This window comes from Saccharothrix coeruleofusca (assembly GCF_017876325.1).
In the GTDB taxonomy this organism is placed as follows: Bacteria; Actinomycetota; Actinomycetes; order Mycobacteriales; family Pseudonocardiaceae; genus Actinosynnema; species Actinosynnema coeruleofuscum.
Genome location: NZ_JAGINV010000001.1, coordinates 6,765,021 through 6,821,276, shown reverse-complemented (window position 1 = coordinate 6,821,276; position 56,256 = coordinate 6,765,021). Strand labels below are relative to the sequence as shown.

Below are 56,256 nucleotides of genomic sequence, written 5' to 3'. Positions count from 1 at the left end.
TTGGCCAGAGCGGGACCGTCCAGACCGGCCGGGGCGGCGGTCGCGGTCGGAACGGCTAGCAGAGCTAGGGATGCGGACGCCGCGAGGATCGCCGCGCGTCGTACCCCGGTCCTTGCTGACATGGTCGAGTCTCCTTCACTCGGATGCCGCACCCTCACAATTCCACGCCGGGAGCGCAATCCGTCACCCGGCGGGTTTTTCCTCGATCAGCAGCGGCAGGCACGCCTGGACGCCCGCCACCGCCAGTTCCCAACCCGGTCGGTGGAACCCCTCGCGGGTCACCAGCAGCCGGATCTCGTCGCTGGGCCGTCCCCGGCGGGCGGTGCGCTTGGTGCCGTCGGGCCGGTAGCCGAGCTTGCGGCTGACGCCCAGCGACGCGGCGTTGTCCACCCAGGCGCTGGACCGGGCCTGCTGCGCGCCGAGGTGGTCGAAGGCGAACGCCAGCACGGCGGCGCGCATCTCCGTGCCGATGCCCCTGCCCTGGTGCCGCAGCCCGATCCACGAACCGGTGGTGACCTCGCGGTTGGTGGCGAAGTCCGCGCCGCCCAGCGTCTGCACGCCGATCACCCGGCCGTCCAGCCGGACCAGGAAGTTCAGCGACCAGTTGCGCGCGGACAGGGTCGCGCGCATCCCCCAGTAGTGCTGGGCGGTGTTGAGCCCCAGCCGCTCCCTGGGCGCGTCGGTCCAGGCGACGCCGAAGGGCATCACCTCCGGCGGGTGGACGCCGCGCAGCGCCTCGTCGACCAGTTCGAGCAGTCCCGCGTCGTCGTCCGGGCGCAGCTCCAGCCGGGGCGTGCGCAGGACCAGGTGGTGGAAGGGCCAGGCGTCCATCGGGTCATGGTGCCCAGCGCACGCGGTCGCGGCGATCGGATTATCTTCGGGCTCATGCGCGCGATCACCGTTCGTGAACCCGGTGGGCCCGATGTGCTGGAGTGGACCGAGGTCCCCGACCCCGAGCCCGGTCCGGGCGAGGTGGTGCTGGAGGTCGCCGCGTCCGCGGTGAACCGCGCCGACCTGCTGCAGCGGCAGGGCTTCTACCCGCCGCCGCAGGGCGCGCCCGCGTTCATCGGGCTGGAGTGCTCGGGCACGGTCGCCGCGCTGGGCGAGGGCGTGACCGGTTGGCGGGTCGGCGACCAGGTGTGCGCGCTGCTGGCGGGCGGCGGGTACGCGACCAGGGTCGTGGTGCCCGCGGCGCAGCTGCTGCCGCTGCCGGAGGGGGTGGACCTGGTCACCGCCGCGTCGCTGCCCGAGGTGGCGTGCACGGTGTGGTCGAACGTGGTCATGCTGGCGGGCCTGCGGGCCGGTCAGACGCTGCTGGTGCACGGTGGCGCGGGCGGCGTCGGCACGCACGCGATCCAGGTCGGCAAGGCGCTGGGCGCGCGGGTGGCGGTGACCGCGGGGTCGGCCGAGCGGCTGGCGCGGTGCGCGGAGCTGGGCGCGGACGTGCTGGTCAACTACCGCGAGCAGGACTTCGTGGCCGAGGTCGGCGCGGCCGACGTGGTGCTGGACAACATGGGCGCGGCGTACCTGGACCGCAACGTGGACGTGCTCGCGCCGGACGGCCACCTGGTGGTCATCGGGATGCAGGGCGGGGTCAAGGGCGAGCTGAACATCGGCAAGCTGCTGGCCAAGCGGGCCTCGATCACCGGGACCGGGCTGCGGTTCCGGCCGGTGGACGGGCCCAGCGGCAAGGGGGCCATCGTGGCGGCGGTGCGCGAGCACGTGTGGCCGATGATCGCCGACGGGCGGGTCAAGCCGGTCGTGCACGGGACCGTGCCGATGGAGCGGGCCGCCGAGGCCCACCGGGCCCTGGAGGACGGCGAGGTCTTCGGCAAGCTCATCCTCACCGCACCCTGACCCGTGCCTGCAAGTACTACCCGACGAGCCCGCGAGGGCCGCTGACTACCACCCGAAGTGCGCGAACGCTCAGTTCGCGGTGTCCGAACGCTCGGTTCGCGCGATCGGGTGGGCACGACGGACCGGCGGAGGTCAGGTGGGCACCACGCGAGGCCGACTACCCGGCGGCCGAGCCCACCCCGGCGGAGCCGGGGTAATCCAACACAGCGGTGGCTAAGAAGGTGCGGGGGGTGGTGCGGAAGCGGAGGGCGAACTCCTCGGCCCAGCGCACCAGCACCGCCTGCTCGCCCGGCCGGTCCGCGTCGTCGACCAGGATCGCGGCGCCGGGCGCGAGCACGCCGCTGAGCACCGGCAGCGCCGGGTAGCGGGCGTCGCCCAGCAGCGGGCCGTCCACCAGCAGCAGGTCCACCAGGCCGTGCCGCTCGACGAACCCGGAGACCTCGTCGTGCACCAGCCGGGGGTCGTACCACTGCGAGCTGCCCAGCGCCGCCGGGTGCGGCGACAGCGGGGCGTGCACCACCCGCGCCACGTGCCCCAGGCCCTCCCGGCGCAGCTGGCTGGCCACGAACGCCGCGGTGCGCTCGTCGTGCTCCACCGACAGCAGGTGGCCGAAGCCGCGCCGGGCCAGCAGGCGCGCCAGCACCACCGACGACGCGCCGCAGCCGCACTCCACGGCCACCGTCCGGGAGCCGATGAGCACCTCGTCCACCACCGCCGCCAGCGCCGCCGGGCGCAGCTCGTGGGCGGTGCTGGGCAGGTACTCCGACATCAGCGGGACCAGGCGCTGCAGCGCCGCGAGGTCGGCCAGCTCCCGCACCAGCGCGTCTTCCACTCGGTCCCCCAGGCTCACCCGGCAGGGTGTACTCCAGCGGTCACGCCAGTTCGGCGACCGCCCGCACCAGCTCGTCGATCTCCGCCGCGTTGGTGTAGTGCGCCAGGCCCACCCGGATCGCGCCGCCCACCTCGCCGACGCCGAGCACGGAGAACACGCCGTGCTGCCCGGAGTCGGCGAAGGCGCACACGCCCCGGTCGGACAGGTGCTCCACGCCGTCGGTCGCCTTCACCCCCGCCACGGTGAACGCCAGCGACGGGACCCGCCGCATGGCGTCGCCGATGACCATCACGTGCCGCAGCGAGCGCAGCTCGTTGATCAGGTTGGCCAGCAGGCCCGCCTGGTATGCCTTCACCGAGCCAAGCGAGGTCAGCAGCCGCTCCCGGCGCGGGCCCAGCGCGGCGTCGTCCAGGCCCGCCAGGTACTCCACCGAGGCCACCAGGCCCGCCAGCAGCGGGTAGGCGTGCGGGCCCAGCTCCAGCCGCTCCGGGCCGCGCGCGCCGGGCTCCACGGCCACCGACGGCAGCAGGTCCAGCACCGACGGGTCGCGGAAGACCAGCGCGCCCACCGGCGGGCCGCCCCAGGCGTTGGCCGAGACCGCCACCACGTCGGCGTTCATCGAGGTGATGTCCAGCGGCACGAACGGGGCCGCGGAGGAGGCGTCGACCACCACCATCGCGCCGTGCTCGCGCGCCGCGTCGGCGATCTTGCGCAGGTCGGGCCGGGTGCCCACGGAGCCGGACGCGGCGGTCACCGCGACCAGCTTGCACCGGTCGGTGACCAGCTCGTCGTACTGCCACGCGGGCAGCTCGCAGGTCTCGATGTCCACCTCGGCCCAGCGCACCACGCTGCCGGTGCGCTGCGCGGCGCGCTGCCAGGGGGCGATGTTGGCCGGGTGGTCCAGCCGGGACACCACCACCTCGTCGCCGAGGAACCACCCGTCGGACAGCGCGTCGGCCAGCCGTTGCAGCAGCACCGCCGAGCTGGGGCCGAGCACCACCCCCGCCGGGTCGGCCCCCACCAGGTCGGCCACGGCGCGGCGCGCCGCGTCGACGATCGCCTCGGCCCGTTGCGAGGCGGGGAAGATGCCGCCCGGTCCGGAGACCGGTGCGCGCAGCGCGGTGGAGACGGCCGTGGCCACCTGTTCGGGGACCTGCATTCCCGCGGGAGCGTCCAGATGGACCCAGCCGTCGCCGAGCGCGGGGAACAGCCCACGTACTCGTGCGACGTCGAACGCCATGCCGCACACCGTACGGAGGACGCCGGGCCGGGCGACAGCAGGGGCGGTGAGTTCGCGACCCAGATGTTGCAACCCGGTGCGGCGGCGCCCGTCCGGCCGGGCCACTATTGGGGTATGAGCGAGGCAGGGAAGAACCCGCAGCACGTGGTCGTGGTCGGCCCGGACGGGGTGCCGGTGAACGCCGCGCGCATCGCCGCGGCAGCGGCCTCGGGAGGCGAGGACGGGGGTCAGGACGTGACCGACCTGGTCGAGCAGCCCGCGAAGGTGATGCGCATCGGCACGATGATCAAGCAGCTGCTGGAGGAGGTGCGCGCGGCTCCCCTGGACGAGGCCAGCCGCAACCGGCTCAAGGAGATCCACAAGCGGTCCATCGACGAGCTGGAGGACGGGCTGGCGCCGGAGCTGCGCGAGGAGCTGGAGCGGCTGTCGCTGCCGTTCACCGAGGAGGGCACGCCCTCGGACGCGGAGCTGCGCATCGCGCAGGCCCAGCTGGTCGGCTGGCTGGAGGGCCTGTTCCACGGCATCCAGACGGCGCTGTTCGCCCAGCAGATGGCCGCGCGGGTGCAGCTGGAGCAGATGCGCGGCCGGGCGCTGCCCGCGGGCAGCGGGGCGGGTGAGAGCGCGGACACGCCGCACATCAGGGGCACGGGTCAGTACCTGTGAGCGACCCGGTGGTCGCGCGGGGTGATGCCCCGAACAGGTGGCGGGAACTGGACAAGGTGAGCCCTTTTCCCCGACCGTGAGCGTCACCACTGAGCTGCCCTACTACGCGGCGTCGCCTTCCGGCGCGCCGGAAGGAGTGCCCGAGGTGCTCGAAGGAGTGCGCCGTGCCCTGCGTGCCGACCAGGTCCGCAGGGGTCTCCGGGACAAGCTGATGCGGGCGATCGACGAGGTCGTCGCCCCCTACCACCGCGAGCAGGAACGGCGGATCGACGCCCTGCGCGGCGAGCTGGAGGCGCTGCGCGGCCAGGTGGAGGCCGACGCGCAGGCCGCCCGCGACCACGTGACCAGGCAGTTCGACCGGCTCGCCGAGATCAGCGCGGGCTTCGAGCACCGGGCCCGGCGCGATCTGCTGTTCGCGGGCGAGCGTGCGGCGGCGGCCGACAGCGCCCGGTTCGCGCACGAGCGGATGCCGACCGCCCCGCACTTCCCGGACCCGCACGCGACGCTGCACCACGCCCTGTCGCTGGTCGAGGTGGACGGCCTGGTGCTGGAGTTCGGCGTCTACACCGGCACCACGCTCAAGATCATCGCCTCCACCCTGCCGCACGAGCAGGTCTACGGGTTCGACTCCTTCGAGGGCCTGCCCGAGGACTGGCGCAGCGGTTTCGCCGCGGGCGCGTTCGGCGTGGAGGAGCTGCCGGACGTGCCGGGCGCGCGGCTGGTGCCGGGCTGGTTCGACGAGACGCTGCCGGGCTTCGTGGCCGAGCACCCCGGCCCGGTGGCGTTCCTGCACGTCGACTGCGACCTGTACTCGTCGACCAGGACCGTCCTGGAGCACGTCGGGCCCCGGCTGGTCGAGGGCAGCGTGGTGCTGTTCGACGAGTTCTTCAACTACCACGGCTGGCGCGACCACGAGTACAAGGCCTGGATGGAGTTCGTGGAAGCCAGCGGCATCGAGTTCAGCTACGAGGGGTACACGTTCGACCACGAGCAAGTGATCGTCCGGGTGACCCGAGTCCCCAGGACCCGCGAGGGTCGGTAATCGCACCGTGACCGACCGGCGGCGAACACGTCATGGAGCCGCCGGTAGTCTCATTCCTCGTGCAACCCACGAGTACGGTCGAACGGCCCGAAGCGCCCCCGGAAGCAAACTCACGCACGTTCGCGCGCGCGATCGCCGACGTGCGCGAGGGCTGGCAGAACCGGGAGCTGTGGGGCCACCTGGGCTGGCAGGACATCAAGCAGCGCTACCGCAGGTCGGTCATCGGCCCGCTGTGGATCACCATCTCGATGGGCACCACGGCGCTGGCGCTGGGCCTGCTGTACTCGCAGCTGTTCAACCAGGAGATCAACACCTTCCTGCCCTACATCACGGCCGGTTTCGTGGTGTGGAACTTCCTGGTGGGCTGCGTCACCGAGGGCACCGACGTCTTCATCGCCAACGAAGGGCTGATCAAGCACCTGCCCGCGCCGATCAGCGTGCACGTGCTGCGGCTGGTGTGGCGCCAGGTGCTCTTCTTCGCGCACAACCTGGTGGTCTACGCGGTCGTCGTGGCGATCTTCTTCGGCGACCTCAACCAGCCGTACCAGATGCAGGACGACCCGGTCACGCACCCCGGTCTGAGCTGGGCGATCCTGCTCGCCATCCCGGCGTTCGCGCTGCTGGCGGTCAACGCGGTGTGGGTCGCGTTGCTGTTCGGCATCATCAGCACCCGCTTCCGCGACATCCCCCCGGTCATCCACAGCTTCATCAACCTGATCTTCTTCATGACGCCGATCGTGTGGCACACCGGCATCCTGCACAAGGTCGGCGCCGACGGTGACTGGCGGATGCTCATCGCGGAGCTGAACCCCCTGTACCACTTCCTGGAAATCGTGCGCGCGCCGATGCTGGGTCACCAGCAGAGCTGGCACCACTGGGCGGTGGTCGGCGGCTTCACCGTCCTGGGTTGGGCGCTGGCGCTGCTGGCCATGCGCAACTACCGTGCCCGCGTCTCCTACTGGGTCTGAGTGAGGCCGTAAGAACATGGTCAGCATCGACGTCTGGAACGCCTCGGTCGACTTCCCGATCTTCGACGCCAAGTCGAGGTCGCTGAAGAAGCTCGCGCTGGGCAAGGTCGGCGGCAAGATCGGCTCCGAGGGCCGCGTCCCGATCATCGAGGCACTGCACGACATCAACGTCTCGTTGAAGGACGGCGACCGGGTGGGCCTGGTCGGCCACAACGGCGCGGGCAAGTCCACCCTGCTGCGGCTGCTGGCGGGCATCTACGAGCCCACCCGTGGCAGCTCGCGGATCGTGGGCAAGGTCGCGCCGGTGTTCGACTTGGGCGTGGGCATGGACCCGGAGATCTCCGGCTACGAGAACATCATGATCCGCGGCCTGTTCCTGGGCATGAACCGCCGGGAGATGGAGAAGCGGGTCGACGACATCGCCGAGTTCACCGAGCTGGGCGACTACCTGTCGATGCCGCTGCGCACCTACTCCACGGGTATGCGGGTGCGCCTGGCGCTGGGCGTGGTGACCTCCATCGACCCGGAGATCCTGCTGCTGGACGAGGGCATCGGCGCGGTGGACGCGGCGTTCCTGGAGAAGGCCCGCAACCGGCTGCACGACCTGGTCAAGCGCTCCGGCATCCTGGTCTTCGCCAGCCACTCCGACGAGTTCCTGCTGGAGCTGTGCGACTCGGCGATCTGGATGGACGAGGGCCGGATGAAGGCGCACGGCGGGCTGCGGGAGGTGCTCACCTCGTACAAGGGCCGTGACCCGTTCGAGAACCTGAGCCCGGAGATGCTGGAGCGGATCGGCCAGTCGAAGGTCCTGAGCGGGAACGGTGGCGAGTAGGACGTGAAGGCACTGCCGAAGGGGTCCGTGGTCGGGGTCGTGGTGACCCGGCACCGGCGCGAGCTGCTGGCCGATTCGCTGAAGGTGCTGGCGTCGCAGACCAGGGCGCTCGACCACCTGGTGGTCGTGGACAACGGTCCCGACCAGCCGGTCGAGGACCTCGTCGAGCAGTGCCCCATCCCCACCACCTACCTGCCCTCGCACCGCAACCTGGGCGGCGCGGGCGGGTTCGCGCTGGGGATGCTGCACGCGCTGTCGCTGGGCGCGGACTGGCTGTGGCTGGCCGACGACGACGGCAGGCCCGCCGACGAGACGGTGCTGGAGGTGCTGCTGGCCGAGGCGGGCAGGCGCAACCTGGCCGCCATCTCGCCCGTGGTGGCCAACATCGACCGCCCGGAGAAGCTGGCCTTCCCGCTGCGCCGGGGGCTGACCTGGAAGCGCCGCACCGAGGACCTCGGCGCGGACTTCCTGCCCGGCATCGCCTCGCTGTTCAACGGCGCGCTGTTCCGCGCCTCCACCGTGGACGTGATCGGCGTGCCGGACTACCGGCTGTTCTTCCGCGGCGACGAGGTGGAGATCCACCGCAGGCTGGTGCGCACCGGGCTGCCGTTCGGCACCTCGCTGAAGGTCACCTACCTGCACCCGGACGGCTCGGACGAGTTCAAGCCGATGCTGGGCGGCCGGTTCCACGCCCAGGACCCGGAGAACGCGGTCAAGCGGTACTACACCTACCGCAACCGCGGCTACCTGCTGTCCCAGCCGGGGATGCGCAAGCTGGGGCTGCTGGAGGTCTTCCGGTTCGGCCTGTACTTCCTGGGCCAGCGCAAGGACCCCAAGGCGTTCCTGGAATGGGTCAAGCTGGTGCGCCAGGGGCAGCGGGAGCGCTTCTTCCGGAAGTGACCGCCGCCCGGATTGCGCTGGGCGCTGAATCGCTGACGGCGAACCCGCCTTGTGGCGGGCGCGGGGGTGCGGTGCGCTGGTGGGCATGAACACCACCTCCGCACCGCACAAGACGCCCTCGCTGGTCCTGCACCTGGCGGGCAACTCCAACGCCATCAGCATCCGGGTCAGCGAAGAGGTCCGCGCCGACCTGGCACCCCGGCTCATCCAGGTCGTGCGCAACGGCCACACGCAGGCCATCCCCACCGCCGATGGCAAGGAATTCGTGGTGAACTTCGGCCACGTGGTGGCCGCGCACTTCGAGTGAAACCTGGCGCGGCCGGGCCGCATCCCCTTGAAGACGCGCGGGGCGGCGGTCGGGTTGTCACGTGTTCTCAACAAAGCCTCAAAAGCGGGTTTTGGGTTTTCCTCAGAGCGGTCCGCCAAGCTCTGCGTTGTCGGTGATCGAGGGGGTCGCCGACGACACGAGGGGACCAGAGATGAACTTCCGGAGCACCGCCCGCCGCACCGTCGCCGCCGCTGTCGCCGTCGTCGCGCCGCTGGCCTTGAGCAGCACCGCCGCGTTCGCGCAGGGGGCCGAGGGGACCGTCTCCATCGCCGGGGTGGTGTGGCACGACGTGGACGGCGACGGCGTCCGCGAGGCGGGGGAACCGCCCATCGCCAACCAGTGGATCGTCCTCGACGAGGGCAGGCAGGAGGCCTTCACCGACGCCAGTGGCCGCTACCGCTTCACCGGCCTGGTGCCGGGGGCCCACATCGTGCAGTCCGTGGACCGGGTGATGAGCGGTCAGGTGTGGAGCGGCAAGGGCGCCGACTTCGACCCGGCCACCGGGTACTCCAAGATGCAGTACCTGCTGGAGGACGGCCAGCACGTCGAGCTGGACAGCGGCTTCGTCACCGCCGACTTCGACTACCACCCGACCGGGATCAGCATCACCGGGCCGGACAAGGAGGTCTACGAGGTCGGCGACGTGCTCGACATCGTCGGCGGCGTCACCTTCGACGGGCTGGGCTACATGAACTACTTCGCGGACCTGACCCTGCCCTCGGGCGTGCGCAAGCTGGAGCGGCTGGGCACCATGAGGACCTTCATGGCCGAGGACAAGCCCAACGAGGTCACCGGCTGGTTCTACGACCGCAAGGCGCCCGGCGTGGTGGAGACCATCGGCGCGCGCGTCGTCGTGGAGCGGCCCATCACCGCCGGTGAGATCCGGCTGCACATGAGCGACGGCGGCGACCTGAACCCGGCCAACAACACGATCACGCGCAACCTCACGGCCGTTGCGCCGTCTCTGTAGGCGCAGCCAGTACCACTGAGGGGGAAAAAGAGATGAGCTTCCGCGCCACCGCCAGACGCGCCGCCGTGATCGCCGCCGCCGCCGTCATCCCGCTGGCCCTGCCCGCAGCGGCCTTCGCCCAGGAGGCCGAGCAGCCCGCCGAGGAGGGGACGGGCACCGTCTCCGGGGTCGTCTGGCACGACCTGAACGGCAACGGCCTGCGCGAGGCGGGCGAGCCGCCCATCGCGGACCAGGTGATGCTCCTGGGCGACCGGGCCTTCCAGGCGCGCACCGACAGCGAGGGCCGCTACACCATCCGGAACGTGCCGCCCTCGTTCAACGTGGTGTACTCGGCGGACCGCCTCGGCTTCCGCCAGGTGTGGTCGCGCAAGGCCGCCGGGGGCTCGGTGTTCGACCCGGCCACCGGGATCAGCGACGAGTTCCAGATCAAGGCGGGCCAGCACCTGGAGGGGTTCGACAGCGGTTTCGTCACCGCCGAGTTCGACTCCCACCCGACCGAGATCAGCATCGCGGGCGCGCCCGGCAAGGAGGTCTACGAGGTCGGCGACGTGCTCGACGTCATCGGCGGCGCCACCTTCGAGGGCAAGGGCTACTCGCAGTTCTTCGCGACGATGACCCTGCCCGACGGGCTGCGCAAGCTGGAGCGGCTGGGCACCATGCGGCCGTTCATGGCCGAGGACGAGCCCAACGAGGTCACCGGCTGGTTCGCCGACCGCCGGGAGCCGGGCAAGGTCGAGACCATCGGGGCGCGCGTGATCGTGGAGAAGCCCATGACGGCCGCGCAGGTCAGGCTGGCGATGCCGACCGGGGGCGACCCGGACCCGTCGAACAACGTCATGACCGCGACGCTGACGGCGGTGGCGAAGCCGGGCACTCCCACGTCCACCACGGCGCCCACCAGCACGGCGCCCACCGGCACCACCGCGCCGACGACCGGCACCACCACCGCGCCCGCGAGCACGACCACGACGACCACGCAGGCCGCCGTGGTGCCGGTGGCGCACAAGACCGACCAGAAGATCGCGCAGGACGGCCAGCCGCTGGCGAGCACGGGCGCCTCGGTGCTCGGCTTGCTCGGCCTGGGCGGCAGCCTGCTGGCGGGCGGCGGAGCGGCGCTCTGGGGAGCGCGCCGCGCCAAGTCCTGACCGGCGGGGAACACCGAAAGGCCCCAGCGTCCTCGGGGGGACGCTGGGGCCTTTCCGCGCGTGCGGGACCTCAGTCCAGCGAGCCCTCCATGGGCTTGCCCTCGGTCAGGTGCGGGGCGATCTTGTTGTCGAACGCGGTCAGCGCCGCGCCGATCGCCATGTGCATGTCGAGGTACTTGTAGGTGCCCAGGCGACCGCCGAACAGCACGTTGCGCTCCGCGGCCTCCTTCTTCGCCAGCTCGCGGTAGCGCTCCAGCTTCGCCCGGTCCTCAGGGGTGTTGATCGGGTAGTACGGCTCGTCGTCCTTCTCCGCCGCCCGCGAGTACTCGCGCACGATGACCGTCTTGTCCGACGGGTAGGTGCGCTCCGGGTGGAAGTGCCGGAACTCGTGGATGCGGGTGTAGGGCACGTCCGCGTCGTTGTAGTTCATCACCGGGGTGCCCTGGAAGTCGCCGACCGGCAGCACTTCCTGCTCGAAGTCCAGGGTGCGCCAGCCCAGCCAGCCCTCGGAGTAGTCGAAGTAGCGGTCGACCGGTCCGGTGTAGACGATCGGCGTGCCCGCCGGGATCTCGTCGCGCACGTCGAAGAAGTCGGTGTTCAGCCGCACCTCGATGTTCGGGTGGTCGGCCATCTTCTGCAGCCACGCGGTGTACCCGTCGACGGGCAGGCCCTCGTAGGTGTCGTTGAAGTACCGGTTGTCGAAGGTGTAGCGCACCGGCAGGCGGCTGATGACCGCGGCGGGCAGCTCCTTCGGGTCGGTCTGCCACTGCTTGGCGGTGTAGTCGCGGATGAACGCCTCGTACAGCGGGCGGCCGACCAGCGAGATCGCCTTCTCCTCCAGGTTCTGCGCGTCCTTGGAGTCGATCTCGGAAGCCTGCTCGGCGACCCACGCGCGAGCCTCGTCCGGGGTCAGGTAGCGGCCCAGGAACTGCGACAGCAGGCCCAGGCCCATCGGGAACTGGTACGCCTGGCCGCCGTGCATCGCGAACACGCGGTGCTGGTAGTTGGTGAACTCGGTGAACTGGTTGACGTAGTCCCAGACCCGCTTGTTGGACGTGTGGAACAGGTGCGCGCCGTAGCGGTGCACCTCGATGCCCGTCTCGGGCTCGGCCTCGGAGTAGGCGTTGCCGCCGATGTGCTCCCGGCGCTCCAGCACCAGCACCCGCTTGTCCAGCTGGGAAGCGGCGCGTTCGGCGACCGTCAGGCCGTAGAAACCGGAACCGACGACGATCAGATCAAATCCAGCGAAGCTCACGGCACCCGAGGGTACGGCAGTGACCGGCTGTGACAGTGCCCACCCCGCGCAAGCGAAAGGGCCGCCCCGCGGGGGACGGCCCTTGTCGCACAAGAGGATCTAGAGCACCGAGCGCGGCATCTCCGGCTTCGGGTTGAACTTGACACCCTCGACGATCTTGCGGAACAGCTTGAGCCGCAGGCCCCACGGCACCCGGCCGCCCTTGAGGCCCTGGTGCACGCGCACCACGAACTTGGCGAACGCCACCGGGTTCTCGTGGTGCAGCCGGTAGGACGCCTCGTTGCGCGCGCCGTACTCGAACTTCCACAGGTTGGAGGCGTTGACGTCGCTGAAGTTCACGCCGCGGTTGACGCCCAGGTCGTGCACCACGACGCTGCGCAGCACCTGCACGCCGGGGCCGGACTTGTTGACGCGCAGCGTGTACTCCTGGTCGTCGAACCAGATGAAGTACTCGCGCAGCGGCAGGCCGTGCTTGGTCAGCGCCCAGCGCGGGAACAGCACGGAGACGAAGGAGCAGTGCTGCACCAGCACGTTCTCCTGGCCCTTGGCGATCAGCCTGCCCCAGTCCCAGGTGGTGACCGGGTTGTTCATCTCGCAGATGCTGCCGTCGACCCACCTGACCAGCGAGCAGGCGAAGGGCAGCTGCATGCCCATCTCCGCCTCGGCCTTGGCCAGGCCGTTGACCAGCTCCTCCAGCGCGTCGGAGTTGGCGTAGCAGTCGTCGTCCATGATCCAGACGAAGTCCGCGCCCAGCTCGTAGCCCTTGTTCATGCCGGTGGCGAAGCCGCCCGCGCCGCCGGTGTTCTCGGTCAGCCGGACGATGACCACGCCGTCGAGGCCCTCGTACCGCTTGAGCACCTCGTCGGTGCCGTCGGTCGACGCGTTGTCCACGATGACCAGCCACTCGGGCTTGCGGGACTGCGCGAGGACGTGGTCGAGCACCTTGGGGAGCTTGTCCTTGCGGTTGTAGGTGACGACAACGGCGGCAACGGTGCTCACTTGAGCCATCCTTCGTAGGTGTCGCGGACCCAGGTCCGGGCGTCGGGCAGCTTGGCGAACGCGGCGGCCTTGCCTGCCTGCTCGTCCAGCCAGGTCTTGCGCTGCTCCGGCGAGTTGATCATGGTTCGAATGCGCTCGGCGGCGGTCGAGATGAACGGGTACGGGTGGCGCGGCACCAGCAGGTCCTCGGCCACCAGGGACGCCTGCGAGCCGACGTCGGTGGACACCACCGGCACGCCCGCCGCGGTCGCCTCGAACGAGGTGAGCGTGAGCCCCTCGTTGTCGGAGGAGATGACCAGCACGTCGGCGTCGGCCAGGGTCTTGGCCACCGGCTTGTCCGACCCGCGCAGCTCCAGCACGTCGGACAGGCCCAGCCTGCTCACCAGGCCGTGCACCTCGCCCGCCAGCTCGCCGTCGCCGTGCACGATGAACCGGATCTCGCGCGACGCGGACCCCTTCAGCGACGCCGCCAGCTGCAGGAACAGGTACGGGCGCTTCTGCTGGGTGAACCGGCCGACGAACGCCACGGTGAACGGGCCGTCGTCGGACTTGGCCTTGGCCGCGGCCTGCCCGATGCCCTTGGTGGTGAGGTTGGCCAGGGTCGCCAGCTCCACCTTCGCCGGGTCCACGCCCTGCTTGCCCACCAGGTAGTCGCGCAGCATCGGCGAGATGACGTGGTGGTGGTCGATGACGTTGGTCATCCGCACCGAGATGTCGACGAAGCCGCCGGTGCGCCACTCCAGGATGTGCAGCGAGTCGATGACCGGCAGGTCCGGGCGGATCGACTTCAGCCACGGCAGGCGCTGGGCCAGCCAGGTGCTGTGGTGCAGGTGCACGCCGCGCACGTCGTAGGCGGACAGCACGCCGTTGAGGAACGCCGACTCCTGCTCCGGGCTGACCGGGTGGGTCAGCGGCACCACGATCGCGCCGTCCAGCTCCGGCCGGGTGATCCACGGGTGGGTGGAGGGCCGGTCGGTGATGACGATGGGGGTGAAACCGGCCTCCTTGGCCAGCTGCACGGTCTCCAGCGCGAACCGCTCCGCGCCGCCCAGCTCCAGCCAGTGGATGCCGAAGATGATCGCCGGGGTGGCGCCGTGGCCGGTGGCCGTGGTGCCCCTGGTGATCCGGACGGGCGCCTTCTTGGGCACCTCGCGCTTGCGGTAGCGCTTCTCGGTGACGTCGGTGCGGTACTGGCGCAGCACGTCGAACTGCACCGGCGCGAAGAACCGCACCGAGCGGCGCACCTTGCCCATCAGGCCGGGCAGCTGGTGGTAGGCCGAGGCCACCTCCGGCTCGCCGCCCAGGTCCACGGCCAGGTCGACCAGGCCCTCGGGCGGGTTGGTGCCGCTGGTGGTCTGCACGGTGCTGCGCACCACCAGGGAGCCGACCACCTCGCGGTCGTCGCCCCACTCGATGTGCCTGGTGCGGTCGTCGGTCAGCGAGGGCATGGTGCCCCTGGGACCGCGCAGCACGGTGATCCGGAACGTCCGCCCCGGCCGCGCCAGCGCGTGGAAGTTCACCGCGCCGATGAGGATGCGGCGCTCCCGCTCGTCGAGCAGCCCTTCCCCGTCGGCGAGGCCGATTCCGCTTTCGTCGAGCAGTTCGACAATTTCTGGGAGCTTGTCCACGGGCCCTTCCGTCACATCTCTCGGTTGTTGTCGAGTAGCGCCGACCGGGCGCGTGCGAGGCAGGGGCCGAGTTTACCGAAGGCCCGCCGCCGTTTTGTCTCAGACCTTGATCGAACGGGGGAGCATCTTGCGCATCGCGCGCTGGCACGGCTCCTCGACGCGGTGGTGCAGCAGGTGCCCCGCGACGAACGAGCCGACGATGCCCGCGATGACGAACAACCGGAATTCCCACGCGCTCGGCTCGTCCACCAAACCCCAGGAGGTGAGCAGCCTTCGCATCAGGTCGAGCAGCAGCCAGTGCACCAGGTACAGCGCGAAGGACACCTTGCCGCCCCACACCAGCACCCTGGTGCTCAGGAACCGCGCGGTGACGTCGCGGCCGCTGACCGCCAGCGAGCCGATCAGCAGCAGGAACAGCGGCACCACCAGAACGGTCTCGGTGGCGCCCCACATCAGGTGGCCGTTGATCCGCCAGTCCACGGCGAACCGCACGCGCACGGCCGGGTCGTTGAGGTGGATGACGTAGATGGCCACCAGGATCACCGCGAGCACCACGGTCGGCCGCAGGAACCACGGCAGCCGCGCGGTCAGGCCGTGCCGCAGCACCAGCACCGCCACGATCGCGCCGCCGACGAACTCGGTCAGCACGCGCAGCGGCACGATCCCCTCGACGATCTTGTCGCCGTCCCACATCAGGTCGCTGCCGTCCTGGAAGCCGATGCCCACCAGCACCAGCGGCAGCACCGCCAGCAGCGCCAGCGACACCAGCGCCCGGTTGGACAGCTGGGTGCGGAACTTCGCCAGCAGCACCACCAGCACGGTGAACGCGATGTAGGCCATCCACTCCGCGCTCAGCGACCAGTCGATCGGGTTCCAGTCGTGGTGGGCGGTGGTCCACGCCTGCACCAGGAACACGTGCGCCAGGAACCGGCCGGGCTGCAGCGCGTAGTGGAACCCGCCGTCGTTGGTCCAGGTGGCCAGGAACGCCAGGTAGAGGCCCCACGCCAGCAGCATCACCATCATGACCGGCCAGATCCGGGAGATCCGCAGCCACAGGAACGCCACGATCTTGCGCGGCCCCCAGCCCACCACCATGCGGTCCAGGTGGGTGAAGGTCAGGATGAAGCCGGAGAGCACGAAGAACAGGTCCACGCCCAGGTAGCCCACGTTCATCAGCGGGATGAGCGGGTACAGGAAGCCGAACGCCTCGATCAGCTCCGGCCGGAAGTGGAACAGCAGCACCCACAGCGCGGCCAGCGCCCGGATGCCGGTGAGCTGCTTGATGTGCGGCACGCGGGCCGCCGCCGACGGTGAGGCCGCCGCCGCTCCGTTCGGGCTCGGCTCCGCCCGCACGGGTTCGGCGACCCTGGTGTCCGCGCTCTGCATGTCCAGTTCCCGTCCTGCTCGTGCCGAACCGCTCACCGGCGGAACACCACCCGGCTGTAGGCGGCGTAGTTCCACACCAGGCCGACCCCGATCGCGGCCAGCTTCGGCGCCCACGCCAGCAGCCCGGTCAGCGGCCAGCCGAGGCCGTTGGCCGCGGCGGTGGCCGCCACGATCACCAGCGGCTGGATCACCCACAGGCCGAAGGCGGTGAAGGCGAAGAACAGCGCCCCCTGCTTGGCCGCGCCGCCGGGCGCGCCGCCGCCGAAGGTGAAGTACTTGTTGGCCACGAAGCTGAAGCTCATGCCAGCCGTGGTCGAGGCGAAGTTGGCGACGAAGAGGTTGACCCCCAGCCCCGTCAGCGCCATGTAGCCGACCAGGTCGATCAGCGTGTTGACGCCGCCGACCAGGCAGAACCGGATGATCTGGGCCAACCCGCCCGCGGGCACCGGGGTCGCGGGCGGCGCGGCCTCGGCGGGCGCCCCGGCCGGGGTCTCCGGGGACAGCCCAGAGGACAGCTCCGGGGACACCTCGGGGGCGTCGTCCACCGCCACGGTCAGGCGTCCTGCAGCTCGCGCGACGCGGGCGCGGGCTCGACCCGCCCCGAGCGCGCGACGATCGCCACCGCGTACAGCGGCCTGCGCTGCACCTCGACGTAGGTGCGGCCGATGTAGCTGCCCAGCACCCCCAGCATGATCAGCTGGATGCCGCCGAGCAGGAACATCGCGACGGTCACGAACGCCCAGCCGGGCACCGCGCTCTCCGGGCTGAACAGCCGCACGCCCAGCACGTAGAGCACGCCCAGGAAGCTCAGCAGGGAGATCGCGTAACCCATCCGGCTGATCAGGCGCAGCGGGGTGACCGAGAAGCCGAGCATCCCGTCCGCGGCGAACTTGAGCATCTTGCGCAGCGGGTAGCCGGTCTCCCCCGCGTGCCGCGCGTCGCGGTCGAACTGCACCGCCTCCTGGCGGAAGCCCACGTAGCTGACCAGGCCGCGCAGGAACCGGTGCTGCTCGCGGTACTTCGCCAGCTCGGCGACGACCTTGCGGTCCAGCAGCCGGAAGTCGCCGGTGTTGCGCGGGATGTCGATCGAGGACAGCTTCTCCAGCGTGCGGTAGAAGGCGTTCGCGGTGACCTTCTTGAACAGCGTGTCCTTGCGGGTGCGCCGCTGCGCGTAGACCACGTCCACGCCCTGCTCCCAGCGCTCGATCAGCTCCAGGCTGACCCGCGGCGGGTCCTGCATGTCGGCGTCCATGATGATCACCGCGTCGGCGTCGGAGGCCGCGTCCAGGCCCGCGGTCACCGCGATCTGGTGGCCGAAGTTGCGGGACAGGCTGATCACCGTGGCGCGCTGGTCGCGCTCGCGCAGCTCCAGCAGCTTGTCCAGCGAGGCGTCCCGGCTGCCGTCGTTGACGTAGATGAACTCCAGGTCATAACGGGCCTGGAGCGGTGTGGTCACCTCGTCGATCGTCTTGTGCAGCAGGTCGATGTTGTCCTGCTCGTTGTAGATCGGGAAGATGTAAGTGATCTTCCGCCGCGCGGTCGGAGCACCGTCCATTGCTTTCCCTCACCTGGTGTTGACGACCGAGAACACGACGCGTCCCGGGATGTTCATGGTGATGTTCCCACTCGCCAGCTCCGTCCCGCCGAGCACGAGCGACTCGTCACCCGGTGAGGACATCAGCAGCGGCGCTTCCGCGTGCGAGAGCGGCAGGCGGTGCGGTTCGCCGTCCACGGTGATCCAGAACTCGCCCGAGCGGAACGCCAGCGACTTCAGCTTGTCCAAAGCGCCCTGCTCCGGGTACACCCGCGCGATGACGATGCCCTTGTCCGAGGTGGGCACCGGCACCTGCTCGAAGCGGTCCGCGGTCACCTCGCCGAGCGGGGTCTCCTCGCCGCAGCGGTTCTCGGTGCGGCGCAGCAGCTGCCAGCGCGGGTCGCTGTCGACCAGCTCGTAGCGGCACGCCTGGGCGAGGTTGGTGCGCGGCGAGTCCCACAGCGGGAACCGGCCGTCGAGGGTGATGCGGGTGTTCTCGCGGACGATGAACTCCGGACCGGTCGCGTCGTCGGCGACCCACTCCTCGTTCATCTCGTCCAGCAGCTCGGTGTAGGCGCCGTAGTCCAGCAGCGTGGGCAGGATGGCCGTGGTGTTCATCCCGTAGGTCCAGGCCAGCGCGTAGTCGAACGGAGCGGTGCGCACCGTGCTGTCACCGATGCGGTCGACGAACCGCTGCGGCAGCGAGATGCGCCGCTTCAGGTCCGCGCGAGCCTCCTCGACGACCTGGTCGCGCTGGCTGCCCGAGGCGACCACGGTCAGGCCCTGGCCGAACATCTGCAGCGACTTGGCCGGGTCCACCGCGTACAGCCCGCCGCCGAAGCTGAACGCCTGCGCCAGCAGCGAGATCACCGCCGCGCACACCAGCACCGCGCTGCGCTTGAGCGCGGCCAGCACCAGGCCCACGCCCACCGCGACGGAGAAGAACTGCGCCGAGTGCGAGTCGTGCCGCACGAAACCCTGCTTGAGCAGCAGGAACGAGCCCAGCGCCACACCCAGGTACAGCAGCCAGCGGCGGCGGCCGCCACCCGTGGTGACCAGGCCGAACACCAGCAGCAGGATCAGCGGGACGGCGATCAGGTACTCCCACGCCTTGCCCGGCTGCTCCAGGCCCATCGACTGGGCGTGGCCGCTGCCCACCGACAGCGCGCGGATGACGTACTCGACGACCTGCAGCGGCGGCTGGCCGGCGGCGATCCACAGCAGCACCAGCGCGGCGATGCCGCTGATCGCGTACTCCAGGAACGGCCGCAGCACCTTGCCGTGCTTGGCCAGCACCGCGCCCAGGATCACCGGGCCGCACATCAGGCCCACCGAGAACTTGGTCAGCAGCATCGCCGCGACCAGCACACCCATCGCGATCGGGTAGGACCGCTGCGCCCAGCGCGGCAGCTCGTCGCGGGCGTAGAAGATCGACAGCACCACGACGAAGGCGAACGTGGTGGTGATGACCGCGGTCAGCGGCACGATGCTGGAGCTCAGCGCCATCACGCCGACCACGCCCCAGGCGGCGGGCGCGCCGAGGTGGCGGCGCAGCGCCTGGTAGATCGCCGCGGTGCAGGCCGTGGCCAGCACGAACCACAGCAGGTAGCCCACCAGGACCTCGCCCCGGTGGATCACCGAGGGGATGGCCAGGAAGTACAGCGGCCCGTAGGTGGTGGACACCCGGTCGCCGAAGCTCAGGTCGAACTGCCTGGCCAGCGCGATGAGCAGGCCGTAGTCGTAGTCGCCCTTGGGCTGGTTGGGCGCGAACGCGGGCATGTTCCAGAACACGACGGTCAGCAGCGCGCTGAACGCCAGCACCGACCTCGACGGAGCCGCCACCGCCAGCGCCCACGCGCGCAGCCGGTCGGCCCGGCCCGCGCCGCCGCCCACCACGGGCTCGTCCACGAGCGCGGACCGGTCGATCTCAGACGAGGTTGACACCCAATATCTCCTAGAACACCCGCAGCTCAGGGTGGACACGGCACACCGGCACCGGTGGCGTTTCGGGCGAATTGTAGAGAGCGGCTGTGATGATCCGTTCACCCCCCTGGGTCATCCGGATCAGAACCAGCGCTCCAGCACCTGCGCCACGCCGTCCTCGGCGTTGCTCCCCGTGACCTCATCCGCGGCGGCCAACGCGTCCGGGTGAGCGTTGGCCATGGCGACGCCGTGCCCCGCCCAGCGCAGCACCGGCACGTCGTTGGGCATGTCGCCGAACACGATCACCTCCTCGGGGCGCACGCCCAGCCCGCGCGCCACCTCCGCCAGGCCGCTGGCCTTCGTCACGCCCGCCGCGCTGAACTCCAGCAGGCCCTCGTTGGTGGAGTAGGTCATCGCCACGCGGTCCCGCAGCAGCTGCCCCGCGGCGGCGGCCATCTCCTCGCTGGTCATCCGAGAGTGCCTGACCAGGAGCTTGACCGCAGGGTGACCGAGCACGTCCGCCCGACCCGCGCCCGGCGACGGCTGCGCGCCCTCCTCCCACGGGTGCACGTAGGCGTCCTCGGCGACGAAGTCGGCGACCCCGCTGGACCGCGCGGACTCCCCCACCCGCTCGGCGGCCATCGCGCAACCGGGCAGCGCCTGGTCCAGCAGCCGGGCCAGGTCCCGCAGCGTCACCGGGTCCAGCGCCCACTGCTTCTTCACCTGATCGGCGCCGATGTCGTAGATCACCGCGCCGTTCGAGCACACCGCGTAGCCGGACGCGCCGGTCGCGTCGGCCACGTCCAGCACCCAGCGCGGCGGGCGGCCGGTGGCCAGCACGAACGGGGTTCCGCTGGCCAGCACCCGACCGACCAGGTCAGCGGTGCGCGGGCTGACGCGCCCGAGCGGGTTGAGGAGCGTTCCATCGACATCCGAGGCCACCAGGGCAGGTCTCTGCACCTCTCCATGGTGCACGGGCCGCTCACGCTTTCGGATACCGTCCGGTCGTGCGCACAGGCATCGTGATCTTGCCCGAACACCGGTGGTGGATCGCCGAACCCAAGTGGCGGGCCGCCGAGCAGTACGGGTTCCACCACGCCTGGACCTACGACCACATCGGCTGGCGGAGCCTGGTGGACGGACCGTGGTTCAGCGCGATTCCCACGCTCAGCGCGGCTGCCGGGGTCACCTCGAAGATCAGGCTGGGCACCCTGGTGGCCACGCCGAACTTCCGGCACCCGGTGCCGTTCGCGCGGGAGCTGATGGCGTTGGACGACCTGTCCGACGGCCGCCTCACCATCGGTCTCGGCGCGGGCGGTATGGGATACGACACCACCGTGATGGGTGACACCCTGCTCGCGCCCCCGGCGCGCGCGGCCCGGTTCGCCGAGTTCGTCGACGTGCTGGACCGGCTGCTCACCCAGGAGCGCACCACCTTCCACGGGCAGCACTACGAGGTCGTCGAGGCGCGCAGCGCGCCGGGCTGCGTGCAGCGGCCCCGGCTGCCGTTCCTGGTCGCCGCGAACGGCCCCAAGGCGATGCGGGTGGCCGCCCGGTACGGCACCGGTTGGGTGACCACCGGACCGGAGACCGAGGACGTCGAGGACTGGTGGCGCGGCGTGGCGGCGATGGCGGCCCGGTTCCGGGACACCCTGGACTCCATCGGCCGCGCCAAGGAGACCGTCGACTGGTACCTCAACGCCGACTCCGCCCCGGTGTACTCGCTGACCAGCGTCGAGTGCTTCCGCGACGTCGTGGGCCGGGCGGGTGAGCTGGGGTTCACCGACCTGCTGGCGCACTGGCCCCGCGAGAGCGGCGTCTACGCGGGCAGCGAGGCCGTGCTGGAAGCCGTCGTCACCGAGGTGCTGCCGGAGCTGGTCCGCCAGTAGCGTGACCCGCGTGCGGCGCATCGTGGTGATCGGCGGCGGGATCGTCGGGCTGGCGACGGCCCGCGAGTTGGCGCGGCGCGGCGACGAGGTCGTCGTGCTGGAGAAGGAGCCGCGCTGGGCGGCCCACCAGACCGGCCACAACAGCAACGTGGTGCACGCCGGGCTGTACTACAAGCCGGGGTCGCTGAAGGCGCGGCTGTCCGTGGCCGGGAACCGGTCCATGGTCGCCTACGCCCGTGCGCAGGGCGTTCCCGTGGACGTGTGCGGCAAGCTGGTGGTCGCCACCACGTCGCGGGAGATCCCCCGGCTGCACGCGCTGGCGGCGCGCGCGGCGGAGAACGGGGTGCCCGCGCGGCTGATCACCGCCGAGGAGGCCCGCGAGCACGAGCCCGAGGTGGCGTGCGTGGCGGCGCTGCGGGTGGAGAGCACGGCGGTGGTCGACTTCCCGGCCGTGTGCGCGGCGCTGGTCCGCGAGCTCTCCGGCGCCGACCTGCGGCTGAGCACCCCCGCGCTGGCCGTCCGGGGCCGGGGCGGCAAGGTCGAGGTGGCCACCCCCGGCGGCGTGGTGCGGGCCGACGCCCTGGTCAACTGCGCGGGCCTGCACAGCGACCGGGTGGCGCGGATGGCCGGGCTGGCGCCCGCCGCGCGCATCGTCCCGTTCCGCGGCGAGTACTACGAACTGCGCCGCCCCGACCTGGTGCGCGGCCTGATCTACCCGGTGCCCGACCCGACCCTGCCGTTCCTGGGCGTGCACCTGACCCGGATGCTCGACGGCAGCGTGCACGCCGGGCCCAACGCGGTGCTGGCGCTGCGCCGCGAGGGCTACCGCTGGCGCGACTTCTCCGCCTCCGACGTGGCCGAGGTGCTGCGGTTCCCCGGCACCTGGCGGCTGGCCCGCCGGTACGCCCGCACCGGTCTGGAGGAGGTGCTGCGCAGCTTCTCCCGCGAGCGCTTCGCCGCCAGCCTGGCCCGGCTGGTACCCGCCGTGACCTCGTCCGACCTGGTGCGCGCGGGCGCGGGCGTGCGGGCGCAGGCGATGCTGCCCGACGGCTCACTGGTCGACGACTTCCTGATCCAGACCGCGCCGGGCCAGGTGCACGTCCTCAACGCACCCTCCCCCGCCGCCACCAGCGCCCTCGAAATCGCGCGCCACATCGCCACCCAGGTCTGACCGGCAAGTACCACCCGACCCTGCCGCACGGGCAGTTTCCTACTACCCGAAATCGGTGCGCACGTCGGATGTGGGATTCCGTTCCTTGTGTTGATGGACCATGACGGCAAGCGAGCGATCTACGTCGGGACGTTGACGGATGGTCGTTTCGTGGATGACGCTGAACGGGTGGAGCGGTACGGAAACGCCATGCGCGGGACGACTGCTGTCGCGCTGTCGTACGAGGACTCGTTGTCGCTGGTCAAAACGGTGCTGCCGTAGCTATGACCACAACCGAGGAGCAACGATGACCGACTTGACAAGGGCGAAGTGGAGAAAATCGCGCCGGTCCACCAACAGCGGGGGCAACTGCGTCGAGGTGGCGAACACCCTCGACGCCGTGCGTGACTCCAAGAACCCCGACGGACCCGTACTGACCTGGACGCCCGAGGCCCTGAGCGCGTTCCTCGTCGGGGTGAAGAGCGGACAGCTCGGCTGAGCAGCACCAGCCACCCGCAGTGCGCAGACGTCGGTTGACCGTGGAGGTGTCAGCGGAGGTGCACATGGTTCGGGAACCGAACTGGCGCAAGGCCAGGACGAGCAACGACAACGGGCAGTGCGTCGAGGTGGCCTCCTCCGGTGAGGGATTGGCCATCCGCGACAGCAAGGCCCCGGACGCGGGTGTTCTGGGGCTGGGACCACACAGCCGTGCCGCGCTGCTGAGCGCGATCAAGGCCGGGCGGTTCGACGGCTGAAGCACGGCAGTCGCGTCGGGCAGCCTGAGCGCTCGGTTCGCGGTGTCCGGACGCGCGACTCGCGTGCCGAGCGTGGAACTCGGGGTACCGCAGCGTTGAACTCGGGGGTTCCGGGCGTTCGACTCGCGGGGCGGGCTCAGCTGAACCAGGGTTGCCACTGGACGCGGGTGGGCCGTTCGCCGCCGGTGGTCAGGTACTCGTGAGCCGCCCGTCGAACCACGCTTCCAGCTCCGCCACCACGGCTGGGCACCTCCGGCGCATCGCTTGCGGAAGCGCCCTCCCGACGTCCACGGTGGCACGGTGGGAGGGGTCGCGGGCATTCCCCGCGCGGGTGGCGTTCCTAGCGGGGTTCGAGGACTTCGCGGCCGCCGAGGAAGGGGCGCAGGGCCTGCGGGACGACGACCGAGCCGTCGGCCTGCTGGTGGTTCTCCAGGATCGCCACGATCCAGCGGGTGGTGGCCAGGGTGCCGTTCAGGGTCGCCATGGTCTGCGGCTTGCCCTGCTCGTCCCGGTAGCGCACGTTGAGCCTGCGGGCCTGGAACGTGGTGCAGTTCGAGGTCGAGGTCAGCTCGCGGTAGGCCCGCTGCGAGGGCACCCACGCCTCGCAGTCGAACTTGCGCGCCGCGCTGGTGCCCAGGTCGCCCGTCGCGGTGTCGATCACCCGGTAGGGCACCTCGACCTTGGCCAGCATCTCCTCTTCCCAGGCCAGCAGCCTGGCGTGCTCGGCCTCGGCGTCCTCCGGCCGCACGTAGGAGAACATCTCGACCTTGTTGAACTGGTGCACCCGGATGATGCCGCGGGTGTCCTTGCCGTACGAGCCCGCCTCACGGCGGTAGCACGACGACCAGCCCGCGTAGCGGCGCTCGCCGTCGAGGATCTCGTCGGCGTGGTAGCCCGCCAGCGGCACCTCCGAGGTGCCGACCAGGTACAGGTCGTCCGCCTCCAGGCGGTAGATCTCGCTGGCGTGCGCGCCGAGGAACCCGGTGCCCGCCATGATCTCCGGCCGCACCAGGGTGGGGGTGATCATCAGCTGGAACCCGGCGGCGGTGGCCTGGGCGACCGCCATGTTCAGCAGCGCCAGCTCCAGCTGCGCGCCCACGCCGGTGAGGAAGTAGAACCGCGAGCCCGACACCTTGGCGCCGCGCTCCATGTCCAGCGCGCCCAGCCGCAGCCCGAGGTCGAGGTGGTCCAGCGGCTCGAAGTCGAACTCGCGCGGCCTGCCGACGTGCTTGACCACCACGTAGTCGTCCTCGCCGCCCACCGGGGCGTCGGGGTGCACCACGTTGGGCACGGCGCGGTGCAGCTCGGCCAGCTCGGCCTCGGCGGCGGCCTGCTCGGCCTCGGCGGCCTTGACCTCCGCGGCCAGCTCCTTGCCCTTGGCCAGCAGCGCCTCGCGCTCCTCGCCCCTGGCCCGGCCGACCTGCTTGCCGAACGCCTTCTGCTCGCCGCGCAGCGCGTCGGCCCTGGCCACGGCGGAGCGCCTGCGCTCGAAGGCGGACAGCAGCGCGTCGACCACGGTGTCGTCCTCACCGCGGGCGCGCTGCGAGGCGCGCACGGCTTCCGGGTCTTCGCGCAGTGCCTTCAGGTCAATCACGAGGGGAAAGGGTAGTCCCCGCCCCCTCGTGACCTCACCCGCATATCCCTAGGAGATGGCGACGGCCACGACCAGGCCCAGCGCCACGTGCGCGCTGGCCACCACGGCGCTGGCCGGGGCGAAGCGGTCGGACTCGATCAGCGAGCCGATGTCCAGCCGCGTCACCCACTCCAGCAGCCGCACCGCCAGCACCTGCACCACGATGCCGACCAGGCCGAAGACCAGCGCCGACAGCAGGCCCTCGTCCAGCTTGCCCGCCGAGCTGTAGATGGCGACGACCACGATCAGCGCCATGCTGAACAGGCCCGCCGCGGTGACGATGACCGCGTTCGGCGCCCCCGTGCGCACCAGAGTGCTCAGCTTGCCCGGCGTGGTCCAGTCGATGGCGTAGAAGCCGAAGACCATCAGCAGCAGACCGACGACCGCGTACAGCGCGATCGCGCCGACGCCCCGGCCGATGGCCGCGCCGAAGCCGGGGTCCAACGCGAATTCGGTGATCACGAGCACTCCATTTCAGTCAACAATCCGATGCGGGACGAACGCCGCGCCGTCGTCGGTGACCAGGCCGACCGTCTCGCGGATGCCCAGGCCGGCCGCCGAGTCGCCGACCACCCACGCGCCCAGGGCGGGCCGGTAGCCGTCGAACTCGGGCAGGGGGTCGAACAGCTGGTAGACGAAGCCCTCCTTGCCGTAGACGCCGCCGGTCTGGGTCTCGTAGCCGGGCGCCACGATCTGGATGTTCGCGCCCTCCCGACCCAGTCGGGGCTTGCGCACGTACTCGGTGAGCAGGCCGGGGTCGTCCAGGTAGGCGGGCAGCAGGTTCGGGTGGCCGGGGTACATCTCCCACAGCACCGCCAGCAGCGCCTTGTTGGACAGCAGCATCTTCCACAGCGGCTCGATCCACAGCGTGCCGGGCAGGCTCTCCACCGCGTAGCGGCCGAACTGCTCGTCGACCACCCACTCCCACGGGTAGAGCTTCACCACCGTGCCCATCGGGGCCTCTTCGAGGTCGACGAACCGCTTGAGCAGGCTGTCCCAGCCGATCTCCTCGATGGCCAGCCCGACGGTGTTCATGCCCGCTTCGGCGGCGGTCTCCTGCAGGTAGGCCACGGTGACGTGGTCCTCCCCCGACGGGTCCGCCCCCGACCAGGTGAAGTGCAGCTCGGACGAGGGCAGCCGGGAGCCGATCTCGGCCCACCGCTCGACCAGCTTCTCGTGCAGCGAGTTCCACTGGTCGTCGTCCGGGTAGACGTCGGTCTTCCAGTTCCACTGCACGACCGACGCCTCCAGCAGCGACGTCGGCGTGTCGGCGTTGTACTCCAGCAGCTTGGCCGGGCCGCGGCCGTCGTAGCGCAGGTCGAAGCGGCCGTAGACGTGCGGGTCGCGGCGCTTCCAGGACTCGGCGATGGCGGGCCACAGCCACTCGGCGATGCCGAAGTCCCGGTAGCGCTCGGTCAGCACCACGTTGTCGACCGCTTCCAGGCACATGCTGTGCAGCAGTTCGACGTCCGCTTCCAGCGACAGCACGTCGCTCATCTGGAACACGTAGTGCGCCGACTCGTCCCAGTACGGGCGCGGTCCGCCGTCGGCGGCCCTGGACGGCGCGCCGAACACCAGTCCCTGCTCGGACACCGTGCGCTGCCAGTTCGGCCGGGGGGTGGAGGACTCCCGACGCACTCAGCTGCCCCCGCTCTTGCTGCCGCCGGAGACGCCGAAGCCGCCGCGCTGGACGGTCGTGCCGGACTTGGTGGTGATGGTCGCGCCCTTGGGCGCGGTGTAGCTGCCCCCGGTGACCTTCTGCCCGACCGGGGTGCTCGGGCCGCCGTAGTGGTACCGGTACGAGCTGCCGCCGATGTAGATGAACCCGCCGCTGCTGTACCCGCCGTGGCTGCGCGCGTAGTTCTCGTCGCAGTACTGGTCCTCGACGACCACGTCGTCGCGGGTGCACTGCGCCTCGACCTCGTCGGGGCTGGCCACGGCGTACCAGATGGCCACCACGCCGACCACGCCGACGGTCACACCGCCGCCGATGAGCAGGCGTTTGCGCAGCTTGGCCTTGCGCGCCTGCTCGGCCTCCAGCGCCGCCCGCTGCTGCTCCTGCTCGCGCAGCGCCTGCTCGCGGGCGCGCTGCTCGGCCAGCGTCGGCGGCCGGGGCTTGGTCACCCCGGACTCCTGCCTGCGGATCTTGCCGCGGGCAGGCTGCTGCTGCGGTGCCGGCACGTACGGGGGCGGTGTCGTGCCGCCACCGGTCTCCGGCTGGTTGTTCCCTGCGTCGTTCTCAGTCATCAGCCACTCCCGGCGGGGACGGTACAGAGCTGGGCGGCCAAACGGGTGACGAGTGTCCTAAAAGCAACACACTCCACCCGCCCGATGGGTTTCCGGTCAGGTACAGGCATCATGGAGCAGATGTCTGTGAACGCGCGGTGGTTCCGTCGAGGTGACCACATGGTCATGGTCGGCGCGTTCGTCGGCGCGCTCGCGCTGCTGGCGCTGAGCACCTTCACCTCCTGGCCGGTGGGCGGCGGTGGTGGCGGTGGCGTGCTGGGCGGGCTCGCCGAGGAACCGGTGAACCCGGCCTACGACTCCCAGGCGGGCGACTGCCTGGACTGGCAGCGCAGCGACCTGTCCGACATCACCAAGGTCGACTGCGCCGCGCAGCACCGGTTCGAGGTCAGCGGCGTGGTGGACATCGGCTCGGCGTTCGGGCCGCAGGCGCCGTTCCCCGGCGACGAGCAGTGGCAGCAGATCAGCCAGCAGCACTGCACCCAGGTCTCGCTGGACTACCTGGGCGGCAAGTTCGACCCGTTCGGCAAGTACACCGTCGGCCCGCTCAACCCCGGCGAGCGCCGCTGGTCGGAGGGCCAGCGCACGCTGCGCTGCGGCCTGCAGGTGGCGGGCCCGGCGGGCGGGCTGTTCCCCTCGTTCGGCTCGGCGCGCACCCAGGACCAGTCCGACGTCTACGACCCCGGCGTGTGCCTGGGCATCAACGGCAAGTCCGTCGGCGACCCGGTGGACTGCGCGCAGCCGCACACGTTCGAGATCGTCGGCGTGGTGAACCTGGGGCAGGCCTCCCAGGAGTTCCCCTCGCCGGAGAGGCAGGACGAGGTGATGGCGGGCGAGTGCGACCGCATCGCCGCCGAGTACAGCGGCGGGGCGGACTTCGGCGCCAAGGGCCTGATCGTGACGTGGGACACCCGTGCGGCGGAGAGCTGGGCGGTGGGCTCGAAGCTGGCCAACTGCAAGGTCGGCGCGGTGCCCGCGGCGGACGGCCTGACCGCGTGGAACGGCAGCGTCCGCAACCCCAACGCGCCGCCGCTGACCACGTCGAACCCGCCGCAGACCACGGCCGTGCAGCAGGAGGACGCCACCGGCGCGCCGCTGCACCCCGGCTCCAGCTCCGCCGAGTCCGGTTCCAGCGCGCCGCCGAGCTCGTCGTCGGTCGTGCCGACCACGTCCGCGTCCGTCGAGCCGACGGAGTGAGCTGACGTGCCGGTGGAGATGTCGCGCCAGCGGTTCGAGGAGCTGGTGGCCGAGGCGCTGGACCTGATCCCGCCGGAGTTCGCCGCGGCGATGAGCAACGTGGTGGTGCTGGTGGAGGACCGGCACCCGGAGGAGCCGTCGCTGCTCGGGCTGTACACGGGGATCGCGCTGACCAGCCGGACCAGCGACTACGGCGGGGTGCTGCCGGACCGGATCTCGATCTACCGCGAGGCGATCCTGGACGTCTGCCACGACGAGGACGACGTGGTGGACGAGGTCGCGATCACTGTCGTGCACGAGATCGCCCACCACTTCGGCATCGACGACGACCGCCTGCACGAACTCGGCTGGGGCTGAGGTCGCGGGCGAGCCGCGATCTCCCGCGTCGGCCGCTCACCCATCAGCTCGGCCTCGCCGGCGTCCCGACCTGTCAGCACGACTCCTCGACGACGAGCAGCGAGCGCCGCTCGTCGTCCCTGAACTCCCCGGCCTGGAAACCCGTGAAGTCGCCGGGGGCGCGGACCTCGGGCTCGCGCAGGTGGGGGCGCATCCGCAGGCACAGCGCGTCCCGGTCGCCCGGCGCGACCTCGGTCGGCGCGCCGGGCCCGTGGAACAGCAGGACCCGGACCTCCGGCGACCGCAGCAGGTGCTCCACGCGCTTGGCCGGGGTTCGCCGCCGCACGCCGCGCAGCCGCCACCGCGTTCCGGCGGCGTCCACCCACTCGCCGTCGCGAATCGGTGACGGCCACTCGACCGCGCCGCCGGAAGCGGTCGGCTCGGCGGCCTCGCCCTGCGGGACGGGCTGCGGGACGGGCTGCTTGCGCCGCTTGCTCACCGCGCCATCGTGCCCGCCCGACCCAGCAGGCGCTCATCGGCGGGGGTCAGGCGCCGCGGCCTTCGCGGATGCGGGCGACCCACTCGGCGGCGGCGACGAACTCGGCGTTGTCCGCGGCCGGGGCAGGACTGCCTTCGACCGCCTTGGGGTACGAGCCGAGGAAGCGGGTCCGCGGGCAGTGCCTGCGCAGGGCGGCCAGCGCGTCGCCCACCCTGGGCTCGGCCACGTGGCCGTCGAAGTCGACGTAGAACCGGTACTCGCCGAGCTTGCCCTTGGTGGGCCGGGACTCGATGCGGGTCAGGTTGATCCGCCGCAGCGCCAGCTCGGTCAGCACGTCGGACAGCACGCCCACCCGGTCCGGCGCGGTGACCACGATCGAGGTGCGGTCGCGTCCGGTCGGCCCCGGCACCACTCCCGGCGGCCGGACCAGCAGGAAGCGGGTCTTGGCGTCGCTGACGTCCGCGACGTCGGAGGCGAGCACCTCCAGCGGGTAGTGGCGCACCGCGACGGGCGCGCTCACCGCGGCGTCGTAGTCGCCGCGCAGCACGGCCACCGCTGCGGCCGAGGTGGACGTGGTGGCGACGACGGCCGCGTCCGGCAGGTTGGCGGCCAGCCAGTGCCGCACCTGGGCCAGCGCGTGCGGGTGGCTGGCGACGGTCCGGACCGGGCCGCCGCCGGGCCGCACGAGCACGCTGAACCGCACCGGCAGCACCGCCTCGGCCACCGCCACCAGCGGTTCGCCCTCGGCGAGGGCGTCCATGGTGGCGGGCACCGCGCCCTCCACCGAGTTCTCCACGGGCACGCACGCCCCGTCGGCCTCGCCGCGCCGGACCGCGTCCAGCGCGGCGGGCACGGTGTCGTGGGGCAGCAGCTCGGAGTCGACCTCGGAGTCCGCGGCGAAGCCGCGCGCGGCTTGCTCGGTGAACGTCCCCTGCGGTCCGAAGTACGCGATGCGCGGCAGCACCGGACCACCATACGAGCCGCACTCGTGGTGATCACCGCTGAGGCGAGGATCACCCGACGGGGAGGTGCCCGCCCCGGTTCCGCCGGGAGTGCCTTGCCTGGAATGCTTGTCCGCGTGTCCGCCGATACGGAGGGTGAGATCAGCGCTCCGGCTTCAGTTCCCCGTCTGGTGCTGTGCGCAGTGGACGAACCACTCGCACGGGCGTGGCTCGGTGTGGCCGATGGCCGCGCCGGCGTGGAGGTGCACCGCGGTTCGGTGCTCGACATCGTGGCCGAGGCGGTGGTGAGCCCGGCCAACTCATCGGGATGGATGCGCGGCGGCATAGACGCCGTGTACGCGCGAGCCTTCCCGTTCGTGGAGGACCACGTGCGCAGCGCCGTGCTGGCCCTGCACGGCGGTGAGCTGCCGGTGGGCGAGGCGCTGGTGGTGCCGACGGGCGAGCCGGAGCCGCAGTGGCTGATCAGCGCACCGACCATGCGCACACCCGGTGAGCGGCTGCCCAGGGACACCGTGCACCCCTACCTGGCCGCGCGGGCGGTGCTGCGGCTGTGGCAGGGCGGCAGGCTGGACGACGGCCGTCCGCTGCGCCGGGCGATCCGCACGATCGCCATGCCCGGCCTGGGCACCGGGGTGGGCGGGGTGGCTCCGGAGACGTGCGCCCGCCAGGTCGCGGCGGCGTGGGACGAGGTGTTCAGCACGCTCCCCCGCCGGTAGTTGTGCACAACCTGTGGACAACATGCCCAGAGCTTGTGGACAACTACCTCGGGGTGAGCCATCGTTCCAGGTCGAGCTCGTCGGTGATGTGGATGCCGTAGTCCCCCACCGACGGGATCTCCGGCTTGAGCCTGCGGGCTTCGCGCACCGCGTCCGGGCGCAGCGCGGTGAGCCGGAACCCGCGCCGCTGGTAGAACCGCAGCGCGTCGAGGTTGTCGTTGGTGGTGGTGAGCCGGACGCGGGAGCAGCCGAGTTGACGGGCACGGTGCACGGCGGCCTCGACCAGCGAGGTGCCCACGCCCCGGCCCCTGCGTAACGCGTCTATCGTGACGATCTCCATGAAGCTGTCGTACGTGGTGTAGGTCAGCAGGCCGATCACCTGGTTCTGCTGCTCCACCAGGAAACCCGGCAGGCTCGCCGGGAAGAACACCTGGCCGTGTGCCACGGAGGTGTGCGCACCCCACAGCTCCAGCACCAGCCTGCCGACGACGATCCGGTCGGCCTCCTCAATCGCGCGCACGAGCATTCCTGCACTGTCTTGGGTGACCGGGTGCGGCCGGTACCGGCATTCGACCTATGGTTGATTCGTGACCATCCGCGTGCTGCTCGTGGACGACCACGAGGTGGTCCGTCGGGGCCTGCGTGAGCTGTTGGAGGACGAGGACGACATCAGCGTCGTGGCCGAGGCGGGCGGGGTGGCCGAGGCGCTGGTGCGGGCCGGGGCGTCCGAGCCGGACGTGGCCGTGGTGGACGTGCGGCTGCCCGACGGCGGCGGTGTCGAGCTGTGCCGGAGGCTGCGGGAGCTGCCCAGCCCGCCGCGGTGCCTGGTGCTGACCGCGTTCGACGACGAGGAGGCGCTGGTCGGGGCGATCACCGCGGGCGCGTCGGGCTACCTGCTCAAGCAGGTGCGCGGGCAGGACCTGGTGACCGCGGTGCGGGAGGTCGCGGCGGGCCGCTCGCTGCTGGACCCGGTGACCACCGCGCGGGTGCTGGACCGGCTGCGCAGGCCCCAGCGGGTGGACGCCCTGGACGCGCTGACCGAGCAGGAGCGGCGGGTGCTGGAGCTGATCGGCGAGGGCCTGTCCAACCGGCAGATCGCCGAGCGCCTGTTCGTGGCGGAGAAGACGGTGAAGAACCACGTCACCGCCGTGCTGTCGAAGCTGGGCATGGAGCGCCGCACGCAGGCCGCCGCCTGGGTGGCCAGGCGGGGCATCTGACCGGGCCGAACCCCCCGGTTCAGCCCAGGGGCACGTGCCAGGTGACGGTGGTGCCGGTGCGCGGCGACGAGGTGATCTCGCAGCCGCCGCCCGCCGCCAGCGCGCGTTCCTCCAGGTGCCGCAGGCCGCGCTTGGCCACGCCGCGCGGGATGCCGCAGCCGTCGTCGGCGACCTGGAGCACCAGCCTGTCCGCGTCGCGCTCCAGGCCGATCCGCACCCGGTGCGCGCCCGAGTGCCGCACCACGTTGGACAGCGCCTCGCGCAGCGCGGCGCGGGCGTGGTCGGCCAGCTCGGCGGGCACGTCCAGGAACTGGCCGCTGATGTCCACCTCGGGCTTGAAGCCCAGCAGCTCGCCGGCCGTGCGCGCCTCGGCGTGCACCGAGTCCACCAGGTCGGTGTCGGTGGGCGCGCCGGGGTCGGCGCTGCGCAGCGCCCGCACGGTGGCGCGGACCTCGGCGATGGTCTGGTCGAGCTGGTCGACCGCCTCGGCGAGCCTGCGCGCCTCCCGGCCCTCCAGCTTGAGCCTGCGGTCGAGCAGGTCCAGCTGCACGCCGGTGGCGTAGAGCCGCTGGATCACCACGTCGTGCAGGTCGCGGGCGATGCGCTCGCGCTCCTGGTAGACCGCCACCCGCTGGCGCGCCGTCGACCCCTCGGCCAGCACCACGGCCAGCCCGGCCTGCGCGGCGAACGCGGCCAGCACCTCCACCGTGTCCGGCCGGAACGGCGCCGAGCCGCGCCTGCGGTAGACCGCGAGCGCGCCCAGCCTGCGCTCCCGCGTGCCGAACGGCGCGACCGCGAACGGCCCGTAGCCGCGCAGCGCCTTGGGCACGAACGGCGCGGTGCGCGGGTCGGTGGTGAAGTCCTCGGCCACCACCGGCACGCCCGTGCGGGCCGCCCGCGCGGCCGAGGAGCGGCTGGACAGCACCACGCCCACCGGGTCGGCGCCCACCGGGTCGACGTCGCCGGAGGACGCCTCCACGGTCAGCGTCCCGTCGTCGGCGGTGATCATCGCCAGCCCCAGGTCGGCTTCGGCCAGCTCCACCGCGCGCCGCACGACCAGCGGCAGCACCGCGTCCGGGTCGTCCCCCGCGAGCGCGGCGGAGGTGATCTCGGTCGAGGCGGCGAGCACTCGTGCGGGGTCCACGACGGTCAACGGTAGGGCTTGATGGCCAGCACCAGGTCGGCGCGCTCGGCTTCTTCCGGCCGGTGGGTGATGTGCACGACGGTCTTGCCGCGCAGCGCCTCGTCCAGGCGGTCCAGCAGCGCCTCGGCGGTGGGCCGGTCCAGGTGCGCGGTGGGCTCGTCCAGCAGCACCAGGTCCGCGTCGTGCAGCAGCGCCCTGGCCAGCGCGAGGCGCTGCGCCTCGCCGCCGGAGACCAGGGCGGGGCCGACGACGGTGTCCAGCCGGTCGGTCCACTCCGGCAGGCCCGCCGTGCGCAGGGCGTCGCGCAGCCGCTCGTCGTCGGCGTGCGGGTCGGCCAGGCGCAGGTTCTCCCGGACGGTGGTGGAGACCAGCATCGGCTCCTGCGGGCACCAGCTGACCCTGGCCGGGCTCTGCGCGTGGCCGCGCTCGGGCGCGAGGAAGCCCAGCAGCAGCGCGAACAGGGTGGACTTGCCCGCGCCGGACGGGCCGATCACGGCGACCTTCTCGCCCGGCACCAGGTCCAGGCTCAGGTCGCGCAGGGCCGGTGCGCCCGAGCCGGGCCAGCGGACGTCCACGTGCTCCAGCTTCGGCGGGCCGACGTGCTTCCGCGGCAGCGGGTGCCGCTCGGTGACCCGCCCGTAGGACTCGCGCAGGGCCGCGCGGTGCTGGGCGGCGGGCGGCAGGGCGGACAGCGCCTCGGCCAGCGCCAGCGGCACCAGGCCGAGCACGGGGGCCAGCAGCGGGTCGATGCCGGTGGCCAGCGCGGTGCAGACCAGGGCGGCGAGCCCGGTGGTCAGGTGCACCACGGCGGTCGCCGCGCCCGCCCCGAACGCCTGCCTGCGGGCCAGCCCGGCCAGTTCGGCGTCGCGGTCCTTGACCGCGCGCAGCGCGGTGCCGTCGGCGTGGAAGGCGATCAGGTCCGGCGCGGCGGTGAGCAGGGTCAGCACGTCCTCGGAGACCTGCCTGCGGCCGCGCGCCAGCTTCGCGCTGGCTCGGCGCTCGACGGCGACCGCGATGGCCGGGGCGGCCAGGCCGCCGACGAGCAGCGCGGCGGCCAGCGCGAGCGCGGCGGTGGGCTGGATGAACGCGAACAGGACCACGGCCGCGACACCCGTCCCGGCCGCTACCAGCGGCGGCTGGAGCACTCGCGGCACCAGGTCGCGCACGGTGTCGGTGTCGTCGACCAGGCGGGTGAGCTGGGCCCGTCCGGGGGTGAGGTGGCGCCACAGGTCGACGCGCAGCGCGATGGCGAAGCGGAACGCCGCGTCGTGCGAGACCAGCCGTTCGAGGTACCGCAGCACGCCCTTGGCCAGCGCGAACGTGCGCACGCCCACCACGAGGACGGACAGCGTCAGGATCGGCGGGCGGGTAGAGGCCTTCGCGATGAGGTAGGCCGACAGTGCGGTCAGCGCCACCCCGCTGACCAGCGCGGCGACGCCCAGCGCCGCGCCCGCCAGCACCCGCTTGGTGAGCTTGGGCAGGCGCGGCCGGGCCTGCCGCTCGGCCTCCCGGTCGACCGGCCTGGCCTGCCGCGCCTCGTCGGCGGCCTCGGCGACCCGGTGGGTGGCCAGCACGACGGCGGCGTGGCCGGCGTGCCGGTCGATCGCGGCCATGACCTTGCCCGCCGTGGCCGGGTCGAGGTGCGCGGTGGGCTCGTCGAGGAGCAGCACGGACGCGCCGTCCTTGGTCCTGGTCAGCGCGCGGGCCACGGCCACCCGCTGCCGCTCGCCGGTGGACAGCTCGGCGATCGGCCGGTGCGCCAAGTGGTCGGCGGCCACGTCGCGCAGCACCTCGCGGTCCACGCGGCCGGTGGTCAGCTCCAGCTCGTCGGCGACGGTGCGGCCCGCGAACGCGGGGCGCTGCGGCACCCAGGCGATGTCGCCGCCGACCCGGACGTGGCCGCCGTCGGGCCGGACGAAGCCGAGGATCGCGGCCAGGGTGGTCGACTTGCCGCCGCCGCTGGGCGCGTCGAGGCGGTGGGTCTGCCCCGGTCGGACGGTGAAGCTCAGGCCGTCCGGGGCGTAGCGGCCTCGGCGCTCGACCCGCAGGTCGCGGACTTCGACGCCGGTTGTCCACAGGGGGTCGGGTTGTCCACAGGCAAGATCGACTTCGCCCCGTGCGGCCCGGTGGGGCGGTAGGCTGGCTTCGGGGCCGCCCCCAGGGACGGGTGGGGGCTGCGTGGGGGGCGTCACGACCTCGGACACGCGCCGCACGGCCTCCAGGCCGTCCTCGCTGGCGTGGTGGGCGGCGCCCGCGGCGCGCAGCGGCAGGTAGCACTCGGGCACGAGGATCAGCACGACCAGCCCGGTGAGCAGCGTCAGGTCGCCCGACACCAGCCGCACCCCGATGCCGACGGCGACCAGCGCCACGGACAGCGACGCGAGCACCTCCAGCACCAGCGCGGACAGGAACGCCACCCGCAGCGTGCCCATGGTGGCCTTGCGGTGCTGCTCGCCGACCCGCCGCACCGCCTCCGCCTGGGCCGCCGCGCGGCCGAACGCGGTGAGCACGGGCAGCGCCCGCACCAGCTCCAGCAGCCGCGCGGACAGCCGCTCGGTGACCGACGCGGCCAGCGACACGCGGTGCTCGGTGAACTTGCCGATCAGGATCGCGAACACCGGGATCAGCGGCACGGTCACCGCGACCAGCACCGCCGAGGTCGGGTCGGTCCACAGCAGCCACGCGCCGACCAGCGGCGGCACCACGGCGGCGGTGACCAGGGCGGGCAGGTAGCGGGTGAAGTAGGCGTCCAGCGCGTCGAGGCCCTTGGTGGCCAGCACGGTCAGCTCGGCCGGGCCGCGCTCGGCGATCCAGGCGGGGCCGTTGGCCAGCGACCGGTCGAGCAGGGCGGCGCGCAACTCCTCCTTGGCGCCCGCGGCGGCGCGCGCGGCCACCGCCTCGGTGGCCCACGCCAGCAGCGCCCGCGCCACGACGGCGACGGCAAGCCAGGTCAGCGACGGCAGCCCGCCGTCGACGAGGGTGGCCAGCGCGGTGCCGAGGGTGACGGCCTGGGCGACCAGGGCGACGGCGGACAGCGCGGCCAGGAGAGCGCAGATGATCAACGCCCGGCGCGCTGAAGGCGAAAGGGAAGGCAGCGCGCCGAGCGGACCACGCCCCGGCTTGCTTCTGGCGGAAGGGGTGCCGGGGAAGCTCACGACAACAACGTTAGGTCCCGGACGGGGCCGTGCTCAGGTACGACGGTCCTGGTCGGGGTGGGACCTAGGTCCCGTCCGGCGGGAACCGGGGTGGCGTCGGGTTCCCGCCCGCGAGTCGCGGGACGTCGTGGCGGGGCGCGGGTGCGCGGCCGGGCCGACGTCCCTGTCCTACGGGGTCACACGCCCTTGAGGGGTGGGTACTGGCCGTCGGGTGGGATCGGCGCCCGCGCGTTGAGGGCGCGGGCTTCCTGGAGCTGGTCCTCCAGGGTCACGATGCGGCACGCGGCGTCCAGGCCGGTGCCCTGGTCGACCAGCTCGCGGACGCGGGCGGCCAGGCGCAGCTGGTGGCGGGAGTAGCGGCGGTGGCCGCCTCGGGAGCGCTGCGGCTCGATGAGCTTCGCCTCGTCCAGGCTGCGCAGGAAGCCCACGGTGGTGCGCAGCATCTCCGCCGCGCGGCCGATGGTGAAGGCCGGGTAGTGGTCGTCGTCGAGGTTCTCCGCCGCGCTCTGCGGCTGTGCCGGGGGTGACCGGTCAGGGTCTGAGGTCATCGAGCCTCCGCATCACGAGGGGCCCCGGTGCCGCAGCACCGGGGCCCCAGGGTTGTGGGTTCACTGCATCGACCGGCCGCGCGGCCGGTCTCCTCTGTCCGCGAGAACCGCACCGGAGGCGCGGACCGCGAGGATCGCTCGTGCCGAGGGCAGGCGATCCGAGGGTGTGCTCCCTTCCCTTCTCCTCTTCCTGTCTTTTCCTGACTTCACCCGGCGCTCGACACCCGGCGTCCTGCTCGTGCCGGCACCACTTCGTCGACCGCCCCTGGCCACCGGCCGGAACCCCTTGCACTGATCGGCCCCGGCGACATCTGGCCGTCTTGCTCACCACTTCACGGGTAGTTCGTCATCTCCCGTGCCGATGTGACTTTCTCTCTCCTAAGACGGGGAGAACACTACACGCTGTCGGAGCCGAATGTCTAATCCAGCGACAGGAGGTTTTCTCCGCCCGCCCGCGCCGGAGCGGAACGCCGCGCCCGGCTCACGGGCGCGGCGCTCCCGGTGGTGGCCTCAGCGGTGGTGGCTCAGGGGACGTGCACGGCGGGGATGTGCCGGGTGCCGATCCGCTTGCGGAACACCCAGTAGGTCCAGCCCTGGTAGACCAGCACCGCCGGGGTGCCGAACGCGGCCACCCAGGTCATCACGGTCAGCGTGTAGGGGCTGGACGCCGCGCCCGCCACGGTCAGCGAGTGCGCCGGGTCCAGGGTGGAGGGCAGCACGTTCGGGTACAGCGCGCCGAACAGCGCCACCACGGCCGCCGCCACGGCGAGGCCCATCAGGGCGAACGCCTGGCCCTCGCGGCGCAGCGCCAGCCGGGCCAGCGCGCCGAACGCGGCCATCGCGACCACGATCGAGGCCGCCCAGGTCCACACCGACCCGAACCGCAGCTGCACCAGCAGCAGGAGCACCACCAGCGGCAGCAGGGCGGCGGGCGCGATCTTCAGCGCCAGCGCGCGGGCCCGTTCGCGGACCTCGCCCTCGGTCTTGAGCGACAGGAAGATCGCGCCGTGCACGAGGGCGTAGCCCGCGATGGCCAGCGCGCCGAGCAGGGTTTCCAGCCGGATGGCCGCGAACGGCGAGCCGACGCGGTCGCCCGCGGCGTCCAGCGGCAGGCCGAAGACGTTGGTGGACAGCACCAGGCCCACGCCCAGCGCGGCCACCCAGGAGCAGCCGATGATGAGCCGGTCCCAGTTGCGGCGCCAGCGGGCCGTGTCGACCTTGCCCCGGTACTCGAACGCCACGCCGCGGCCGATCAGGGCCAGCAGGAACAGCGTCAGGGGCAGGTAGGCGGAGCTGAACAGGGAGGCGTACCAGCCGGGGAAGGCGGCGAACGTGGCGCCGCCCGCGACCAGCAGCCAGACCTCGTTGCCGTCCCACACCGGGCCGATGGTGTTGATCAGCACGCGCCGCTCGGTCTCGTCGCGGCCGAGCACGGGCAGCAGCATGCCGACGCCGAAGTCGAAGCCCTCCAGGAACAGGTAACCCAGCCACAGCAGGGCGATCACGCAGAACCAGAGCGTCTCCACAGCTCCCCCTCTCAGTACGCGAAGGCCAGGACGTCGTCGGCGGGCTTGTCCGGCTTGTCGGGCGGCATCACCCCGGCGACGCCCGCGCGGACGTACCGGCGGATCAGGAACACCTCGACGCAGGCCAGCGCGCCGTAGACGAGGGTCAGCGCGATCAGCGAGGTGAGGACCTCGCCGACGGTGGTCTGGGACACCGCGCGGGCGGTGAACATCCACACGCCGTCCACGCCGGACGGGTTGGGCACCACGACGAACGGCTGCCGCCCCATCTCGGTGAAGATCCAGCCGAAGCTGTTGCCCAGGAACGGGGTGGCGATGCTGGCCAGCGCGAGCCTGGGGAACCACCGGCCGCGCGGCATCCGGCCGCCTCGGGTCAGCCACAGCGCGGCCACGCCCGCGAAGGCCGACAGCGCGCCGAAGCCGATCATCAGGCGGAAGCCCCAGTAGGTCACCGGCAGCGCGGGCACGTAGTCGATGGGCTTGCCGGACAGCTCGCCCAGCCGCTCGTCGACGGGGTAGTTGGTGCCGTACTTCTCCTGGTAGAGCGGCACGAGGTCCTGGATGCCCTTGACCTCGCTGGAGAAGTCGTTGTGGGCCAGGAACGACAGCAGCGCGGGCACGGTGAGGCTCTTGACGTCCTCGCAGTTGGGCGAGGTCACGTCGCCGATGGCGAACACCGAGAAGCTGGCGGGTTCCTCGGTGTGGCACAGCGCTTCGGCGGCGGCCATCTTCATCGGCTGCTGCTCGAACATCAGCTTGCCCTGGATGTCGCCGGAGGCGGCCAGGCCCGCGAAGGCGGCCACGCCGACCCAGGCGCCGAGCTTGAGCGAGGACCGCCAGACCGGGATCTCGTCGGTGCGCCGCCACAGGTGCCAGGCGGCGATGCCGACCAGGAAGGCGGCGGCGACCGAGAAGGCGCCGAAGATGGTGTGCGGGAAGGCGGCCAGCACGGTGTTGTTGGTCAGCACCGCCCAGATGGAGGTCAGCCGGGGCCTGCCGTCGACCAGCTCGGCGCCGACCGGGTGCTGCATCCAGGAGTTGGCGGCCAGGATGAAGTAGGCGGAGGCGATGGTGGCCAGCGAGAACGCCCAGGCGCAGGCCAGGTGGACCTTCTTGGGCAGCCGGTCCCAGCCGAAGATCCACAGGCCCAGGAAGGTGGACTCGACGAAGAAGGCGACCAGTCCCTCCATCGCCAGCGGGGCGCCGAAGACGTCGCCGACGAAGCGGGAGTAGGCGCTCCAGTTCATGCCGAACTGGAACTCCTGCACGATGCCGGTGACCACGCCCATGGCGAAGTTGATCAGCAGCAGCTTGCCCCAGAACTTGGTCATCTTCAGGTACTTGAGGTCGCCCGTGCGCACCCACGCGGTCTGCATGGCGGCCACCAGCAGCGACAGGCTGATGGTCAGGGGGACCATCAGGAAGTGGTAGACGGTGGTGATGCCGAACTGCCACCGCGAGAGCTCGAGGACGTCCACGTCCTGAAAGGTAGGTCGGCGCTCGCGGGGATCTCAGGTACGACGGTCCTGAACCGCGTAGGACCTAGGTCCTGCGGCGGCCGTCACGTCGAGCTGGGCAAACGGGTCGGGTAGGGTGGTTGGTGCCTGAGGGGAGTAGTTCCTTCGGCCGCCTTCGGGCGGCCGTGGCGAGGTGATCGACACACTGATCCGCCCGTGAGCGGATCCGGTCCCTCACCCGTTCCGCGGAGCGGGCGAACGAGACCTCCGGCCGGGTAGTGCGACACGCCCGGTCGGAGTCGTGCTGCCTCCGTCCGGGTCTCGGACGTGGAGGATGAGTGGCAACCTGGTTCTTGGCGCTGGCGATGGCTTTCATCGCGGTGTTCGTGCTGGAACTGCCGGACAAGACGACCGCGATCACGCTGGTGCTGACCACGCGGTTCCGCGCGGCCCCGGTGGTGGCGGGCGCGGCCGTGGCGTTCGCCCTGCAGGCGGTCATCGCGGTGGGGTTGGGCAGCGCGCTGACGCTGCTGCCCGAGCGGGTCGTGGCGGCGGCGGTGGCGCTGGTGTTCGGCGTCGGCGCGTTCCTGCTGTTCCGCGAGAGCTTCGCGGACGAGGAGAGCGACGAGGCGGACGGGGCGCGGTCGGGTGCGGTGGCGGCGTCGTTCCGGCGTTCGGCGCTGACCTCGTTCGGCGCGCTGTTCGCGGCCGAGTGGGGTGACGCCTCGCAGTTGGCCGCGGTGGGTGTGGCGGCGAAGTACGCGCAGCCCACGGCGGTGGTGCTGGGGACGTTCCTGGCGCTGATGTCGGTGACGCTGCTGGCGGTGCTGGTGGGTCGCAAGATCCGCGACCGGGTGCCCGCGCACTGGGTGCAGCGCGGGGCCGGGGCGGTCTTCGCGGTGTTCGCCGCGGTGGCGCTGTGGCAGGCGCTGCTGGGCTGAGCCGGACGCACGTGGTCAGCGCACGGGGTCAGCGCAGGGCTTCGGCGACCTCCTGGGCGGCGAGCAGGACGCGGGGCCCCACGGCCTCGCCGTCCAGCTTCTCCAGGGCCACCACGCCCACGCTGGCCCGCAGGCCGGGCACGCCGCGCACCGGGGCGGCGACGCCGAACGCGCCGGGCTGCAGCTCGCCGGAGGAGACGACCCACTGCCTGCCCTCCGCCGACAGGCCGATGGCCTTGCCCGCCGCCCCCCGGTGCACGGGGTGGCGGCTGCCCACCCGGTAGGCCACGTGGTAGGCCGTCCAGGACGGCTCGACCACGGCCACCGCCTGCGCTTCGGAGCCGTCGGCGACGGTGAGGTGGGCGGTGGCCCCGACCTGCTCGGCCAGGCCGCGCAGGGCGGGCTGGGCGGCCAGGCGCAGCTGCGGCAGGACGTTGGACGCCAGCCGCAGCACGCCAAGGCCCAGCCGCACCTTGGAGCCCTCGCGGCGCACCAGGCCGCGCGACTGCAGCGGCACCAGCAGCCGGTAGACCGCCGCGCGGGACGCGCCGATCGCGGCGGCCAGCTCGCTGATGCTGGGGGCGTCGGACTCGGCGTCGGCCACCGCCTGGAGCAGCGCCAGCCCCCGCTCCAGGGTCAGCGAGCTCTCCTTGGACGCCGCCTGCGCGGGCAGGCGGCCCCTCGGACCGGGCCGGACCACGGTGGTCAGCTCCCGTCTGCGGGCAGCACGGTGCCCTCCACCTCGGCCAGGCCGACCAGCGAGCCGTCCTCGCCGGGCGCGGTGGCGGTGATCCGCACGCTGTCGCCGTCCTCCAGGAAGGTGCGCTCCTGGTCGCCCACGGTCACCGGTTCCCGGCCGCCCCAGCTCAGCTCCAGGAACGAGCCGCGCTCCTCGCGCGCCGGGCCGGAGACGGTGCCGGAGGCGATCAGGTCGCCGGGCCGGACCGTGGCGCCGTTGACCGACAGGTGGGCGAGCTGCTGGGCGAAGGTCCAGGACATCTCGCGGAACGGCGGGCGGGAGACCACCACGCCGTTCCACTCCACTTCGAGGCTGATGTCCAGGCCGTGCGGGCGTTCCTCCACCAGGTAGTCCAGCACCGGGTTGGGCAGCGGCGGCGGGCTGACCCGCGCCACCGCGAACGCCTCCAGCGGGGTGATCCACGCGGAGACGGAGGTGGCGAAGGACTTGCCCAGGAACGGCCCCAGCGGCTGGTACTCCCACCCCTGGATGTCGCGGGCGGACCAGTCGTTGACCAGCACCACGCCGAAGACGTGCTCGACGGCGCGCGAGGTGGACAGCCGGGAGGCCACCGGGCCGCCGCAGACGAAGCCGACCTCGGCCTCGACGTCCAGCCGCTGCGACGGGCCGAACACCGGGCCCTTGGAGCCGCCTCGGCGCTGGCCGTGCGGGCGCACCACGGGGGTGCCGGAGACCACGACGGTGCCCGCGCGGCCGTGGTAGCCCACCGGCAGGTGGGTCCAGTTGGGCAGCAGCGGCGGGTCGTCGGGGCGGAAGATCCGGCCGACGTTCTCCGCGTGGTGCCGCGAGGAGTAGAAGTCCACGTAGTCGGCCACGGTGAAGGGCAGGACCGCGCCCTCCAGGCCGACCAGGCGGGCCCCGCGCGGCGCGGAGGCGGCGGTGACCACCTCGACCAGCCTGGCCCGCAGGGCGCTCCACGCGGGGCGTCCGGCGCGCAGCAGCGGGTCCAGGGTGTCGGCGCGCACCAGGTCGGCCAGCGCGCCGAAGGACTCGGCGATGGGGCGCAGCGGCAGCGCCGAGTCGCCGACGCGGACCGCGATGCCCTCGCCGATCACCCCGTAGGGCAGCGTCTGCGGTCCGAACGGGTCGTCCCGGCCGAACGCGGGGTCGTCGATCCAGCTCACAGCAGGCCCAGTTCGTCGAGGTCGGCGATCGGCTCGGCCAGCGAGCACGAGCCGTAGGAGGCGAACACCCCGCGCACGGCGTGCGCGGCCTGGTCCGACAGCGACCCGGCCTCCTCGGCCAGCGCGGCGGCGTCGGTGCTGGCCAGCGCGGCCCGGACGTCGCCGCCGGACAGCGAGCGGGCGGTGGCCACCAGCAGGTTGAGGAACCCGTGGTGGGTGAAGCCGGTGTCCGGGTCGGTGCGCCGCACGGCGTGGTGCAGCCCGGCGGTGGCCTTGAAGGCGACTCCCCCGCCGCTGACCACCGACAGGAAGTCGGCGACCTCGTCGACGCTGGGGAAGTTCTCCTTGCTCTGGCCGCCGCAGCGCAGCTTGGGCCAGCTGCCGTGCTCGATGACGCGGCGCACGCCGTCCAGCCACTCCGCGCCGCCCCGGCGGGGCTCCACCACGCGGATCACGTCCTCGGGGACGAACTCCGAGACACGTTCCAGCCACACCTCGTCCACGTCGGACGGGGCGGGCATCTCCACCATCCGCAGGGCGAGCAGCTCGCTGCGGGACTCGACGATCGACACGGCCTTGGGCACCCCGCCCAGCCCGGTGTCGATCACCAGCGACAGGGCCACCGGCTTGACCGGCTTGACCTTGATCAACTCGGTGATCAGCTCGGCCAGCCGGGACGCGGGGCACAGGAACAGGCCGACCGCGCCCGCCCAGTCGCCGACGCGCGCGTCGAGGTGGCCGCGCACGGCGTCGGGCATCGTCGCGTTGCCCGGCGGGAACAGCGCGGCGTCGTCGACTAGGCGCGCGAGCAGGGGCGGAGTACCTCGCGGACCGGGCGCACGGAGTTCGAAGGCGCTTGACACGGCTGACACGCTAGTGGCGTACCGGTCAATGAACAAAGATGTCCGACTATCGAACGCCTGGAGCGAGCGATGGCGTACTACCGACAGGTCGGGGAGATCCCCCGAAAGCGCCACACCCAGTTCCGCACTCCGGAGGGCGGGCTCTACGCGGAAGAGCTGATGGGGGTGGAGGGCTTTTCGGCCGATTCGGCGTTGCTCTACCACCGGCACCTGCCCACCGCGATCGTGAACGCGGTGACCGTCGAGGACACCCGCGGCGCCACCTCGCCGAACCTGCCGCTCAAGCCGCGCCACTTCCGCACCCCCGCGCTGACCTGGGACTCCGATGGCGTGGACGCGGTGACCGGGCGGCGCACGCTGTTCGGCAACGCGGACGTGACGATCGGGTTCGTGGTCGCGACCGCCCCCAGCCCGCTGTACCGCAACGCGGCGGGCGACGAGCTGCTGTACGTGCAGTCCGGCGAGGGGGTCGTGGAAACCATCTACGGCGCGCTGCCCGTCGGCGAGGGCGACTACGTCGTGCTGCCCACCTCGTGCACCTACCGCGTGGTGCCGGAGCGGCCGATGAGCGTGCTGGTGCTGGAGGCGACCGGGCACATCGGCCCGCCCCGCCGCTACCTGTCGGCCAAGGGCCAGTTCCTGGAGCACTCCCCCTACTGCGAGCGGGACATCCGGGGCCCGGTCGAGCCGCTGCTGGTCGACGGCGAGGACGTGGACGTGCTGGTGCGCCACCGCGCGGGGCTGACCAGGTTCACCTACGCCAACCACCCGTTCGACGTGGTGGGCTGGGACGGCTGCCTGTACCCGTGGGTGTTCAACATCCGCGACTTCGAGCCGATCACCGGCCGCGTGCACCAGCCGCCGCCGGTGCACCAGACCTTCGAGGGCCCGAACTTCGTGGTGTGCTCGTTCTGCCCGCGCAAGGTCGACTACCACCCGCTGGCGATCCCGGTGCCCTACAACCACGCCAACGTCGACTCCGACGAGCTGATGTTCTACGTGGGCGGCGACTACGAGGCGCGCAAGGGCTCGGGCATCGGCATCGGGTCGCTGTCGCTGCACCCGTCGGGCTGCACGCACGGCCCGCAGCCGGGCGCGGTGGAGGCGTCGCTGGGCGCGGAGGCGTTCGACGAGACCGCCGTCATGGTGGACACGTTCCGGCCGCTGGAGCTGGGCGAGGCGGCACTGGCCTGTGAGGACCCCAAGTACGCCTGGAGCTGGGCGCGAAGGGGTCCTGACCTGGGCTGAAGTCGATCTGTCGGTGCCGCCGTCTAGCGTTCCGCGGCATGGATGCGCAGGCGGTACTGGGACTGGCACCGGACGGCCAGGTGGCGAGCAGCGCCACCCGGCTGGCCGGGTCGTCGGGCTGGCACGGGGAGGGGTCCTCGCCCGGCGCGCTGTGGGGGCTGTGCAAGGGCAGCGGGGCCAAGCCGTACTCGGTGTGCGTCGACCTGGGCGACCGGGCGACCAAGTGCTCCTGCCCGTCGCGGAAGTTCCCCTGCAAGCACGCGCTGGCGCTGCAGCTGCGGCACGCCCGCGACCCGTTCCCGGCGGCCGACGCGCCGCCCTGGGTCCAGGAGTGGCTGACCCGCAGGCACAAGACCGCGGCGGCCCCGGCCGCGCAGGACGCGCCGGAGGCGGTCGAGCGCCGCGCGAAGGCCAAGGAGAAGACCGCCCGCGACCGCCAGGAGGCGGTGCGCGCGGGCGTGGCGGGTCTGGCCGACTGGCTGGCCGACGTGGCGGGCGCGGGCATCGCCGGGCTGCCCGCGCGGGACGCGGCGTGGTGGCGCTCGATCAGCGCCCGCATGGTCGACGCGCAGGCCAAGGGGCTGGCCTCGGCGGTGGACGAGCTGCGCGACGTGGTCGCGGCGGGCGGCCCGCACTGGGCGCACGACGCCGCCGACCGGCTGGGCGGGCTGCGCCTGCTGACCCGGCTGGGGTCGGTGGAGGCGCCGAGCGAGGTGGTGCGGCGGCGGCTGGGGTTCTCGGTGGCCGAGGAGGAGGTGCGCGCCGCGCCGGGCCTGTCCGACCGCTGGGTGCCGCTGCTGCGCCGGGACACCGAGGACGAGCTGGTGCGCACCGTTCAGCAGTGGGTGTGGGGGCGCGCGCACGGCTGGGTGGTCGCGGTGCGGCACGCGGGCGGCGGAGCCCGGCCGGTGCCCCCGCTGCCGCACGGCGTGGAGGTGCAGGGGGTGCTGCACCCGTATCCGGGGGCCGCGCCGCTGCGGGTCGCGGTGGGCGAGGTGCTGGCGCAGAGCGCGCCGGGGCCGGTGCCCGCGCCGGACACCTGGCGGGAGGCGCTGGCGTCGCTGGAGCCGTGGCTGCGGGGTGATCCGTGGCTGCGCGCGCACCCGCTGGGGTGCGCGGGGGTGCGGGTGAGCGCGGACACCCGGCACCTGGTCGACGGCTCGGGGCGGGCGGTGCCGGTGCGCGCGGATCTGGCGTTGGAGCAGGCGGTGGCGCTGACCGGAGGTGCGGTGTTCGACGCGTGGGGGTTGTGGGACGGGCGGGTGCTGCGGCTGGGCGCCGTGGCCGAGCCGGGCGCGGCCCCGGAGGTGGTGGGATGAACGCGGGACGCAGCCCGAAGGGCAACCGGGCGACGGTGCGCCCGCCGGAGGGGGTGCGGCGGGTGTGGAGCCCACGCGCGGTGCTCCCCTCGGCTTCGCGGTGCTCGGGCAGCGGGCGGGTGCCCGCCCCGTGCCAGCCCACCCCGTGCCAGCCCACCCCTGGGGAGACGGCGCCGTGACCGTCCAGCAGGAGTGGGAGGAGGCGGTGCGGGCGCTGCTGGTCGGCGCGCACCGCGCCGGTCTGGACACCGGTGAGCTGCTGGACCGGTGCGCGGCGCTGGGCGTGGCCGCGCACGCCGCCGTCCTGCCGCCGGTGCTGGACGAGCCGCTGCTCGCCCCGGCCCCGGACGCGGCCGACCGGGTGGCGGGCGAGCGGGCGCGGGCGGTGCTGGCCCAGATCCTGGCGCTGGACGACCAGGTGCTGCTGACCGAGTGGTGCGGCATGGCCAGCGCCGCCGGGGTGGTCGCCGAGCACCGGCACCTGCCCGCGCTGCTGGGCCTGGCCACCGCCCACCACGGGCTGCGGCAGGCGGTCACGGCCGTGCTGGGCGCGCGGGGGCGGTGGCTGGCGGCGATCCGGCCGGGCTGGGCGTGGGCCGCGGCGGCCCCCGGCGACGCCGAGGTGGACCTGGCCGAGGCGCTGGACCTGCCCACCTCGGCCCGGCTGGCCGCGCTGCGCCGGGCCCGCGCGGCGGACCCGCGCGGGGCGGGCGCGTTCATCGCCGGGCAGTTCGGCGCGCAGCGCCGCGCGGGCGACCGGCAGGTGCTGGTCAGCGCCCTGGAGACGGGTCTGGGCCCGGAGGACGAGCCGCTGCTGGAGCGGGCGCTGGACGACCGCGCGGTCGGCGTGCACGACGAGGCGCTGCGGCTGCTGCGCGGCCTGCCCGGCTCGGCGCTGGCCCAGCGCGCCGCCGAACGGCTGCACCGCGGCCTGTGGCTGACCGCCGACGGCTTCGACGTGCAGAGCGACGAGCTGTGGACGGTGCTGGAGCCCGAGCCGGACGAGGCGCGGGACCTGATGCGCGACGGCTCCGAGGTGGGCGTGACCAACCGCATCCGGGCCGCCGCCGCCAGCGTGCCGCCCCGGCACTGGACCGACCGACTGGGCACCGACGACGCGGGCGCGGCGGCGGTGCTGGAGCGCGGGCCGTGGGCGCAGGCCCTGCTGCGCGGGGTGGCGCTGCGGCTGCGGCTGGCCGCCGACCCGCGCCCGTGGGCGGTGGCCGCCACGCGCGCGCTGACCGGCATGGAGCAGCTGGAGATGCTCGCCGCGCTGCCCACCGACCTGGCCGCGCGGACCGTGGTCGAGCTGTCCGGGCAGTGGAACTACGACCTGCTCGACCACGCCTGCTCGCAGCTGCCCGCGCCGTGGTCGGCGGAGGCCACCGCCGGGCTGCTGGACCGCTACGCCGCCGCCCGCGACCCGAGGTGGCGCGCGGGCCGTCCGCCCGCCGTGCTGCTGTCCAGGGGCGACGCGGAGGTGCTCGGCGCCAACTGGGCGCGGATCACCGAGCGCTGGCCCGAGCACACCACCGAACTCGACCTGCTGCGCCTGCGCGTGCAGCTCCGCGCGGCCTTCACCGAACCGACCGCCGACCAGACCGCCGAACCGACCGGGAGGAACCCCCAGTGACCACCGAGACCGTGCTGCGGCCCGCCGCGGAACAGCAGTACGCCGCCGAGCTGGCCGCGCTCGCGGCGGCCGACGACCGGCCCCGGCCGCCGCGCTGGCGGCTCTCGCCGCAGGCCGTGGTCCGGTACGTGCTGGGCGGGACGCTGCCCGACGGCACGGTGATCACGCCGAAGTACGTGGGCGACCGGCGGCTGGTGGAGGTCGCGGTCGGCACCCTGGTCACCGACCGGGCGCTGCTGCTGGTGGGCGTGCCGGGCACGGCCAAGTCGTGGCTGTCGGAGCACCTGGCTGCGGCGGTCAGCGGCGACTCGACGCTGGTCGTGCAGGGCACCGCGGGCACCGGGGAGGACCAGGTCCGCTACGGCTGGAACTACGCGCGGCTGATCGCCGAGGGCCCCAGCGAGGCCGCGCTGGTGCCCAGCCCGGTGATGACCGCGATGCGCACCGGCGCGGTGGTCCGCGTCGAGGAGCTGTCCCGGATGCCCGCCGAGGTGCAGGACTCGTTCATCACCATCCTGTCCGAGAAGAACCTGCCGGTGCCGGAGCTGGGCATCCAGGTGCAGGCGGTGCCGGGCTTCACGCTGATCGCCACGGCCAACGACCGCGACCGGGGCGTCAACCAGATGTCCTCGGCGCTGGCCAGGCGGTTCAACACGGTGGTGCTGCCGCCGCCCGCGACCGAGGACGCCGAGGTGCAGATCGTGTCCACCCGCGCGGCGCAGCTGGGTCGGGCGCTGGAGCTGCCCGCCGAGCCGCCCGCGCTGGAGGAGGTGCGCCGCGTGGTGCGGATCTTCCGGGAGCTGCGCAACGGCTCCACCGCCGACGGCCGCACCCAGTTGAAGAAGCCCAGCGGCAGCCTGTCCACCGCCGAGGCGATCTCGGTGATCACCAGCGGCATGGCGCTGGCGGGCCACTTCGGCGACGGCACGATCACCGCCGACGAGCTGGCGTCGGGCCTGCTGGGCGCGGTGGTCAAGGACCGGGTGTCGGACACCGCGGCCTGGCAGGAGTACCTGGAAGCGGTGGTCAAGGAGCGCGCGGACTGGCGCGACCTGTACCGGGCGTGCCGGGACCTGGTGGGCTGATGGCGCGGGAACAGCCGCTGCCCGAGCGGGTGGTGCTGCTGGGCATCCGGCACCACGGCCCCGGCTCGGCGCGCATGGTCGCCGCCGCGCTGGAGGCGCTGCGGCCGGAGCTGGTGCTGGTGGAGGGCCCGCCGGAGGGTGACGCGCTGCTGTCGCACGTGCCCGCGCTGACCCCGCCGGTGGCGCTGCTGCTGCACGACGAGACCGAGCCGTCGACCGCGGCGTTCTGGCCGTTCGCCGAGTTCTCGCCGGAGTGGCGGGCGATGACGTGGGCGCACGGCGCGGGCGTGCCACTGCGGTTGTTCGACCTGCCCGCCGCCGCGTCGCTGGGCGAGGAGCGCGACCCCGCCCCCAAGGCGGTGGTGGACCCGCTGGGCACGCTGGCCGAGGCGGCCGGGTTCGACGACCCGGAGCGCTGGTGGGAGGACGTCGTGGAGCACCACGGCAACCACGGGGGCGACACCGACCCCCGCCACCTGGCGCAGGCGGTGGCCGAGGCGATGACGGCGCTGCGCGAGGAGTTCGCCGACCAGGTGGACGAGCGGACGCTGCGCCGCGAGGCGTTCATGCGCCAGTCGCTGCGGCAGGCGCTCAAGGACGTCGAGGGGCCGATCGCGGTGGTGTGCGGGGCGTGGCACGTGCCCGCGCTGCGCGCGCTGCCGCCCGCCACGGCCGACGCGGCGCTGCTCAAGGGGCTGCCGCGCCGGAAGGTCTCCGGCACGTGGGTGCCGTGGAGCCACGGGCGGCTGGCGTCGGCGTCGGGCTACGGCGCGGGCGTGGACTCCCCCGGCTGGTACGCGCACCTGTGGGAGTGCGCGGCCAAGGGCGACGCGGTGCCGCGCTGGTTCGCCCGCGCGGCGGCGGTGCTGCGCGCCGAGGACCTGCCCGCGTCCACGGCGAGCGCGGTGGAGGCGGTGCGGCTGGCGGAGTCGCTGGCGGCGCTGCGCGGGCGGCCCTCGCCGGGGCTGTCGGAGGTCACCGAGGCGGCGCTGGCGGTGCTGTGCGGCGGCGACGAGGTGCCGCTGCGGCTGGTGTGCGAGCGGCTGGTGGTGGGCGAGCGGCTGGGCGAGGTCGGCTCGGACGTGCCGCGCTCGCCGCTGGCGGTGGACGTGGCGCGGTTGCAGCGCAAGCTGCGGCTGCCGCCCAGCGCCGAGGACAAGCAGGTCCGGCTGGACCTGCGCAAGGACACCGACCGGGAGCGGTCCAAGCTGCTGCGCAGGCTGGCCGTGCTGGACGTGCCGTGGGGCAGGCCGGACACCACCCGCTCGCTGGGCACCTTCGCCGAGGCGTGGCACCTGCGCTGGGACCCCGGTTTCGAGGTGGCCATCGCGGCGGCGGCCCGGCACGGCACCACGGTCGAGGCGGCGGCGCGGCAGGTGCTGTGCGGCCGGGCGGCCCAGGCCCAGCGGGTCGCGGAGGCGGCCGGGGTGCTGTCCGAGGCGGTCGGCTGCGAGCTGCCCGAGGCGGTGGCGGCGGCGCGCACCGCGCTGGACCGGTGCGCGGCGGCGGCCACGGACGCGGTGGAGCTGCTGTCGGCGCTGCCGGACCTGGCCACCACGGTCCGCTACGGCTCGGTGCGGGGCACGGACCCCGAGCTGCTGCGGGTGGCGCTGCACGGCCTGCTGGCGCGCGGCGCGGTGGGTCTGCCGCTGGCGTGCCGGGGCGTGGACGACGAGACCGCCGAACGCGCGCTGGCGGCGGTGGACGGCGCGGACGACGCGGTCCGCCTGGCCGCCGACGAGGAGCACCGCGAGACGTGGCGGCGGGCGCTGGTGGCGCTGGTCGGGATGCCCGACGCGCACGGCCTGCCCGCCGGGCGGGCCACCCGGCTGCTGTGGGAGGCGGGCGTGCTCGACTCCGACGCGGTGGCGGCGCGGCTGCACCGGGCGGTGTCGCTGGCGGCGGGCGCGACCGCGTTCGTGGCGGGCTTCCTGCGCGGCTCGGCGGCCTTGCTGGCGGCGGACGCGCGGCTGTTCGCGGTGGTCGACGAGTGGCTGACGGGGCTGTCCGGCGGTGATTTCGAGGCGGCGCTGCCGCTGCTGCGGCGGGCGGTGTCGGAGTTCAGCCCGGCGGAGCGGCGGATGCTGGGCGAGCGCGTGTCCGGCGGCGGGGTCGGCGTCCGCGCGGGCGGCGAGTGGGACGAGGAGCTGGCCGCGCGGCTGGCGGCGCACGTGCGCGGACTGTTGACGGGGGTGGGCTCGTGACCGGCACCGAGGGGGTCGAGCGGCTGCGGCGGTGGCGGCTGCTGCTGGGCGGGGCGGCGGGCGAGCTGACCGCGCTGGGCGAGGACGACCGCCGCCGCGACGCCGCGCTGACCGGCCTGTACGGCGGGGGCGCGCCCGGCGACGCCCCGGAGGGCGGCGGCAAGCGCGGTGCGGGGCTGGGCGGTTCCTCGCCGGTGCTGCACCGCTGGCTGGGCGACGTGCGCCAGTACTTCCCGTCGTCGGTGGTGCAGGTCATGCAGCGGGACGCGGTGGAGCGGCTGGGGCTGCGGCAGCTGCTGCTGGAGCCGGAGCTGCTGTCCAGCGTGGAGCCGGACGTGAGCCTGGTGGGCACGCTGGTGTCGCTGTCGCGGGCCATCCCGGCGCGCACCCGCGAGACCGCGCGGGCCGTGGTGCGCAAGGTGGTCGAGGAGATCGAGCGGCGGCTGGCGGACCGGCTGGTGGCCGCGGTGCACGGCGCGGTCGACCGGTCCCGGCGCACCCGCAGGCCGAGGCTGGCCGACGTGGACTGGTCGGCGACGATCCGGGCCAACCTCCGGCACTACCAGCCCGAGCAGCGGACCGTGGTGGTGCAGGACCTGATCGGGCACAGCAGGCGCAGCCGCACCGCGTCGCTGCGGGACGTGGTGCTGCTGGTCGACCAGTCCGGGTCGATGGCCGAGTCGGTGGTGTACTCGGCGGTGCTGGGCGCCTCGCTGGCGTCGATCCGGTCCATCGACACCAAGCTCGTCGTGTTCGACACCGAGGTGGTGGACCTGACCGAGGAGCTGAAGGACCCGGTGGACCTGCTGTTCTCCACCCAGCTGGGTGGCGGCACGGATATCAACCGGGCGGTGGCCTACGGGCAGTCGCTGGTGCGCAGGCCGACCGACACGGTGATGGTGCTGATCAGCGACCTGTACGAGGGCGGTGTGGCGCGGGAGCTGCAGCGCCGGGTGCGGGAGCTGGTGCAGAGCGGGGTCACCGTGGTGGTGCTGCTGGCGCTGTCGGACAGCGGGACGCCCGCCTACGACCACGAGCTGGCCGCCCGGCTGTCGGAGCTGGGCGCGCCGTCGTTCGCGTGCACCCCGGACAAGTTCCCGGACCTGCTGGCCACGGCGCTGCGGAAGGAGGACGTGGCGGGCTGGGCCGAGCGCGAGGGCATGGCGGTGGGCCGCTGACCCCCACCCTCAGCGCAGGACTTCAGCGCCCGACTTCAGCGCCCGACTTCAGCGCACGACCACGCGGCCCAGGGTCAGGAACGGCTTGCCCCGCGTGAGCACGGCGGCGCGGCCGTGCTCGTCGGGGCCCGCCATCCACACCTCGCCGGTGCGCCGCAGGTGGTCGCGGACGCGCTCGGGCAGCGCGGGCAGGCGCAGGAAGGTGCGGTCGGACCGGTCGGTCTCCAGGTAGGACTGCCAGCCCACGCGGGCGCGGCCGGGCACGAAGGCCACGGCGACCCGCTCCCACGGGTAGGCCGCCGACAGCGCGCGCACCCGACGGCGGGCGCAGAAGTGGCGCAGGCCGGGCACGGCGAACTCGACGCACAGCGGGGTCAGCGCGAACACCCACTTGGAGTCCAGCCACGCCGCGACCAGGCAGAGCACGCCGAAGGAGGCCACCGCCACGGCGATGAACACCACCGCCCGGCGGTCGGCGCGGGCCAGGCACCGGTCCGTCCACTCGCGGGCGATGAGGCTGGTGGTCACGCCCACCGGGTAGCCGTGCCGCCGACCGGTGAAACACCCTGGTCAAGCCGACCGGCGGCGGGCGCGCGGGGCGGGCGCGCGCAGCACCTCGGCGGGGAACAGCCGGGGCACGCCGCGGAAGGCGACCACGGTGTTGCCCGCCGGGTCGGGGCGGACCAGCCAGGCGCGGCGGTGCCGCCTGATCCGGCCGCGCACCAGCGGCCCCGCGCCGCGCACGTCGAGCACGAGCGGGCGGGTGCCGTGCACGACGAGCCTGCCGTTGCGCCAGTGCACCCGCGCGAACAGCCAGGGTTCGTCGGCCATCAGCGGCGGCAGGGGCGGCCTGCTGCGCAGCGCCCACGCCACCACGGCGAGGGAGAACGCCAGCAGCAGCACCGGCAGCGGCGATGCCGCGCCGATGCGCAGGACCAGCAGCAACTGCGCCAGGAACGCCAGCGCGCCCAGCGCGGTCCAGCCGAACGCGCGCCTGCTCGCCCGCTCCAGGCAGTGCTGGGTCCACCGGTCGTCGAGGGCCGTCCCCTCGGTGGACGGCTGGTTCGGCAGCACCACGGTCACCCTCCGCCAGCACGATCAGGTTACGTCCGACGAGGGACTTCCGCGCGCGCCCGACGGCAAGTTAGGCTCGCCTAAGTTGGGAGGTGCGCGGTGACCCAGAACCGTCGACCGCCCGCCCCGCACCCGGCGGAGCGCGCGCGGACCATCGCCGCCAGGGGCGGGCGTGCGGCCCTGCTGCCCTCGGACGGCACCGAGGACCGGGTCGTCCCGGTGCTGCACCACGTGCACGCGCGCGGCGAGGCGACGGTGCTGCTGCCCGACGGGCACCCGCTGGTCGCGGCGGCGCGTGGCGCCGAGGTGACCGCGATGCTGGAGGTCGCCGACCACGCGCCGGTGGCGCTGCGGGAGCCCGTGCGCGGGCTGCTGTGGATCACCGGCTGGCTGCGCGCCCTGGAGCCGCGCGAGGCCCGCGAGGCGGCGGTGGAGGTGGCCGAGCACCGGCCCGACCCCCGGCTGCTCGACGTCGGCCACGGCACCTCGGTGCTGCGGCTGGTGCCCGCGTCGCTGGTGGTGGCCGACGCCGAGGGCACCTCCTCGCTGCGGCCCGAGCACTTCGCCCAGGCCGACCCGGACCCGTTCTGCGCGCACGAGGACCACTGGCTGCGGCACCTGGAGCTGTCCCACCGCGACGTGGTGGGCCTGCTGTCCCAGCACCTGCCCGAGGAGCTGCGCGGCGGCCACGTCCGGCCGCTGGGCCTGGACCGGTTCGGGCTGCGGCTGCGGGTGGAGGCGGCCGACGCCGACCACGACGTGCGGATCTCGTTCTCCCGGCCGGTGCGCACCGCGCAGGAGCTGTCGGCGGAGCTGCGCAGGCTGATGGGCTGCCCCTTCCTGGCGCGGCGCGGGTAGCGTACGGGGGTGATCGCCCCGTTCGACGAGTCCCAGCGACGCGGCTACCAGCTGGAACTGCTGCTGGTCTTCAGCATCACCCTCGGCCTGTCCGGGCTGCGCAGCCTGGTGCGGCTGCTGGACAGCCTGCTCGACCCGGTGCCGCTGAACCAGCAGTCGGTGGCGATCAACGTGCCGCAGGCGCGGTTCGACCTGCTGGACCTGCTCGCCCAGCTGCTGGGCGTGCTGCAGCTGGCGGCGTGGGGCGGTCTGGGGCTGTACCTGCTGTGGCGCGGCGGGATCGCGGTGCGGGCCATCGGCCTGGACCGGGCGCGGATCGGCCCGGACGCGCTGGGCAGCGTGGGCCTGGCCGCGCTGATCGGCATCCCCGGCGTGGTGTTCTACCTGGTGGCGTGGAACCTGGGGCTGAACCTGGCGGTGCAGCCCTCGACGCTGGACGAGTCGTGGTGGCGCTCGGTGGCGCTGGTGCTGTCCGCCGTGGGCAACGCCTGGGCCGAGGAAGTGCTGGTGGTGGGGTACTTCATCACGCGGCTGCGGCAGTTGGGGTGGCGGGAGAACACGTCGTTGGTGGCCGCCGCCGTGCTGCGCGGCTCCTACCACCTGTACCAGGGCTTCGGCGGGTTCATCGGCAACGTGGTGATGGGCCTGGTGTTCGGCAGGGTGTGGCAGCGCACGAACCGGCTGTGGCCGCTGATCGGCGCGCACGCGCTGCTGGACGTGGTGGCTTTCGTCGGTTATGCGCTGTTGCGCGGGCACGTGTCCTGGTTGCCGTAGAGAATCCGGGCATGAACCTCGCCGAGGAGCTGGCCCTGCTCGCCTACGACGACAGCGGCGCGGCCAGGGTCGGGCAGCCCGCGCTCGGCTACGGCCTGGCGGGTGCGCTGCTGGCGGAGCTGGCGCTGGCGGGGCGCGTGGACGTGGTGGACCGGAGGGTCGCGGTGCTGGACCCGACGCCGCCGCAGGAGCCCGCCGTGCGCGCGGTGCTGGCCCGGATCGCGGCGGACAAGCCGCGCAAGCCCAAGTGGTGGGTGGCCAAGCTGAGCAAGGGGCTCACCACGCAGGTGCTGGACGGCCTGGTCGGCGCGGGCGTGCTGCGCCGCGAGAAGGGCCGGGTGCTGTGGGTGTTCCCGCGCACCCGGTACCCGTCGCCGGGCGGCCGTGAGCCCGAGGCGGAGACCGAGGCGCGCGGGCGGCTGGTCGCGGCGGTGACCGGCGACGGGCCGGTGGAGCCGCGCACGGCGGCGCTGGGCGCGCTGGTCAGGGCGGTGCGCTACGACCGGCAGGTGTTCCCCGACCTGCCCAGGAGCCGGGTGCGGACCCGGCTCAAGGAGTTCTCCGAGGGCGACTGGGCGGCCACGGCGGTCCGCAAGGCGATCGAGGAGCACCAGGCGGCGACCGGTTGAGCGCGGACAACGTTTGAACGGCTGATGCCGCCGAATGCTTAACGAATCGCCGGTTTGAAGAGGGAATGCGGTAAATTTCGCCGGATCGCACCGGCTTGAGCTGCACTATTCAATGATCCGGCATTACCCTCGGGTGCGTGACTGCCGAGATCGCCCAGACGCAGGCCCCCGACGCCGTGCCCGGCCCGGCGCCCAGGGTGGACAGCGAAGTCGGCCCGCTGCGCACGGTGCTGCTGCACCGGCCCGGCGCCGAGCTCAAGCGGCTCACCCCGCGCAACAACGACCAGCTGCTGTTCGACGGCGTGCCGTGGGTCGACCGGGCCCAGGAGGAGCACGACGCGTTCGCCGAGGTGCTGCGCTCGCGCGGGGTCGAGGTGCTGCTGCTGGCCGACCTGCTGGTCAAGGCGCTGCACGACGACCGGGCGCGGATCGCGGGCGTGCACAGCGCGGTCAACGAGCGCAGGCTGGGCATCGACCTGGCCGACGCGCTGCGCTCGCACCTGTCCTCGGTCAGCCCCCGGCAGCTGGCCACCGCGCTGATGACGGGCATGACGTTCGAGGAGCTGCCCGCCGCCGAGGGCGCGTCGCTGGTGCGGCGGATGCACCACCCGCACGACTTCGCCGTGGACCCGCTGC

At 72.9% G+C, this 56,256-nt stretch carries 60 protein-coding genes (2 of these 60 running past the window's edge); 30 read left to right on the top strand and 30 right to left on the bottom strand.

All coding sequences use genetic code 11. From position 1 onward, the window contains the following. Together JOF41_RS31460 and JOF41_RS31455 are read right to left on the bottom strand one after the other, a co-directional pair. Window positions 1-122, bottom strand: partial view of a M28 family metallopeptidase gene (locus JOF41_RS31460; RefSeq protein ID WP_209623526.1) — the 5' portion only. Its footprint begins 1,399 nt before the window's first position; the window shows 122 of its 1,521 coding nt (coding positions 1-122); its start codon is at window positions 120-122; its stop codon lies beyond the left edge, outside the window. Between the two features lie 61 nt (window positions 123-183). Continuing rightward, window positions 184-831 carry a GNAT family N-acetyltransferase gene (locus tag JOF41_RS31455; protein ID WP_209623525.1) on the bottom strand — a complete coding sequence of 216 codons (648 nt, stop codon included), beginning with the start codon at window positions 829-831 and terminating at the stop codon, window positions 184-186. A 54-nt stretch (window positions 832-885) separates the two neighbouring features. Between JOF41_RS31455 and JOF41_RS31450 the strand changes: the two genes are divergently transcribed. Next, on the top strand, window positions 886-1,857 hold the full coding sequence (locus tag JOF41_RS31450) for an NAD(P)H-quinone oxidoreductase (protein WP_209623524.1): 972 nt from the start codon (window positions 886-888) through the stop codon (window positions 1,855-1,857). Between the two features lie 157 nt (window positions 1,858-2,014). On the opposite strand, the gene JOF41_RS31445 is transcribed toward JOF41_RS31450, so the two are convergent. Beyond that, window positions 2,015-2,707 carry a class I SAM-dependent methyltransferase gene (locus JOF41_RS31445; protein ID WP_307867584.1) on the bottom strand — a complete coding sequence of 231 codons (693 nt, stop codon included), beginning with the start codon at window positions 2,705-2,707 and terminating at the stop codon, window positions 2,015-2,017. Window positions 2,708-2,729: 22 nt separating this feature from the next. Beyond that, entirely contained in the window at window positions 2,730-3,929 is a 1,200-nt protein-coding gene (locus JOF41_RS31440; protein WP_189221408.1) for a cysteine desulfurase-like protein, read from the bottom strand. A 114-nt stretch (window positions 3,930-4,043) separates the two neighbouring features. Between JOF41_RS31440 and JOF41_RS31435 the strand changes: the two genes are divergently transcribed. The 8 genes from JOF41_RS31435 to JOF41_RS31400 all read left to right on the top strand — a co-directional run bounded on the left by JOF41_RS31435 (window position 4,044) and on the right by JOF41_RS31400 (window position 10,777). Further along, on the top strand, window positions 4,044-4,592 hold the full coding sequence (locus tag JOF41_RS31435; RefSeq protein ID WP_189221409.1) for a bacterial proteasome activator family protein: 549 nt from the start codon (window positions 4,044-4,046) through the stop codon (window positions 4,590-4,592). A gap of 76 nt (window positions 4,593-4,668) precedes the next feature. Continuing rightward, window positions 4,669-5,634: a class I SAM-dependent methyltransferase gene (locus JOF41_RS31430; protein WP_229794944.1), complete on the top strand. Its 966-nt coding sequence runs from the start codon at window positions 4,669-4,671 to the stop codon at window positions 5,632-5,634. 59 nt (window positions 5,635-5,693) lie between these two features. After that, window positions 5,694-6,602: a galactan export ABC transporter permease subunit Wzm/RfbD gene (wzm, locus tag JOF41_RS31425; RefSeq protein WP_307867583.1), complete on the top strand. Its 909-nt coding sequence runs from the start codon at window positions 5,694-5,696 to the stop codon at window positions 6,600-6,602. Between the two features lie 16 nt (window positions 6,603-6,618). After that, the gene (gene wzt, locus JOF41_RS31420) at window positions 6,619-7,434 is read left to right on the top strand and encodes a galactan export ABC transporter ATP-binding subunit Wzt/RfbE (RefSeq protein WP_189221411.1); all 816 of its coding nucleotides are present in this window, start codon (window positions 6,619-6,621) and stop codon (window positions 7,432-7,434) included. 3 nt (window positions 7,435-7,437) lie between these two features. Beyond that, entirely contained in the window at window positions 7,438-8,334 is an 897-nt protein-coding gene (gene glfT1 / locus JOF41_RS31415; RefSeq protein ID WP_209623523.1) for a galactofuranosyltransferase GlfT1, read from the top strand. 85 nt (window positions 8,335-8,419) lie between these two features. Continuing rightward, the gene (locus JOF41_RS31410) at window positions 8,420-8,641 is read left to right on the top strand and encodes a hypothetical protein (RefSeq protein ID WP_189221413.1); all 222 of its coding nucleotides are present in this window, start codon (window positions 8,420-8,422) and stop codon (window positions 8,639-8,641) included. 172 nt (window positions 8,642-8,813) lie between these two features. Further along, on the top strand, window positions 8,814-9,632 hold the full coding sequence (locus JOF41_RS31405; RefSeq protein ID WP_209623522.1) for an SdrD B-like domain-containing protein: 819 nt from the start codon (window positions 8,814-8,816) through the stop codon (window positions 9,630-9,632). Window positions 9,633-9,664: 32 nt separating this feature from the next. After that, complete coding sequence (locus tag JOF41_RS31400; protein ID WP_209623521.1) at window positions 9,665-10,777, top strand: hypothetical protein; 1,113 nt, start codon at window positions 9,665-9,667, stop codon at window positions 10,775-10,777. Between the two features lie 70 nt (window positions 10,778-10,847). On the opposite strand, the gene glf is transcribed toward JOF41_RS31400, so the two are convergent. From glf to JOF41_RS31360, 8 genes are all read right to left on the bottom strand, one after another. Next, window positions 10,848-12,032, bottom strand: a complete 1,185-nt coding sequence (glf, locus tag JOF41_RS31395; RefSeq protein WP_229794945.1) for a UDP-galactopyranose mutase — start codon at window positions 12,030-12,032, stop codon at window positions 10,848-10,850. 99 nt (window positions 12,033-12,131) lie between these two features. Further along, entirely contained in the window at window positions 12,132-13,040 is a 909-nt protein-coding gene (locus tag JOF41_RS31390; protein WP_244989740.1) for a glycosyltransferase, read from the bottom strand. Continuing rightward, window positions 13,028-14,659, bottom strand: a complete 1,632-nt coding sequence (locus tag JOF41_RS31385; protein WP_189221417.1) for a glycosyltransferase — start codon at window positions 14,657-14,659, stop codon at window positions 13,028-13,030. Before JOF41_RS31385 ends, JOF41_RS31390 begins: the two co-directional genes overlap by 13 nt. 99 nt (window positions 14,660-14,758) lie before the next feature. Next, entirely contained in the window at window positions 14,759-16,081 is a 1,323-nt protein-coding gene (locus tag JOF41_RS31380; RefSeq protein ID WP_307867582.1) for an acyltransferase family protein, read from the bottom strand. Next, window positions 16,078-16,596 (bottom strand): GtrA family protein, encoded by a 519-nt coding sequence (locus JOF41_RS31375; protein WP_307867581.1) that lies wholly within the window; start codon window positions 16,594-16,596, stop codon window positions 16,078-16,080. The genes JOF41_RS31380 and JOF41_RS31375 overlap by 4 nt, the downstream gene beginning before the upstream one ends. A 2-nt stretch (window positions 16,597-16,598) precedes the next feature. Then, the gene (locus JOF41_RS31370; RefSeq protein ID WP_209623520.1) at window positions 16,599-17,600 is read right to left on the bottom strand and encodes a glycosyltransferase family 2 protein; all 1,002 of its coding nucleotides are present in this window, start codon (window positions 17,598-17,600) and stop codon (window positions 16,599-16,601) included. 9 nt (window positions 17,601-17,609) lie between these two features. Then, complete coding sequence (locus tag JOF41_RS31365) at window positions 17,610-19,523, bottom strand: glycosyltransferase family protein (RefSeq protein WP_189221419.1); 1,914 nt, start codon at window positions 19,521-19,523, stop codon at window positions 17,610-17,612. Between the two features lie 120 nt (window positions 19,524-19,643). Further along, window positions 19,644-20,462, bottom strand: coding sequence for an HAD family hydrolase (locus JOF41_RS31360; RefSeq protein WP_189221420.1), 819 nt, complete (start codon window positions 20,460-20,462; stop codon window positions 19,644-19,646). A gap of 47 nt (window positions 20,463-20,509) precedes the next feature. On the opposite strand from JOF41_RS31360, the gene JOF41_RS31355 reads away from it, so the two are divergent. The 5 genes from JOF41_RS31355 to JOF41_RS31340 all read left to right on the top strand — a co-directional run bounded on the left by JOF41_RS31355 (window position 20,510) and on the right by JOF41_RS31340 (window position 23,296). After that, the gene (locus JOF41_RS31355) at window positions 20,510-21,391 is read left to right on the top strand and encodes an LLM class flavin-dependent oxidoreductase (protein WP_209623519.1); all 882 of its coding nucleotides are present in this window, start codon (window positions 20,510-20,512) and stop codon (window positions 21,389-21,391) included. 10 nt (window positions 21,392-21,401) lie between these two features. Beyond that, on the top strand, window positions 21,402-22,562 hold the full coding sequence (gene lhgD / locus JOF41_RS31350) for an L-2-hydroxyglutarate dehydrogenase (protein WP_209623518.1): 1,161 nt from the start codon (window positions 21,402-21,404) through the stop codon (window positions 22,560-22,562). Window positions 22,563-22,613: 51 nt separating this feature from the next. Beyond that, on the top strand, window positions 22,614-22,823 hold the full coding sequence (locus JOF41_RS37490; protein ID WP_307867735.1) for a Scr1 family TA system antitoxin-like transcriptional regulator: 210 nt from the start codon (window positions 22,614-22,616) through the stop codon (window positions 22,821-22,823). Between the two features lie 25 nt (window positions 22,824-22,848). Then, entirely contained in the window at window positions 22,849-23,040 is a 192-nt protein-coding gene (locus JOF41_RS31345; RefSeq protein WP_209623517.1) for a DUF397 domain-containing protein, read from the top strand. Window positions 23,041-23,104: 64 nt separating this feature from the next. Continuing rightward, window positions 23,105-23,296, top strand: a complete 192-nt coding sequence (locus JOF41_RS31340) for a DUF397 domain-containing protein (protein WP_209623516.1) — start codon at window positions 23,105-23,107, stop codon at window positions 23,294-23,296. A 136-nt stretch (window positions 23,297-23,432) separates the two neighbouring features. Here the strand turns inward: JOF41_RS31340 and JOF41_RS38710 are convergent, their stop codons facing one another. From JOF41_RS38710 to JOF41_RS31315, 5 genes are all read right to left on the bottom strand, one after another. Continuing rightward, on the bottom strand, window positions 23,433-23,516 hold the full coding sequence (locus JOF41_RS38710) for an Imm1 family immunity protein (RefSeq protein WP_372448537.1): 84 nt from the start codon (window positions 23,514-23,516) through the stop codon (window positions 23,433-23,435). A 120-nt stretch (window positions 23,517-23,636) separates the two neighbouring features. Beyond that, entirely contained in the window at window positions 23,637-24,890 is a 1,254-nt protein-coding gene (serS, locus tag JOF41_RS31330; protein ID WP_189221426.1) for a serine--tRNA ligase, read from the bottom strand. Between the two features lie 48 nt (window positions 24,891-24,938). Beyond that, a complete protein-coding gene (locus tag JOF41_RS31325; protein WP_189221427.1) occupies window positions 24,939-25,391 on the bottom strand; it encodes a DUF350 domain-containing protein in 453 nt (150 codons plus the stop codon). Window positions 25,392-25,403: 12 nt separating this feature from the next. Then, window positions 25,404-26,567 carry a glutathionylspermidine synthase family protein gene (locus JOF41_RS31320; RefSeq protein ID WP_189221428.1) on the bottom strand — a complete coding sequence of 388 codons (1,164 nt, stop codon included), beginning with the start codon at window positions 26,565-26,567 and terminating at the stop codon, window positions 25,404-25,406. Next, the gene (locus tag JOF41_RS31315; protein ID WP_229794953.1) at window positions 26,568-27,176 is read right to left on the bottom strand and encodes a hypothetical protein; all 609 of its coding nucleotides are present in this window, start codon (window positions 27,174-27,176) and stop codon (window positions 26,568-26,570) included. A gap of 120 nt (window positions 27,177-27,296) precedes the next feature. Between JOF41_RS31315 and JOF41_RS31310 the strand changes: the two genes are divergently transcribed. Together JOF41_RS31310 and JOF41_RS31305 are read left to right on the top strand one after the other, a co-directional pair. Continuing rightward, entirely contained in the window at window positions 27,297-28,370 is a 1,074-nt protein-coding gene (locus tag JOF41_RS31310) for a septum formation family protein (RefSeq protein WP_229794955.1), read from the top strand. A 6-nt stretch (window positions 28,371-28,376) separates the two neighbouring features. Beyond that, window positions 28,377-28,727 carry a metallopeptidase family protein gene (locus JOF41_RS31305; protein WP_189221429.1) on the top strand — a complete coding sequence of 117 codons (351 nt, stop codon included), beginning with the start codon at window positions 28,377-28,379 and terminating at the stop codon, window positions 28,725-28,727. A gap of 73 nt (window positions 28,728-28,800) precedes the next feature. Here the strand turns inward: JOF41_RS31305 and JOF41_RS31300 are convergent, their stop codons facing one another. Further along, complete coding sequence (locus JOF41_RS31300; protein WP_189221430.1) at window positions 28,801-29,205, bottom strand: hypothetical protein; 405 nt, start codon at window positions 29,203-29,205, stop codon at window positions 28,801-28,803. 46 nt (window positions 29,206-29,251) lie between these two features. Next, window positions 29,252-30,166 carry a prephenate dehydratase gene (pheA, locus tag JOF41_RS31295; RefSeq protein WP_209624561.1) on the bottom strand — a complete coding sequence of 305 codons (915 nt, stop codon included), beginning with the start codon at window positions 30,164-30,166 and terminating at the stop codon, window positions 29,252-29,254. Between the two features lie 105 nt (window positions 30,167-30,271). Between pheA and JOF41_RS31290 the strand changes: the two genes are divergently transcribed. Then, on the top strand, window positions 30,272-30,883 hold the full coding sequence (locus tag JOF41_RS31290; protein ID WP_189221431.1) for a macro domain-containing protein: 612 nt from the start codon (window positions 30,272-30,274) through the stop codon (window positions 30,881-30,883). A gap of 43 nt (window positions 30,884-30,926) precedes the next feature. Here the strand turns inward: JOF41_RS31290 and JOF41_RS31285 are convergent, their stop codons facing one another. After that, the gene (locus tag JOF41_RS31285) at window positions 30,927-31,409 is read right to left on the bottom strand and encodes a GNAT family N-acetyltransferase (RefSeq protein WP_189221432.1); all 483 of its coding nucleotides are present in this window, start codon (window positions 31,407-31,409) and stop codon (window positions 30,927-30,929) included. 61 nt (window positions 31,410-31,470) lie between these two features. Here JOF41_RS31285 and JOF41_RS31280 point away from each other — a divergent pair, with 61 nt between their 5' ends. Beyond that, window positions 31,471-32,100: a response regulator gene (locus JOF41_RS31280; protein ID WP_189221433.1), complete on the top strand. Its 630-nt coding sequence runs from the start codon at window positions 31,471-31,473 to the stop codon at window positions 32,098-32,100. A gap of 19 nt (window positions 32,101-32,119) precedes the next feature. Here JOF41_RS31280 and JOF41_RS31275 read toward each other — a convergent pair whose 3' ends face one another. The 5 genes from JOF41_RS31275 to JOF41_RS31255 all read right to left on the bottom strand — a co-directional run bounded on the left by JOF41_RS31275 (window position 32,120) and on the right by JOF41_RS31255 (window position 39,951). Beyond that, a complete protein-coding gene (locus JOF41_RS31275; RefSeq protein WP_209623514.1) occupies window positions 32,120-33,244 on the bottom strand; it encodes a GAF domain-containing sensor histidine kinase in 1,125 nt (374 codons plus the stop codon). A 5-nt stretch (window positions 33,245-33,249) separates the two neighbouring features. Then, window positions 33,250-36,399: a thiol reductant ABC exporter subunit CydD gene (gene cydD / locus JOF41_RS31270; RefSeq protein WP_209623513.1), complete on the bottom strand. Its 3,150-nt coding sequence runs from the start codon at window positions 36,397-36,399 to the stop codon at window positions 33,250-33,252. Window positions 36,400-36,575: 176 nt separating this feature from the next. After that, window positions 36,576-36,947 carry a helix-turn-helix domain-containing protein gene (locus JOF41_RS31265; RefSeq protein ID WP_209623512.1) on the bottom strand — a complete coding sequence of 124 codons (372 nt, stop codon included), beginning with the start codon at window positions 36,945-36,947 and terminating at the stop codon, window positions 36,576-36,578. Between the two features lie 524 nt (window positions 36,948-37,471). Then, window positions 37,472-38,473, bottom strand: a complete 1,002-nt coding sequence (gene cydB / locus JOF41_RS31260) for a cytochrome d ubiquinol oxidase subunit II (protein WP_209623511.1) — start codon at window positions 38,471-38,473, stop codon at window positions 37,472-37,474. A gap of 11 nt (window positions 38,474-38,484) precedes the next feature. After that, entirely contained in the window at window positions 38,485-39,951 is a 1,467-nt protein-coding gene (locus JOF41_RS31255) for a cytochrome ubiquinol oxidase subunit I (RefSeq protein ID WP_209623510.1), read from the bottom strand. Window positions 39,952-40,268: 317 nt separating this feature from the next. Between JOF41_RS31255 and JOF41_RS31250 the strand changes: the two genes are divergently transcribed. Next, complete coding sequence (locus JOF41_RS31250; RefSeq protein ID WP_229794962.1) at window positions 40,269-40,871, top strand: TMEM165/GDT1 family protein; 603 nt, start codon at window positions 40,269-40,271, stop codon at window positions 40,869-40,871. Between the two features lie 28 nt (window positions 40,872-40,899). Here the strand turns inward: JOF41_RS31250 and JOF41_RS31245 are convergent, their stop codons facing one another. From JOF41_RS31245 to JOF41_RS31235, 3 genes are read right to left on the bottom strand one after another with little or no spacing between them, the layout of a single operon-like run. Next, window positions 40,900-41,571 carry an IclR family transcriptional regulator gene (locus JOF41_RS31245; RefSeq protein WP_209623509.1) on the bottom strand — a complete coding sequence of 224 codons (672 nt, stop codon included), beginning with the start codon at window positions 41,569-41,571 and terminating at the stop codon, window positions 40,900-40,902. 5 nt (window positions 41,572-41,576) lie between these two features. Then, window positions 41,577-42,755: a fumarylacetoacetate hydrolase family protein gene (locus JOF41_RS31240; RefSeq protein ID WP_189221438.1), complete on the bottom strand. Its 1,179-nt coding sequence runs from the start codon at window positions 42,753-42,755 to the stop codon at window positions 41,577-41,579. Next, complete coding sequence (locus JOF41_RS31235; RefSeq protein ID WP_268248648.1) at window positions 42,752-43,618, bottom strand: hypothetical protein; 867 nt, start codon at window positions 43,616-43,618, stop codon at window positions 42,752-42,754. The genes JOF41_RS31240 and JOF41_RS31235 overlap by 4 nt, the downstream gene beginning before the upstream one ends. Before the next feature lie 69 nt (window positions 43,619-43,687). Between JOF41_RS31235 and JOF41_RS31230 the strand changes: the two genes are divergently transcribed. Genes JOF41_RS31230 through JOF41_RS31200 form a run of 7 tightly spaced genes read left to right on the top strand, consistent with a single transcriptional unit; the run spans window position 43,688 to window position 52,285 of the window. Further along, complete coding sequence (locus tag JOF41_RS31230; protein ID WP_209623508.1) at window positions 43,688-44,866, top strand: homogentisate 1,2-dioxygenase; 1,179 nt, start codon at window positions 43,688-43,690, stop codon at window positions 44,864-44,866. Window positions 44,867-44,904: 38 nt separating this feature from the next. Then, window positions 44,905-46,185 (top strand): SWIM zinc finger family protein, encoded by a 1,281-nt coding sequence (locus JOF41_RS37990; RefSeq protein WP_189221440.1) that lies wholly within the window; start codon window positions 44,905-44,907, stop codon window positions 46,183-46,185. Continuing rightward, window positions 46,182-46,364, top strand: coding sequence for a hypothetical protein (locus tag JOF41_RS31220; protein WP_189221441.1), 183 nt, complete (start codon window positions 46,182-46,184; stop codon window positions 46,362-46,364). The genes JOF41_RS37990 and JOF41_RS31220 overlap by 4 nt, the downstream gene beginning before the upstream one ends. Beyond that, window positions 46,361-47,818 carry a DUF5691 domain-containing protein gene (locus JOF41_RS31215; protein WP_209623507.1) on the top strand — a complete coding sequence of 486 codons (1,458 nt, stop codon included), beginning with the start codon at window positions 46,361-46,363 and terminating at the stop codon, window positions 47,816-47,818. The genes JOF41_RS31220 and JOF41_RS31215 overlap by 4 nt, the downstream gene beginning before the upstream one ends. After that, window positions 47,815-48,903 carry an ATP-binding protein gene (locus JOF41_RS31210; RefSeq protein WP_209623506.1) on the top strand — a complete coding sequence of 363 codons (1,089 nt, stop codon included), beginning with the start codon at window positions 47,815-47,817 and terminating at the stop codon, window positions 48,901-48,903. The genes JOF41_RS31215 and JOF41_RS31210 overlap by 4 nt, the downstream gene beginning before the upstream one ends. Continuing rightward, window positions 48,903-51,107, top strand: a complete 2,205-nt coding sequence (locus JOF41_RS31205) for a DUF5682 family protein (protein ID WP_209623505.1) — start codon at window positions 48,903-48,905, stop codon at window positions 51,105-51,107. The genes JOF41_RS31210 and JOF41_RS31205 overlap by 1 nt, the downstream gene beginning before the upstream one ends. Then, window positions 51,104-52,285 (top strand): vWA domain-containing protein, encoded by a 1,182-nt coding sequence (locus tag JOF41_RS31200; protein ID WP_209623504.1) that lies wholly within the window; start codon window positions 51,104-51,106, stop codon window positions 52,283-52,285. Before JOF41_RS31205 ends, JOF41_RS31200 begins: the two co-directional genes overlap by 4 nt. Window positions 52,286-52,333: 48 nt before the next feature. Here the strand turns inward: JOF41_RS31200 and JOF41_RS31195 are convergent, their stop codons facing one another. Further along, entirely contained in the window at window positions 52,334-52,813 is a 480-nt protein-coding gene (locus JOF41_RS31195; RefSeq protein ID WP_189221445.1) for a hypothetical protein, read from the bottom strand. Window positions 52,814-52,855: 42 nt separating this feature from the next. Continuing rightward, window positions 52,856-53,362, bottom strand: coding sequence for a hypothetical protein (locus JOF41_RS31190; RefSeq protein ID WP_189221759.1), 507 nt, complete (start codon window positions 53,360-53,362; stop codon window positions 52,856-52,858). Between the two features lie 96 nt (window positions 53,363-53,458). On the opposite strand from JOF41_RS31190, the gene JOF41_RS31185 reads away from it, so the two are divergent. The 4 genes from JOF41_RS31185 to JOF41_RS31170 form a co-directional block, all read left to right on the top strand. Then, a complete protein-coding gene (locus JOF41_RS31185) occupies window positions 53,459-54,217 on the top strand; it encodes a DUF2470 domain-containing protein (RefSeq protein ID WP_209623503.1) in 759 nt (252 codons plus the stop codon). Between the two features lie 9 nt (window positions 54,218-54,226). Then, on the top strand, window positions 54,227-54,991 hold the full coding sequence (locus JOF41_RS31180) for a CPBP family intramembrane glutamic endopeptidase (RefSeq protein ID WP_307867580.1): 765 nt from the start codon (window positions 54,227-54,229) through the stop codon (window positions 54,989-54,991). 11 nt (window positions 54,992-55,002) lie between these two features. Beyond that, window positions 55,003-55,620, top strand: coding sequence for a GOLPH3/VPS74 family protein (locus tag JOF41_RS31175; protein ID WP_189221447.1), 618 nt, complete (start codon window positions 55,003-55,005; stop codon window positions 55,618-55,620). 137 nt (window positions 55,621-55,757) lie between these two features. Further along, window positions 55,758-56,256, top strand: partial view of an arginine deiminase gene (locus tag JOF41_RS31170; protein WP_372448502.1) — the start only. It continues 746 nt past the right edge of the window; the window shows 499 of its 1,245 coding nt (coding positions 1-499); the start codon lies at window positions 55,758-55,760; its stop codon lies beyond the right edge, outside the window.

Coding starts and splice junctions, on each gene's coding strand:
- JOF41_RS31450 (WP_209623524.1), top strand. CDS start 886: ATGCGCGCGATCACCGTTCGTGAACCCGGTGGGCCCGATGTGCTGGAG.
- JOF41_RS37990 (WP_189221440.1), top strand. CDS start 44,905: ATGGATGCGCAGGCGGTACTGGGACTGGCACCGGACGGCCAGGTGGCG.
- JOF41_RS31455 (WP_209623525.1), bottom strand. CDS start 831: ATGGACGCCTGGCCCTTCCACCACCTGGTCCTGCGCACGCCCCGGCTG.
- JOF41_RS31390 (WP_244989740.1), bottom strand. CDS start 13,040: ATGGCTCAAGTGAGCACCGTTGCCGCCGTTGTCGTCACCTACAACCGC.
- JOF41_RS31205 (WP_209623505.1), top strand. CDS start 48,903: ATGGCGCGGGAACAGCCGCTGCCCGAGCGGGTGGTGCTGCTGGGCATC.
- JOF41_RS31230 (WP_209623508.1), top strand. CDS start 43,688: ATGGCGTACTACCGACAGGTCGGGGAGATCCCCCGAAAGCGCCACACC.
- JOF41_RS31220 (WP_189221441.1), top strand. CDS start 46,182: ATGAACGCGGGACGCAGCCCGAAGGGCAACCGGGCGACGGTGCGCCCG.
- JOF41_RS31265 (WP_209623512.1), bottom strand. CDS start 36,947: ATGACCTCAGACCCTGACCGGTCACCCCCGGCACAGCCGCAGAGCGCG.
- JOF41_RS31310 (WP_229794955.1), top strand. CDS start 27,297: ATGTCTGTGAACGCGCGGTGGTTCCGTCGAGGTGACCACATGGTCATG.
- JOF41_RS31290 (WP_189221431.1), top strand. CDS start 30,272: ATGCTTGTCCGCGTGTCCGCCGATACGGAGGGTGAGATCAGCGCTCCG.
- JOF41_RS31400 (WP_209623521.1), top strand. CDS start 9,665: ATGAGCTTCCGCGCCACCGCCAGACGCGCCGCCGTGATCGCCGCCGCC.
- JOF41_RS31175 (WP_189221447.1), top strand. CDS start 55,003: ATGAACCTCGCCGAGGAGCTGGCCCTGCTCGCCTACGACGACAGCGGC.
- JOF41_RS31315 (WP_229794953.1), bottom strand. CDS start 27,176: ATGACTGAGAACGACGCAGGGAACAACCAGCCGGAGACCGGTGGCGGC.
- JOF41_RS31370 (WP_209623520.1), bottom strand. CDS start 17,600: ATGGACGGTGCTCCGACCGCGCGGCGGAAGATCACTTACATCTTCCCG.
- JOF41_RS31345 (WP_209623517.1), top strand. CDS start 22,849: ATGACCGACTTGACAAGGGCGAAGTGGAGAAAATCGCGCCGGTCCACC.
- JOF41_RS31440 (WP_189221408.1), bottom strand. CDS start 3,929: ATGGCGTTCGACGTCGCACGAGTACGTGGGCTGTTCCCCGCGCTCGGC.
- JOF41_RS31410 (WP_189221413.1), top strand. CDS start 8,420: ATGAACACCACCTCCGCACCGCACAAGACGCCCTCGCTGGTCCTGCAC.
- JOF41_RS31435 (WP_189221409.1), top strand. CDS start 4,044: ATGAGCGAGGCAGGGAAGAACCCGCAGCACGTGGTCGTGGTCGGCCCG.
- JOF41_RS31405 (WP_209623522.1), top strand. CDS start 8,814: ATGAACTTCCGGAGCACCGCCCGCCGCACCGTCGCCGCCGCTGTCGCC.
- JOF41_RS31340 (WP_209623516.1), top strand. CDS start 23,105: ATGGTTCGGGAACCGAACTGGCGCAAGGCCAGGACGAGCAACGACAAC.
- wzt (WP_189221411.1), top strand. CDS start 6,619: ATGGTCAGCATCGACGTCTGGAACGCCTCGGTCGACTTCCCGATCTTC.
- JOF41_RS31285 (WP_189221432.1), bottom strand. CDS start 31,409: ATGCTCGTGCGCGCGATTGAGGAGGCCGACCGGATCGTCGTCGGCAGG.